Annotated in this window: 42 protein-coding genes and 2 pseudogenes (1 of these 44 running past the window's edge); 33 read left to right on the plus strand and 11 right to left on the minus strand. The window is 38.4% G+C overall.

All coding sequences use genetic code 11. The features are described 5' to 3' along the window. Nucleotides 1–197: 197 nt before the first annotated feature. The gene (locus tag AB1K83_RS12315; protein WP_413058643.1) at nt 198–1511 is read left to right on the plus strand and encodes an ATP-dependent nuclease; all 1314 of its coding nucleotides are present in this window, start codon (nt 198–200) and stop codon (nt 1509–1511) included. Nucleotides 1512–1747: 236 nt separating this feature from the next. Here the strand turns inward: AB1K83_RS12315 and tnpC are convergent, their stop codons facing one another. Continuing rightward, nucleotides 1748–3088, minus strand: coding sequence for an IS66 family transposase (gene tnpC / locus AB1K83_RS12320; protein ID WP_413058498.1), 1341 nt, complete (start codon nt 3086–3088; stop codon nt 1748–1750). A 994-nt stretch (nt 3089–4082) separates the two neighbouring features. Between tnpC and AB1K83_RS12325 the strand changes: the two genes are divergently transcribed. The 9 genes from AB1K83_RS12325 (at nt 4083) to AB1K83_RS12365 (ending at nt 19817) form a co-directional block, all read left to right on the plus strand. Continuing rightward, nucleotides 4083–4775 carry a Fic family protein gene (locus AB1K83_RS12325; RefSeq protein WP_413058644.1) on the plus strand — a complete coding sequence of 231 codons (693 nt, stop codon included), beginning with the start codon at nt 4083–4085 and terminating at the stop codon, nt 4773–4775. Nucleotides 4776–4878: 103 nt separating this feature from the next. Continuing rightward, nucleotides 4879–5025, plus strand: a complete 147-nt coding sequence (locus AB1K83_RS12330; protein ID WP_413058499.1) for a hypothetical protein — start codon at nt 4879–4881, stop codon at nt 5023–5025. Next, the gene (locus AB1K83_RS12335) at nt 5012–5653 is read left to right on the plus strand and encodes a hypothetical protein (RefSeq protein ID WP_413058500.1); all 642 of its coding nucleotides are present in this window, start codon (nt 5012–5014) and stop codon (nt 5651–5653) included. Before AB1K83_RS12330 ends, AB1K83_RS12335 begins: the two co-directional genes overlap by 14 nt. Nucleotides 5654–6499: 846 nt before the next feature. Continuing rightward, nucleotides 6500–8308 (plus strand): N-6 DNA methylase, encoded by a 1809-nt coding sequence (locus tag AB1K83_RS12340; protein ID WP_413058501.1) that lies wholly within the window; start codon nt 6500–6502, stop codon nt 8306–8308. Between the two features lie 515 nt (nt 8309–8823). Next, nucleotides 8824–10782 (plus strand): type I restriction-modification system subunit M, encoded by a 1959-nt coding sequence (locus AB1K83_RS12345; protein WP_413058502.1) that lies wholly within the window; start codon nt 8824–8826, stop codon nt 10780–10782. Continuing rightward, nucleotides 10779–11996, plus strand: a complete 1218-nt coding sequence (locus tag AB1K83_RS12350) for a restriction endonuclease subunit S (RefSeq protein ID WP_413058503.1) — start codon at nt 10779–10781, stop codon at nt 11994–11996. The genes AB1K83_RS12345 and AB1K83_RS12350 overlap by 4 nt, the downstream gene beginning before the upstream one ends. A 35-nt stretch (nt 11997–12031) precedes the next feature. Then, nucleotides 12032–15187 carry a type I restriction endonuclease subunit R gene (locus tag AB1K83_RS12355; protein WP_413058504.1) on the plus strand — a complete coding sequence of 1052 codons (3156 nt, stop codon included), beginning with the start codon at nt 12032–12034 and terminating at the stop codon, nt 15185–15187. Between the two features lie 716 nt (nt 15188–15903). Beyond that, a complete protein-coding gene (locus AB1K83_RS12360) occupies nt 15904–18540 on the plus strand; it encodes an AAA family ATPase (RefSeq protein WP_413058505.1) in 2637 nt (878 codons plus the stop codon). A 5-nt stretch (nt 18541–18545) separates the two neighbouring features. After that, the gene (locus tag AB1K83_RS12365; RefSeq protein WP_413058506.1) at nt 18546–19817 is read left to right on the plus strand and encodes an McrC family protein; all 1272 of its coding nucleotides are present in this window, start codon (nt 18546–18548) and stop codon (nt 19815–19817) included. Nucleotides 19818–19858: 41 nt separating this feature from the next. On the opposite strand, the gene AB1K83_RS12370 is transcribed toward AB1K83_RS12365, so the two are convergent. Next, the gene (locus tag AB1K83_RS12370; protein WP_413058507.1) at nt 19859–21064 is read right to left on the minus strand and encodes a hypothetical protein; all 1206 of its coding nucleotides are present in this window, start codon (nt 21062–21064) and stop codon (nt 19859–19861) included. 249 nt (nt 21065–21313) lie between these two features. Between AB1K83_RS12370 and AB1K83_RS12375 the strand changes: the two genes are divergently transcribed. Both AB1K83_RS12375 and AB1K83_RS12380 read left to right on the plus strand, forming a co-directional pair. Beyond that, nucleotides 21314–21577, plus strand: a complete 264-nt coding sequence (locus AB1K83_RS12375) for a hypothetical protein (RefSeq protein WP_413058508.1) — start codon at nt 21314–21316, stop codon at nt 21575–21577. Nucleotides 21578–21668: 91 nt separating this feature from the next. Then, nucleotides 21669–22121 carry an SRPBCC family protein gene (locus AB1K83_RS12380; RefSeq protein ID WP_413058509.1) on the plus strand — a complete coding sequence of 151 codons (453 nt, stop codon included), beginning with the start codon at nt 21669–21671 and terminating at the stop codon, nt 22119–22121. A gap of 74 nt (nt 22122–22195) precedes the next feature. Here AB1K83_RS12380 and arr read toward each other — a convergent pair whose 3' ends face one another. Both arr and AB1K83_RS12390 read right to left on the minus strand, forming a co-directional pair. Continuing rightward, nucleotides 22196–22612 carry an NAD(+)--rifampin ADP-ribosyltransferase gene (gene arr / locus AB1K83_RS12385; protein ID WP_413058510.1) on the minus strand — a complete coding sequence of 139 codons (417 nt, stop codon included), beginning with the start codon at nt 22610–22612 and terminating at the stop codon, nt 22196–22198. Between the two features lie 226 nt (nt 22613–22838). Then, on the minus strand, nt 22839–23639 hold the full coding sequence (locus tag AB1K83_RS12390) for a hypothetical protein (protein WP_413058511.1): 801 nt from the start codon (nt 23637–23639) through the stop codon (nt 22839–22841). 444 nt (nt 23640–24083) lie between these two features. On the opposite strand from AB1K83_RS12390, the gene AB1K83_RS12395 reads away from it, so the two are divergent. The 19 genes and pseudogenes from AB1K83_RS12395 (at nt 24084) to AB1K83_RS12485 (ending at nt 45828) form a co-directional block, all read left to right on the plus strand. After that, nucleotides 24084–25859, plus strand: a complete 1776-nt coding sequence (locus AB1K83_RS12395; RefSeq protein WP_413058512.1) for a M14 family zinc carboxypeptidase — start codon at nt 24084–24086, stop codon at nt 25857–25859. A gap of 161 nt (nt 25860–26020) precedes the next feature. After that, nucleotides 26021–27220, plus strand: a complete 1200-nt coding sequence (locus AB1K83_RS12400) for an MFS transporter (protein WP_413058513.1) — start codon at nt 26021–26023, stop codon at nt 27218–27220. Between the two features lie 338 nt (nt 27221–27558). Then, nucleotides 27559–28419: a DMT family transporter gene (locus AB1K83_RS12405; protein WP_413058514.1), complete on the plus strand. Its 861-nt coding sequence runs from the start codon at nt 27559–27561 to the stop codon at nt 28417–28419. 141 nt (nt 28420–28560) lie between these two features. Then, nucleotides 28561–29153, plus strand: a pseudogene (locus AB1K83_RS12410) (hypothetical protein). A gap of 689 nt (nt 29154–29842) precedes the next feature. Beyond that, nucleotides 29843–30034 (plus strand): hypothetical protein, encoded by a 192-nt coding sequence (locus tag AB1K83_RS12415; protein ID WP_413058515.1) that lies wholly within the window; start codon nt 29843–29845, stop codon nt 30032–30034. Nucleotides 30035–30289: 255 nt separating this feature from the next. Then, a complete protein-coding gene (locus AB1K83_RS12420) occupies nt 30290–31459 on the plus strand; it encodes a thiolase family protein (RefSeq protein WP_413058516.1) in 1170 nt (389 codons plus the stop codon). Nucleotides 31460–32014: 555 nt separating this feature from the next. Next, nucleotides 32015–33073, plus strand: a complete 1059-nt coding sequence (locus tag AB1K83_RS12425; RefSeq protein ID WP_413058517.1) for an ABC transporter ATP-binding protein — start codon at nt 32015–32017, stop codon at nt 33071–33073. 55 nt (nt 33074–33128) lie between these two features. Next, nucleotides 33129–34211, plus strand: a complete 1083-nt coding sequence (locus tag AB1K83_RS12430; RefSeq protein WP_413058518.1) for an extracellular solute-binding protein — start codon at nt 33129–33131, stop codon at nt 34209–34211. Between the two features lie 58 nt (nt 34212–34269). Continuing rightward, nucleotides 34270–35094: an ABC transporter permease gene (locus AB1K83_RS12435; RefSeq protein WP_413058519.1), complete on the plus strand. Its 825-nt coding sequence runs from the start codon at nt 34270–34272 to the stop codon at nt 35092–35094. After that, nucleotides 35091–35948, plus strand: coding sequence for an ABC transporter permease (locus AB1K83_RS12440; RefSeq protein ID WP_413058520.1), 858 nt, complete (start codon nt 35091–35093; stop codon nt 35946–35948). Before AB1K83_RS12435 ends, AB1K83_RS12440 begins: the two co-directional genes overlap by 4 nt. 219 nt (nt 35949–36167) lie before the next feature. Then, nucleotides 36168–36434: pseudogene (locus AB1K83_RS12445) on the plus strand (acyl-CoA dehydrogenase family protein); the annotation flags it as partial. A 54-nt stretch (nt 36435–36488) separates the two neighbouring features. Beyond that, nucleotides 36489–37256, plus strand: coding sequence for an SDR family oxidoreductase (locus AB1K83_RS12450; RefSeq protein WP_413058645.1), 768 nt, complete (start codon nt 36489–36491; stop codon nt 37254–37256). Between the two features lie 228 nt (nt 37257–37484). Beyond that, on the plus strand, nt 37485–38705 hold the full coding sequence (locus AB1K83_RS12455) for a saccharopine dehydrogenase family protein (RefSeq protein WP_413058521.1): 1221 nt from the start codon (nt 37485–37487) through the stop codon (nt 38703–38705). 199 nt (nt 38706–38904) lie between these two features. Further along, entirely contained in the window at nt 38905–40443 is a 1539-nt protein-coding gene (locus AB1K83_RS12460) for an acyl-CoA carboxylase subunit beta (protein ID WP_413058522.1), read from the plus strand. Nucleotides 40444–40474: 31 nt separating this feature from the next. Beyond that, nucleotides 40475–42145, plus strand: a complete 1671-nt coding sequence (locus AB1K83_RS12465) for a class I adenylate-forming enzyme family protein (protein WP_413058523.1) — start codon at nt 40475–40477, stop codon at nt 42143–42145. A 48-nt stretch (nt 42146–42193) separates the two neighbouring features. Next, nucleotides 42194–43750, plus strand: coding sequence for an acyl-CoA carboxylase subunit beta (locus AB1K83_RS12470; RefSeq protein WP_413058524.1), 1557 nt, complete (start codon nt 42194–42196; stop codon nt 43748–43750). Nucleotides 43751–44085: 335 nt separating this feature from the next. After that, nucleotides 44086–44163, plus strand: a complete 78-nt coding sequence (locus AB1K83_RS12475; RefSeq protein ID WP_413058646.1) for a hypothetical protein — start codon at nt 44086–44088, stop codon at nt 44161–44163. A gap of 89 nt (nt 44164–44252) precedes the next feature. Then, nucleotides 44253–45602, plus strand: a complete 1350-nt coding sequence (locus tag AB1K83_RS12480) for an acetyl/propionyl/methylcrotonyl-CoA carboxylase subunit alpha (RefSeq protein ID WP_413058525.1) — start codon at nt 44253–44255, stop codon at nt 45600–45602. A gap of 13 nt (nt 45603–45615) precedes the next feature. Beyond that, on the plus strand, nt 45616–45828 hold the full coding sequence (locus AB1K83_RS12485) for an acetyl-CoA carboxylase biotin carboxyl carrier protein subunit (RefSeq protein WP_413058526.1): 213 nt from the start codon (nt 45616–45618) through the stop codon (nt 45826–45828). A 236-nt stretch (nt 45829–46064) separates the two neighbouring features. On the opposite strand, the gene AB1K83_RS12490 is transcribed toward AB1K83_RS12485, so the two are convergent. From AB1K83_RS12490 to AB1K83_RS12510, 5 genes are all read right to left on the minus strand, one after another. Then, nucleotides 46065–46700: a 2OG-Fe(II) oxygenase gene (locus AB1K83_RS12490; RefSeq protein ID WP_413058527.1), complete on the minus strand. Its 636-nt coding sequence runs from the start codon at nt 46698–46700 to the stop codon at nt 46065–46067. A 233-nt stretch (nt 46701–46933) separates the two neighbouring features. Continuing rightward, a complete protein-coding gene (locus AB1K83_RS12495; RefSeq protein ID WP_413058528.1) occupies nt 46934–47482 on the minus strand; it encodes an ECF transporter S component in 549 nt (182 codons plus the stop codon). A gap of 187 nt (nt 47483–47669) precedes the next feature. Further along, nucleotides 47670–49061, minus strand: a complete 1392-nt coding sequence (locus AB1K83_RS12500) for a sodium/glutamate symporter (RefSeq protein ID WP_413058529.1) — start codon at nt 49059–49061, stop codon at nt 47670–47672. 20 nt (nt 49062–49081) lie between these two features. Next, nucleotides 49082–50248 (minus strand): alanine dehydrogenase, encoded by a 1167-nt coding sequence (locus tag AB1K83_RS12505; RefSeq protein WP_413058530.1) that lies wholly within the window; start codon nt 50246–50248, stop codon nt 49082–49084. Nucleotides 50249–50728: 480 nt separating this feature from the next. Next, nucleotides 50729–51700: a tRNA dihydrouridine synthase gene (locus tag AB1K83_RS12510; protein ID WP_413058531.1), complete on the minus strand. Its 972-nt coding sequence runs from the start codon at nt 51698–51700 to the stop codon at nt 50729–50731. Between the two features lie 415 nt (nt 51701–52115). Between AB1K83_RS12510 and AB1K83_RS12515 the strand changes: the two genes are divergently transcribed. Next, on the plus strand, nt 52116–52904 hold the full coding sequence (locus tag AB1K83_RS12515; RefSeq protein WP_413058532.1) for a hypothetical protein: 789 nt from the start codon (nt 52116–52118) through the stop codon (nt 52902–52904). 273 nt (nt 52905–53177) lie between these two features. Here the strand turns inward: AB1K83_RS12515 and AB1K83_RS12520 are convergent, their stop codons facing one another. Then, a complete protein-coding gene (locus AB1K83_RS12520; protein WP_413058533.1) occupies nt 53178–55772 on the minus strand; it encodes a CBS domain-containing protein in 2595 nt (864 codons plus the stop codon). Nucleotides 55773–56075: 303 nt separating this feature from the next. Continuing rightward, the gene (locus tag AB1K83_RS12525; protein ID WP_413058534.1) at nt 56076–56696 is read right to left on the minus strand and encodes a YitT family protein; all 621 of its coding nucleotides are present in this window, start codon (nt 56694–56696) and stop codon (nt 56076–56078) included. Between the two features lie 459 nt (nt 56697–57155). Between AB1K83_RS12525 and AB1K83_RS12530 the strand changes: the two genes are divergently transcribed. Beyond that, nucleotides 57156–57671, plus strand: partial view of a CPBP family intramembrane glutamic endopeptidase gene (locus AB1K83_RS12530; RefSeq protein ID WP_413058535.1) — the 5' portion only. 282 nt of this gene lie beyond the right edge of the window; 516 of the gene's 798 nt are visible here — the first part of the coding sequence; the start codon lies at nt 57156–57158; the stop codon falls past the right edge of the window.

Below are 57671 nucleotides of genomic sequence, written 5' to 3' on the forward strand. Positions count from 1 at the left end.
TCGGGAGACGTTATTTTAAGCGGAAAGTGTCCAAATTTAACGAGCAAAAAGTGTCCAAAACTACTTGACGGTTACACAAGTATGTTTTAAATGGTACGGGTGGCTTTGATACTATTCTTTCAAGTAAAATTCCTACACCAATAAAAATCTCTCCACTTGAAGATCCCTTAAGCCTACAAACAAAAGTATTAACGATAATAAATGAAACGATAAAAGCAAATGTAAATGAAAATCAAGGTAACTTAGAAAAACTAATGCTACAGATTGACTTGTTAACACAAACGATTAAGCAAAATATTTCTGATGAAATAGACACAACTACGAGTTTAATTGCTGAACAATTAACAAGAGTATTTCCTGAATATAATAAAGTAGAAATAGATATTCAACCTGGTAAAATTGAAGCTGATAAATTAATTGCCTCAGGAAGCGTGATTAGGTTAGGGAATGTTGGAGCAGATGGGATATTAAATCATAGCAGCCCATTATCGAACCATGGGACAGGTTTGCAAAGAACTTTTTTGTGGTCAGCTTTAAAAATGTTGGCTGAGACTGGAAATTTGAAAAAGGGGCGTAATACAATATCTACTTCTGCACCAAAAATTCTTCTTATTGAAGAACCTGAAGCTTTTTTACATCCAAATGCGATAAGAGAAGCCCGAGAAGCTTTATATTCAATAGCAGATTTAGATGGTTGGCAAGTAATGACTACAACACATTCACCAATGTTTATTGATTTAACAAAAGACCATACTACAATTATTAGAATTGAAAAAGAAGCGGATAACAGAAGAACTATTAAGACGTTTTCTACTGAAGAAGCGGATTTTACACCTGATGAAAGAATGAACTTAAAAATGTTGAATTATTGTAACCCGTATTTTAATGAGTTCTTTTTTGCAAAAGCAAATTTGTTAGTTGAAGGAGAAACTGAATTTAGTGTTATTAAATTGGTACGAAAAGAAATTTCATTAGATTCAGATGTACATATTTTAAATTGTTTAGGTAAAGGAAATATCGTGACAGTAGCTAAAATATTGAATCACTTTAAAGTCCCATATAGTATATTGCATGACTCAGATAATCCTACAGTGTTGAAAAAAGTGAAAGGAGAATATGTTAAAACTAAAAACGGTGCGTGGACAAATAATTTAAATATCTTACAAGAAGTTAATAATGGTAAACAATTAGGTATTGATATTAAACTATTTGTATCTGTACCTGATTTTGAAGGGGAATTTTTAAAAACTGAAGGAAAGACTGCGAAACCTTATGAAGCATGGAAATTCTTTAGTGAACAAATTGGTGTTGAAGGAAATACCGATGTTAGTAGATTTATCGAGTTCTTGAAGTATTCTTGTAAAATGCCATCAGTAGAAAGCAGTGGTTTGGAGTACAGTACGTTAGAAGAATTAGAGACTAAGGTCAGCCAATTTATAGTGGATAATGATTTGTCAGAAGATGTGAAATGGGATTTAAATCACTATAAAGGAATTGTGGTTGTAGGTTAATATATTGTTAATAAGTCATCCAGCATCTTGAATTGAAGGTGTGTAAGCGTAAAAGGATCTGCACCTATTTTTCAAGGTACAGATCCTTTATTCTGAAGAGGGCCTATCTTTTATAGTAATAAAACATTGCTCAGGAAGATCCGCCGACCAAGGAAAAAGCTTCGCCAACTCTTCTTCATTCTCCCTATTAATATTCGGCAACGTCTCATAGAGGTGGATCAGATACTCATGTACATTTAACCCTTCTCTTTCGCAGTTTCAACAATGCTATACAGGATGGCGCTCGTTTGGGCACCTTTCGGTGTTATGGAGAAAAGCCAGTTTTTCCGACCAATTACGAATGGCTTAATGGATCGCTCAGCCTTGTTATTGTCAAGATCCAACCTGCCATCCTTAAATGGCTGGAGAAGCTTGCTCTTCTGGTTTAATGCGTATTGAATTGCGGCACCAAGTTTACTTTTAGGGGCTACTTGCGGCTGGATGGTTTCAAGCCATGCGAAAAAAGCCTCCACCAAAGGTAAACTTTTTTCACGGCGTACCTTGAGACGTTTCTCCTTAGTTTCAAAGGAAATCAATTTTTCTATATGGTACAACTCGCCAATCTTAATGAGGGCTATCTCTGAAAGTGTTGGTTTATCCTTCTTTTGAGACGGTGCTGCCTTCACGGCCTTGTCAAAATAGCGACGGCAATGAGCCCAGCACCCCGAATGGACGACACCCTCAAGTTTCAAATATCCATTGTATCCATCCGAGTGAAGACTGCCTTTGAAACTTTTTAGGAAACGCTTTGGAAACTCGGAGCTCCGTGTAGGAGTGTACTCATAGAGGACGACCTTCGGGCCAACATTCCCCGATCTATAAGTCCATATATAGGAGTTGCTGGTGGGACTGCGTCCCTCCCCCTTTAATACCTGGACGGTTGTTTCATCCGCGTGGAGGACATCAAGTGCCACCAAGACAGACTGCAGCGATTTATAAAGTGGCGTAAGTAATTCATCCGTAGAATGAATGATCCAATTGGACATCGTCTGCCTGGACAGCCGCACCCCCAATTGGCGAAACTGGGCCTCCAGCCGATAAAGCGGAGTTGCATACATGTATTTCTGGCTCACCACATGGGCGATTGCCGAAGGGGAAGCCATGCTTTTCGCGATGACAGGTTCCGGCATTGGAGACTGTACGATCGGAGGGTTCGTCCCCTCCTTCTCGCATGAACGGCATGCAAAAACATCTCGTTCATGCTGTATGATTTCAGCCCTCGCGGGAATGATTTTAATTTCTCTTCGAATCTCCGTCTTCATCACATGCATAGGATTTCCGCAATCCGAACAAGCCCGCCCCTCCTGGGGCAGGCTATGGGTGACGACCGTCACGGGAAGCTCCTTGTTCAAGCTCGCTCGAAGCTTCCGTTTCTTCTTTTTTGATGGAGCTTCCACCACGTCCTCTTTCGTCTCATTAGAAACATTTTCCGTAGCGGAAAAAGCCTCTGCCACATCGAACAAATTTAAGGAAAGCTGGTCCTTATGAAGTTTCTCGCTCGAAGCCCCAAATTGCTGTCGCTTGTTCAGACGGAACATCTCTTCATAGCGTGCGATGATCGCCTTGAGGCAGAGGAGCTCCTCCTGTAGAGCTGCAATGGTGATATCCTGTTCAGTTAGTTTGGTTTGTATGTCGTCTACTTTTCTTATGCAATAATATTTCGATCCAAAATGCGAAATTCCTCGATTTTAGCCCCTTCAATTCGCCCTTTACACCACACGTTGTCTCTAACAATCCATCCATATCTCCTATCAAACCGTCCATCCTATTTATAAAGTTATCAAACAAAGCCTCAATCTGCTTGAATTCTTCATCATTTAATTTCACCCCAGTAGCAGTCACTACTCCAAAATAATTTCGCAGTGTTTTCAGTACTTTTTTGGTACAGTTGAAGTTGAGGTGAAAAAGTGATTTCCATATAGGATAACAAAGAGTATTGCCCACCCTGCAATGACGACTCACCAAATGAACCGATTATACTAGAATCTAAAAAAGGCTTTAACGCTACTCGCTTTACACGTAAAACCGGGACAATGACCGCCCGTATAGAAATGGAGGGCCATAGGAAGGCGACAGAAAACGCAAACAGCACTACCTGGTCCATTTTCGTTCATGATCTTGTAAATAGATACATGACAACAAAGTTTACCGCATGTAAAAAAAGCGTAAGGATGAAATCACAATCGAACATAAAAAAGATCGGCTTCGTGGGCCGATCTTCACAGCGTTCGTGATATACATATTTTTCGGTACATCGCTATGATCTTTTGGTTTTCCTTTTTCCATTCCTTACTTCGCATGGGAAGCTTGAATTGTATTTCCATTTCGGTCATTAGCCCGGCTAACAGTATATCCTTTTGCGGCTGGTCGATTCTTTCATATTCTATGGTGCAAATGCAGTCGTATCAACAGTTTATAAAGTTAGGGATATTGAACGGGAGTTAAACTCTTGGTTAATATCCCTTATTTTATATAGAAGTTGACATAGGGGAGATTCTTATTTTAGATAAAAATAAATGAAAAAAGGCGCGACTGGATGCCCTTATACCGCTTCCAACGTATACAGTGAATAGTTTGCGTGAAAAGTTGTTGTTAGAATGGATATACCATTCCAATGCAATTGAAGACAATACATTAACGGTCAATGAAACAAAAGTTGTGCTAGAAGGCATTACAGTTGGTGGAAAGACGCTACGAGAGCATTTAGAAGTCATTAATCATCGGGATGCAATTCATTATGTAGAGGAAATTGTCCATAAAGAAGAGGCCTTTTCTGAATGGCAAATAAAGAATATTCACCGTCTCGTCTTAAAAGGGATTGATGATTCCTATGCAGGCGTTTACCGTGATCAACAAGTGTTTATTTCAGGGGCAAAACATAATCCACCAGCTCCACTGCAAATTCGGGAGAAGATGGAGCAACTGATACATTGGTATCAAACCGAGGGACTTCACTTGCATCCGGTTGTTCGAGGGGCAATGCAGCATGCAGTTTTTGTAAGTATTCACCCTTTTATTGATGGAAACGGGCGTACATCTAGGCTATTGCTATATTTGGAGCTCATAAAAGAAGGATATCCACCTGTGATTATCAAAGTAGAAAATCGCCTTTCTTATTATGAAGCATTAGATAAAGCGCATACAACTGAAATGTATGATGATTTCATTCAGCTAGTCGCGGAGGCTGTGGATGAATCGTTGGATCTGTATTTTAGTGTTTGGTGATTATTGACATGATGTGAATACAGTCAAGGAACTTTTGCGTGTGCCCGGCATATAGGAAAAAGGGTATAGTAGAAGAAATAAGCCATTGTAGGAGGCCTGTCCATTGTCTAATAAGAAGAAAAAGGATAATGAAGATATGCAAGTAACTCAAACACAAACTGAAGCAGATAGAAAAAACAAAATCCGGGCAATCTACGAAAAAGCTGTAAAAACACATGGGGAGGCATTGGAGAAACTTGGCAAGAACTAATGAAACAAGAACTCATCGAAGGGATAACATATCTAAAATGAGGGGGCAGTTTGGCGTGAACGTAGAAGAATTATACAGATTGGTTGATGCTGTTCCTGATAGCAAATGGGCTGATGTTGTAAGGTATCTTAAGATTAAAGCAATGCCTATCGAAGCCCCAGCCGATAACGAAATTGAAGCGATTAGACAAAGGTATGCAAATGGGGAATTTTACAAATACGCAACAATCGCTGAGTTTAGAGCAGGATTCGAAAAAGTGAACGAAATGATTATGAATATAAAAGAATTCAATGAAGTATTTGAAGTAACGGTTTCGGAAAAAAGGTGGGTGGCTTTAAAAACATACTTGAGAGACTTGAATCAACCAGACAATATGCCGACTGCAGATGAAATAGAGATTTTCAGGTTACCCGAAATAGAGAGGGGCAGTCCAGACTATGTGACGTACTCACATGAAGAGTTAATGGAATGTTATATTGATGATTGTGAAGAGGTTAGTGTCGCAAAAGTGATCAGAGAAGACTTGCTTCAATCGATAGACAGTATGTCGGATGAACAATTAAAGCTTGTAAGTGAGTATGTTATGAAGCTTGGTGAGGATGAAGGGCCGGACATAGATGAAAAATAACCAAAAAATAAAGTAGCTATTCATAAAGTTGAGGGGGAGCTGCTTTATTTTTTTACGTATTACTAGCTTGGCTAGAAGTGAAGACCACATTGAATCGGATTGTGCTAATAAATCATCACCTATAACATTGATTATAGGCGGTTTTTTCTTTCTAAAGAGGTCAATGAAACAATATTGAGCCAGTTCTCCCCTAATTGATATAGTATTAATATTTCGATCGGAGACATTAATATTTTTCCCGAAATGGAGGTGGTAATAATAATGCCAATGAGATAAGTATCAAAGAAAGTATATGTTTTATATAAACGCAGATCGTGGTGCGAAAGCAAAAGGAATTCAAACACAAGAAGGATTTGTTGTATTACAAGATTCGAGAATTGCTACCAGCACTGTAGATTCATTCTCAGAGCGTTTAACAGCAAAAGGGACGACTTAATTTATTCTGGCAAAGTTCAAATTATAAATGATGAATATGTAGTAATGGAAGATTTACTATTCTCTAGACCTTCATTAGCAGCTACAATTTAATGCATAGAAGTGCAAATGGGTTGACGGAGTGGAAGGATAGACACGGAAAGAGTTTGAAAGATATAGTGTAATCAATAATGTGAAATATTGTTTTAATTTTATAGCGCAATCTTGAAATGAAAATTCGACTAAATACTAAATACAGACAAAATGTATTTATGAAAAATACTTAAAGTACCTATTTACAATACTAAGTTTAGGTGATATAGTTAATTTAACGAAAGAGGTTATAACCTTTAACCAATTCGTATTTTTTTGAAAAACTCAAATATAGTATTTTAAATACTAACTAAAAATATGAAGGATAGGTGATTGAGAGTGGGGAAAGATATTTCTAATGTATTTGAATTAAATCGTGCAACAATGGAAGGTTTTGAAGTATTAAATTTAAGTGTTTCGATTTTGGCGGTAGGAGACGCTAATGAACTGAGAACAATCGCTTCTTCAACAAATGTAGTAAAAAAACTTATAGAAGTTATTCAAAATATGCCGTATAGTGAGTTAGCCAAAAAAACTTTAATTTATAATTTACGAAATGTAAGTGAATCTGTTCGTTTAAGTAGTTTTATTAACATGATTTTAGACTATGCTAAATTAATGGAAGTTTATGAGGCGAAAAAAATTCTCGAAGTTATTATTCAGTTAAGTTTAGATAAATTCAGCACGCCTACAGCTTTACCACAACAAAATACGATTGTTGAAAATTATTTCAAAATTAGTGAAGGTGAAACGATTTTCAGCGGGCGTATTGGTAAAGGCTCTGAAGTATTAAGCCTAGTTACAGAAGGAATGAACAATCCAATTTATGGACAAGATTTTGCAGTTGAAGATCTAATAATTGCGGAAGTACGTTTCTATTTAGAAGGTCTTGCTCATACGAATTTGAAATACGCTAACGTTTTAACAACGCCAGCATTTGAAAACTTGAAGTTTGATTATGTATATGATGTACCACGCTTTGGGTATAAACCAAAACCTAATGAATATGAAGCGTTAAAAACGGATAGTCGTTTTAATTATTTTGGTTTACCTTCAAAAATGAATGCAGACTTAGCTTTTCCTATTGGGGAAATTCAATTATTAAATGATACGGGTAAAGGTGCGTTTTATTTAACAGCAGGTGCACTATCTAGAAGTGGAGCGGATGAGAAAATCCGTGAACGATTAATTATTAGTGACTTAGTGGAAGCGGTAATTGAGTTCCCTACAGGCTTATACGTACCTTCAACAAATATTAGCTCGGTGCTTATACTCATTAATAAATCAAAACCGGTTGAAGCGAAAAATACAATTTTATTTATTAATGCTTCTACGTTAACGGAAGTACAACGTAAAAAAACGGTGTTAACAGATGAAGGTGTCCAGCAAATTGTACAAATCCTTGAAGAGCGTACAGAAGTAGCAGGCATCTCAAAAATTGTCCCTAATAGTGAAATTTCTGATTCAGATTTAGTACCAAGTCGTTACATCTTCGAAAATGAAATGGAACTTGATCAATATGGAAAAGTCGAAGTGAATTTACAAGCATTGAATGAACTAAATGCCATTCCTTTAAAAGATGCTGTTACAATTTTCCGTGGCTATAATGCTTTGCCTAAAGATGAAAAGCAAGGTGGCAATGTAGCGATGTTAAAAATTGCAGATATTGAGGATGGAAACATTAACTTGTCGAACTTAACAAGATATGAACTTGGTGGGCGTGTGAAGATTGACAATTATCGTTTGCAACGAGGTGATATTGTTTTATCTATTCGTGGTCAGCTTAAATTAGCGCTATTTGATTCGGAAAAAAACGATGTTTTATTATCACAAAACTTTGTTGGTATCCGCTGTAATCATCAATATGATCCACAATTTGTAAAGCTATATTTAGAGTCGCCAACAATGCAATTCATTATGCATAACCAATTAACAGGCTCTACTGTATTAAATTTGGCAACGAAGGATATTGAGGAATTAAAGATTCCTGTATTAGCGATTGAGGAACAACGCAAAATTGTTCAGCAATATAACGAGCAGCAAGAGACATTGCAAAAAGAGCTCGAGCAAGTTCGTAAGCAAATTATTCAGTCTAAATTAGAAGCTTTTGATTTAATGGGGATTGGGAAGACGTTTTCGTTAAGTTAGTAGATTTGGCTGGAGCGAGAAATTTTGTGTTACTTCAATTAACACCGCACAAACTTGGTTAAAGCCGATGTAATAACGTGTAGCGAAACGGTGATTATAGCATTTGAACTGCGTCACAAAGAGGCGTTCTAGAAATTCTTTGTACGCGAATAAGCTCATTGAGAGAGTTGGCAAAGTTTAAGCAACTTGGTCATATTTTTATGAGAATGAAAATTCCATCAAATATGTGGCCAGCAGTAAATTAATTGTCATTTCCAATTGCGAATCTCAGAACTGATCCGTAGTGAAGACCTTTTCTAGGAGTGGTTAAAGTAACTTAATTTAACAAGAAAATGTCTTCCTATTAAATAAATATGTAATATTCTCAAATCATTAGTCTAATAAAGAAAAAGAGGAATTTACAGATATACTATCATCATTCAATCTTAAAAAACGAAAAAAGAGATGTTCATTACGAAAACGAGAAATACCAAGTATAATGACTATGTATTAATGAAATATACGGAGGCTTACTCATGATTAATATAAGGAAATTAGAATCTGAATTATGGGAATCGGCGGATTTGTTGCGCCAAGGTTCCAAACTAAGCTCACAAGAATATAGCATGCCGGTCTTAGGCTTAATCTTTTTGCGTTATGCCTATAGCCGATTTAAATATGTAGAAGCAGAAATACTCAAAGACCGTCCTGTACGTAATGGTCGAGTGCTACCAGTTGAAGCAAGTGACTTTAAACAAAAGAGTGCGATTTTTTTACCGGAAAAGGCTCGGTATGACTATCTGCTTAATTTGCCTGATGATTCCAATTGCGGTGAAGCAGTAAATAAAGCGATGGAGTTAATTGAGTCAGAGAGCACTCAATTAAAAGGCATCCTGCCTAAAACTTATACGATGTTCAGAGATGATTTATTGAAAGAATTGTTGCGTATCTTTAATAATAGCGCATTGAATGAAATTGATGATGATGTCCTTGGACGTATTTACGAATACTTCTTAAATAAATTCGCAGCATCCATTGCATCCGATGATGGAGTTTTCTTTACTCCGAAATCCCTTGTTAAGATGATTGTGAATATTATTGAGCCGACACATGGGACTGTGTTTGACCCAGCATGTGGAAGCGGAGGTATGTTTGTTTCTTCAAGTGATTTTATTAGCGCTGAAGGAATTAATGCTAATTCTGCCTTGACTTTTTATGGACAGGAAAAGGTAGAGTTTAATGCAAAGCTTTGTATTATGAACATGGCAGTGCATGGTCTAAATGCAAAGATCATATCCGGCGATGAAGCGAATAGCTTCTATTATGACGCGCATAATCTAGTAGGCAGTTGCGATTATGTTATGGCAAATCCGCCTTTTAATGTAGACAAAGTAAAAGCAGAATCCACACAAAATGCTGGACGTTTGAGTTTTGGACTTCCTGGTGTTAATGCTAAAAAGGAAGTCTCCAATGCGAACTATCTTTGGATTTCCTATTTTTATGATTATTTAAATGATACAGGACGTGCTGGGTTTGTTATGGCGGCTTCCGCGACGGATAGTGGCAATAAGGATAGAGAGATTAGAAAGCAGCTAATTAAAACGGGTCATGTTGATTGTATGATGTCAGTGGCAAACAATTTCTTCTATAAAGTTTCCTTACCTTGTTCACTTTGGTTTTATGATAAAGGGAAGAAAGAAGAAATAAAGGATAACGTACTTTTCATTGATGCACGTAATTATTACACAGTCGTGGACCGGACACTTAACGAGTGGAGCGAATGGCAGATGAAAAACCTCAATGCCATTGTCTGGCTTTACAGAGGTGAAATCGAAAAGTACGAAAAATTATTGAATGATTATAGATTTCAAATTAATATCGAATACAAAGAGCTTGATGCTGAATTCGAAAGTGTTTCGGTACTATTGAATGGCTATGGGAAGAAGCTTGCGCCTTTACGTGAAGAGGTTGGGAATACAGTTGAAAACGCAGAGAATATCCATCAACTGTTACCGTTGAATGACATACTAAAGCGTTACATTACAGAGCTTAACGCTGCATTAAAAGCATTTGTTGAGTATGGTGACGGATTAGAGAAGGCAGAGGCTAAGGGGTTTGCCAAATCGATTGATGAAAAAGCAACAACATGGGATCGCTTCAAAAAATCAGTTTTTGCTCGAGTTGAGGATGTGGTATCACAAATCAAGACCTGCCGCACAGTGATAAAAGAGGCAAAGTGGCTCACTGGAAAATTTGGAGACGGTGCATATACTAATGTCTTAGGGCTTTGTAAAGTAGCAACAATAGCTGAAATAGAAGAAAAAAACTGGAGCCTCACGCCAGGTGCATACGTCGGCGTCGCACCCGTAGAAGAAAATGACGAAAACTTCGAAGAAAGAATGACCGAAATTCATAAAAAACTTCTAGCTTTGCAGGCAGATTCGAATCAATTGATGGATACCATCTCAGCAAATTTTGAGGAGTTGGGGATATGAGTAGAATAGTAAAGTTAGGAGATTTATGTGACTTTATTAATGGTGGTGCATGGACTGAAAAAGAATATGTCGCTACTGGGATTCCCGTACTTAAAGTATCAAATTTTAAACCATCGGGATTCTTATTAGAGGATGTTAGTAATTTACCTTATAGAAGTTTGGAAAAATATAAAAAGCATCTTCTTCAAAAAGGAGATATGATAATTGCTACAGTGGGCTCTCACCCTAATCTTGTAAATTCAGCTGCCGGTAGGAGTTGCGTAATAACTGATGAGGTTACAGGATATTTACTTAATCAGAATGCTGTTTGCGTAAGAACTCTTGATTCAGATGTTTTAGACCAAAGATACTTAGTTTATCTTGGCAAATCTTTTTATTTTCAACATTATATTCAATCACGTGGTAGAGGTGCAGCAAATCAAATGCGTATAGCAATAGGTGCAATAAAAGAATACGAGTTTGATCTTCCAGATATAGAAACTCAACAACGCATAGCAGACATCCTCACTACCTATGATGATTTGATTGAAAACAACCAAAAACAAATTAAGTTGCTTGAAGAAGCGGCTATGCGATTGTATAAAGAGTGGTTTGTAAACTTGCGCTTCCCCGGATATGAAACTACTAAAATAGTTGATGATGTGCCTGAGGGGTGGGAAAGTGCAGTGTTTAAAGATTTATGTGAGCTTGTTAAGGATAGTTGTAAATCAAAAGATATTATCGGAGGAATACCATATATAGGATTAGAACATATCCCGAGACGTAGCATTTGTCTTAATGAATGGGGAGATTCTTCTGATGTAGGAAGCAGTAAATATCGTTATAAAGTAAAGGATATTTTATTTGGAAAAATACGTCCATATTTTCATAAAGTCGGATTTGCTGTAAACGAGGGAATTTGTTCGACAGATGCAATGGTTTTTCGAGCTTATGATAATATGTTTGGCTTACTATTAACAACTGCATTTAGTGATGAGTTTGTAGCGTATAGTTATGCTACATGTCGAGAAGGAGCAAAAATGCCTCGAGCTGATTGGAACGAAATGGGTAATTATTCAGTATTAATTCCAAATGAGGACGTTTTATCAGCATACAATAACATTATAAATCCACTAGTTGATTCAATTACAGTGCTAGTCAAACAAGTTCATAACTTAGTAGATGCACGTGATAAACTACATTCAAAATTGATGAACGGTAAAATTGAAGTGTAATGCTATTGTTCAATATACAATAGGGGGTGTGAGGGATGAGTTGGGAGTATTCTGAGAATATATTGGTGCAGAATAGTGCTGGAAATTTGCTTCATGATGTGTTGGGGTGGGATGTTCAGTTTGCCTATAATAAAGAAGTGCTTGGTGAGAATGGGACTCTTGGACGTGAAAGTTATAAGGAGATTGTTCTTACTCGTTATTTACGGAAGGCGCTTTTTGATATTAACGACTGGTTGACAGAGGAGTATTGTGATATTGCAGTTAAGACACTTCTTGCCTATACATCCTCTAGTACTCTAATGCAGATAAATCGAGAGAAATATAGGATGCTCCGAGATGGTATTCCTATCAAAGTAAGAAAGCCTAACGGTGAGCAGGAGGACAAGTTGGTTCGGGTGTTTAATTTCTCTGATCCTGCAAACAACCATTTTCTTGCTGTGAAAGAGATGAAGATACATGGTGATTTATATCGTCGTCGAACGGATATTGTGGGCTTTGTTAATGGAATTCCCTTGCTATTTATCGAGTTAAAAAAACAGAATGTCGATGTTCAGGATGCTTATACATGTAACTACACTGATTATCTGGATACCATTCCCCGGTTATTTCATTTCAATGCATTTGTTATGTTGTCAAATGGATTAGAATCCAGGATAGGCACATTGGGTAGTAAATATGAATTTTATAACGAATGGAAACGTCTGCATGAAGAGGATCCCGGTTCTGTGGAATTGGCAACTATGCTTAAAGGAATTTGTGATAAGAAAAATTTCATGGACCTATTTGAGAACTTCATTCTTTTTGATATTTCAGGTGGAATAACTGCAAAAATCATGGCAAGAAACCATCAGTTCCTTGGAGTGAATGAAGCGGTGGAATCCTACGAGAACCGAAAGCTTAACAATGGTAAGTTGGGCGTTTTCTGGCATACGCAGGGTAGCGGGAAAAGCTATTCCATGGTATTTCTTGCTCAAAAAATCCGACGAAAATTTGCGGGTTCGCCAACCTTTGTTATTCTAACAGATAGAGATGAATTGAATAAGCAAATCAGTGATACGTTTGAAGCTTGTGGCTTACTCGGTACTACGAAAGCACAGCAGTTTATCGCTCAAAACGGTGATGATTTAATTCAGAAGTTAAAAGGAAATCCTAGCTTTATATTTACCTTAATCCACAAGTTCAATAAACCTAATGAGTCACCAATTATTCCTAATCATGACATCATTGTGTTATCTGATGAAGCCCATCGTTCGCAAAATGGGATATTTGCTGATAATATGCTTGCATTACTCCCAACTGCTTCAAGAATTGGATTTACCGGAACGCCATTATTTGCGTATGATAACATCACTGAAAGAACATTCGGAGGCTATGTATCCATTTATGATTTCAAGCGAGCTGTTGAGGATGGAGCGACTGTACCACTTTATTATGAGAATCGAGCGGACTTATTGGAAATTGAAAATCCAGAAATAAATGAAAGACTTCTTGAGGCAATAGAACAGGCTGATCTAGATGTCAATCAGCAGGCCAAGCTAGAGCAGGAAATGTCAAAAGAAATTCATATTCTTACAAGCGAAAAGCGTTTAGATGCCATTGCAAAGGACTTTGTCGAGCATTACTCTGAGTTATGGACATCTGGTAAGGCAATGTTTGTTTGTATTAATAAAGTAACAGCAGTGCGCATGTACAATTTAGCCCAGAAGTATTGGGCAATAAAAATCAAAGAAATCGAAGCTTCGCTATCTAGTGCCACTCAACAGGAATATATGGAAATTAGCCGGAAGCTCGATTGGATGAAACAAACCGAAATGGCTGTTATTATTAGCCCGGAACAAAATGAGATTGCTACCTTTGAAAAATGGGGTCTTGATATCAAACCACATCGTACCCAAATGGAGAGGCGAGAAATGGATAAAGAGTTTAAAGATCCCGATAATCCATTTCGTATCGTGTTTGTCTGTGCCATGTGGCTAACTGGTTTTGATGTGAAGAGTCTTTCTACTATTTATTTGGATAAACCATTAAAAGCACATACTTTGATGCAAACCATCGCAAGGGCAAACCGTGTTTATCAAGGGAAAAGTAACGGTTTGATTGTTGATTACGTTGGAGTTGTCAAAGCGCTTAGAAAGGCACTAGCTGAGTATACAAAGACCAAAGGAGGAGCTGGAGGTTCTAACCCAGCTCCAGACAAATCAGAGTTAATTGCCCGCATCATTGCTTTGCTTAACGAAATAAATGCTTATATGAAACAACGTGATTTTGATTTATCATCCATTATTCAAGCAGTTGATTTTGTTAAACTTTCTCTAGTACAAGAGGGTGCGAATGCTATGTGCGTTTCAGAAGAAGTGAAAAAGCGGTTTGAAGTGATGGCAAGGGAACTTTTTAAACTTTTCAAATACGTTGAAAAGCAAGATGTGAAAGAATCGGAAAGAGCTCTTAAAAATGCAATTAGTGCCGTTTATGATCAAATGCAAGAGAAACGAAAAAAATCTGACAATACGGATTTGATGATTCAACTGCACAATATTGTAGGTGAGTATATAAAAGTCGTTAAGGCACCAGAAATATCAAAAGATGGTGGCACAGGATACATTGTGGAAAGCCGTCGTTTTGATATTAGTCATATCAATTTTGAACGTCTACAGCAGGAATTTGCTCGTGTAAAGAACAAGAATCTTCTTTTGAAAGATTTAAAAGAGCTCATTGATGATAGGTTGGATACTATGTTGAAGTATAATCCTACTCGTATTAATTATTATGAACGCTACCAAAAAATCATTCAGGAGTATAATGCTGAGCACGATAAAGCCGCCATTGAAAAAACATTTATCGACCTTACGAATTTTGTAAACGATTTGGATGATGAAGAAAAAAGATATGTGCGGGAAGGCTTTGATAACGATGAAGAATTGGCTATGTATGATTTACTTTTAAAGGAATCTCTAACTCCATCAGAGATTAAAAATATCAAAAAGCTTGCTAAGATATTGCTAGAACAGATTAAGGATAAAATCAGCGTGTTGGACCAATGGACAGAGAAAGAAGAGACACAGGCTGCAGTTGATAATCTGATACGCGATACTTTATGGAGTGAACTGCCAGAAAGCTATGATGATCGACTGTTCAAGGAATACCGCCGCAAAATTTATGAATTTGTATATACCACTTATCCTGCTGCATAAAAACAATAAAATAATTTAAATTGAATTACCGTGGAATGAGCAATCCTTAATTTAGATGAAGTAAAAGTTTTTAAGGAATATCAGTGTCTATTGGAAAAAGAATCTCCAATTTATTTCGCTCATGACATGAAATCCATAAAATCGTATTTCTTAATAATTAAACGCAGACCAATTGTAAATTCGATAAAAATATTGCCCCCACAACGTATTTTTATCAAACGTAGTCAAAAACGTAGTCAAAAATTATATAAAGTCTTTCTAAGCTAGTTACATCAGTATTTTGAGACGGTTGGTTCGACTTCCGCCGTCTCCATAGTCAAATACCAAGAAGTTTCCTTGAACGTCATAAATCTTGTCATATCAAGGCTTATGGCGTTTTTTGGTGTCATATGATTTCATTGGATTTCAACGAAATATAGAAAAAACATAGTCAAAAAGAAAATTTAGTGTGCTAGATAGTTATTGAACTATTGTGCTTATACACCTTGCTCCCTTATATTCGAAGCAGGTGCCAGCATGAAAGAAGTTCAAGAGATTGCCATCACCTCACCAATCTTACGTAAAAACTGCATGGATATTTACACACATGTTCTATAAGGCAAAAGAAGGAGCTATTTAAAAGTTCGTCAAAGCTATCAGTCCTTTATATCTGAATTAGAATGTAATATTAATTCATCTCTATTATACTTGTAATAAATGGGATACTTAAGTGTGGGATGGAAATAGTAAAATTAAAAGTAGGTGGAGAGTTGAATTTAAATGTAAATCAAGCAGTGTGGGTTGCTGCGGCAATGATGACGTATGAAAGGATTAAGCAGAATCGTGCTACAACAATTGATGAAATCGCCTTGGTGCAGGCGGATATTCAGAAACGCGCTCAAACATTGACTAGTAATAACGTTGAAAATGCAAGAATCTCTCAGCATTTTAACGCAGATCATCCTAAAAAAATACATAACTATTTGAGGCGGATCAACGGTAATCAACGAAGAATTAGCTATATCGGCGAATTTAAAGGCGTTAAGGAATATCCGCAATTTCAAAATAATCAGATCCAAAGCTATGTGACTTTAGCAAATGGAAGAGAAATAGTAATAGATGAGATGATTAATTTTATTGGAAATGAATATCGTTTATTTATAAAAAATAAATCGTTTACAGATAGCGATTCTGAAATTGATTTTAGTAAAATTATCACACATTTACATACCTATGCGAACCAACGATATAAAAATCCGATTTCAATCCAGGGAGAGGAAGAGGCTATATATTTAGCAATTCGTGAAAGTGGTGGTGCGGCAGCGGAGGAGTTACATAAATTAGCCGCTCGTTTATCGTTTAAGTACGGGATGGAAAATCAAAGGAAATCAAAGTGGCTTACGGGCGGAAATGATGTTGTTCGACGGTACTTATGGAATCAGTTGAAAGATGCGGAGTACAATCATGTTTTAACGAGTATTTCAATCATTGCTGAAAAAGTAGACGATTGTGTGCAATTTAGAATTGTTGTTGATTTAGATGAAAAGAAGGCTAAGCAAGCAGACTTTGATCAACATCATAAAATTTTAACGAAGCCGCTTATTCAAGATAGTGCGTATTGCTACTATATAAAACCGGATAATGGATGGGTTGATGAGGTTTCTAATGAATTGCCAGAGGAAGTTCAAAAAAAGGTACGTGATGGAGAATATAAAAAGGTGCAACTTGCCTATGTACTTACAGATGAACAAATTCAGCAACAAGCACTAACTAATGCCCAGATCTATAAAAAATTAGAGGTGGCATTCGGAAATCTATTGGATCACTACAATCTAGTCGTAGGGAAAGTAAAACATACGAAAACAGATGTGGGGGAAACATCGATGTATGAAAAAAATATAGTACTCTATGGACCACCCGGCACAGGGAAGACGTATCATACAGTTATTTACGCAGTAGCAATTATTGAAAATGTCTCAATTGAAGAGTTAGTGTCAGAATCTTATGAAGAAGTTTTGGCACGTTATATGGCCTATAAAAAAGCAGGTCAAATTGCATTTACAACATTCCACCAATCATTTGGTTATGAAGAATTTATGGAAGGTATAAAACCGGTATTAGATGATGAAGAATCTGATCAGGTGAGGTATAAAATAGAGCCGGGCATATTTAAGCAATTATGCGAGCAGGCGCAGCAATTAGAAATCTCTTCAATGATCCCTAATAAAAGTTTCCAAACAGATGCTCGAATTTGGAAAGTGTCATTAGGCAGAAGAGAGGATGTCCAAACAAAAAGGGATTGCTTTGAAAATAATTATATCCGTATCGGTTGGGATGATTTAGGTGCGAATATAACCGATGAAACGGAATTCCCCAATTCGAGTGTTAAAAAGATTGTATCTGATTTTTATGATGAAATGAGCATCGGAGATATTGTCCTTTCATTAGGTGATCAAAAGCATATCGATGCAATTGGTTTTATTACAGGAGAACCTGAGTGGTTGGAGCAAGTAGACTATTATAAGCGAAGCAGAAAAGTAGAGTGGATTGCGAAAGACATATGGGAAGATGTTTATAAATTTAATCAACAAACGAATTTAACTTTAGCAACTGTATATGAGCTAAAGAAAATAAATAGAGAAGAAATTAATAAATTGATTTTACGATATGCGAAGACTGAACACGATGATTTAGCGATTGAAGAAAATAAGAAGAACTATGTATTTATTATTGATGAAATCAACCGTGGAAATATCTCTAAAATTCTTGGGGAGCTTATCACGTTAATTGAGCCAACAAAGCGGTTAGGAGCTCCTGAGCAAATGAAGGTACAGCTACCCTATTCAAAGGTAGAGTTCGGTGTGCCGCAAAATGTTTATATCATAGGGACGATGAACACAGCCGATCGCTCGATTGCTTTGATGGATACCGCTTTAAGAAGACGTTTCCGCTTTATTGAAATGATGCCGAACCTTCAAGTGCTAGAAGGTATTCATGTAGAAGGTATCGATATTCAAAAGATGGTAGATACGATCAATAGACGAATTGAAGTGCTTTATGACCGAGAACATACAATTGGCCATGCGTATTTCCTTGGCTTGAAAAAGGAGCCCACATTGGCTAATTTAGCCGGTATTTTTGAAAATGCGATTATACCGCTTTTACAGGAATACTTTTATGAAGACTACAGTAAGATTCAGCTGATTTTAGGGGATAATGCGAAGGCTAATGACTTTAAATTTATTTTGGATACACCGGTTCAAATGGATAAAATATTTAAGGCGAGCCCTGATGTGGATCTGCCTGAAAGTAAATATTGTATTCAGAGGGCAGCTTTTCAAGACCAGCAGAGCTATATTGGGATTTACGAGTGATCTAAATGAAAAGAAAAGTAGTGGAGCTAAAGGAATATGATGTCATTTCCAATAAGAAAGCCCCGGGAACCGTGTATTTGGATAACGCATCATTTATCCAGCTAGAGAATCTTGTTTTAACGTTCAATGAAGAAGACGGTGGAGACGCGATAGATTTTTTGTCACTCTCATCCAAAAAGAATGTAGGGAAAATTATTAGGGCTAAAAATTACGTTGGCGTATTGCCATTAAACAACCGCGTGCAGCTTCAAATTTTGCCTAAAATTCATGGGGGTACCCAAGAGGATTCGAAAAAAACCTTTTTGAAAATGCTAAAAACCTTGCGTGATTTTCCGAGCAAGACATTCAATGAAGCGAATTTAAATACAGAGAAAATGCCGATCTTTGAAATTTTTATTACGTTATTCATAAAGGAAGTCCAGCACCTTGTGAAGCGTGGCCTCAAGTCTGCTTATTATGAGGTAGAGGATAATGTAAAGGTGTTTAAAGGGAAAATGAATTTTGCCCAACAAATGAAGCATAATATGGTGCACAAGGAACGCTTTTACATGCAGTATGATGAATTTGGGCTAAATAGACCAGAAAATCGTTTAATTAAGAAGACATTAGAAAAGTTAGCAAAGGAATCTGAGAGTGCGGAAAACAAAAAGGGTTTGTATAGGCTGTTAATACATTTTGAATCAATCGAATCATCATCGAATATAAAGAAAGACTTTACGCAAGTGAAGATTGATCGGAATTCAAAATATTATGAGGCGCCTTTGAATTGGTCTAGAATTTTTTTAAGCAATCAAAGCTTTACGACATTTTCAGGAGAGTCCTTTGTCCAAACATTACTTTTCCCGATGGATCGTGTATTTGAATATTATGTAGCGCGGAATTTGAAGAGGCTTCTCAAGTTAGATGAATGGACGATTTCTTTACAGGACCGCAAGTATTATTTGTTTGAGGATAAATTTGCATTAAGACCGGATATTGTTTTGCGAAATAATACAAAACAGCATACAGTAATCATTGATACGAAGTGGAAGCTATTGGCGAATTCCGTGTCTAGCAATTACGGTATTTCACAAGCGGACATGTACCAAATGTATGCCTATGCAAAAAAGTATGGAACAAATGATATCCGCCTTTTATATCCGATGAATAATGAATTGAATGAGCAGCAAACTATTTGTTTTACAAGTGATGATGGTGTGAAGGTCACAGTCTTTCTTGTAGATTGTCATCGTATTGAAGACAGTCTAAAGAGATTTATAGAGGCTTTACATGAATAAAAAAACAAGCGAGCTAATTTCGAAGCTCGCTTGTTTCTTTTTTAGCAGTCATGACAACAAAATAGTTGAACGTCATTATGATTAAAATGTTCAAGAAGTCGTTCGTTACAGCATTTTGGACAAACCGCTACAACGGTATTTTTGACATAATCATGTAGATTAAAGCTTAAATCGTACTCGTTTAAGTAGTGACAAATATGTACATAAATATCGTCTAATACTTGGTCAGTATGAAGGGAAACATTCTCGCTTGTGTAATAAAGCGTATTCGAATATGTAAAATTAATGGCTAAAGGCGTATCCTCCATTATTGTAAAGGGGGCTTCGACACTGTTCAATTTTTCTAGTATAGATGACAGAAGATCTTGTAATTGTTCTTTCTGAAAGCCTTCATCTCCAAATACTTTCCAATTAATATGAATAGCCTTTTGCTGATCAAGATGTGTCGCATCTGTATAGTAAGCCTCCGCGTTTTCAGAAAGAGAGTAGAATTTCTCGGCGAGCTGCTGGATCAACGGGACATACTCATTTTGTAGCTCACTATCTGTATATTGCTCAAGTGAAATAAGGAGTGGCTCTAGCTCTTGAATAAATGAAATTTGCTCGCTTACATTTGAAATCTCATTGTAGGCTTCTATTGATTCTCGATAGTTCTCGACATAATTGATATAGTCAGACGCCATTTCTTCAGCGTGAACATCCATCGGTAAGCATTTTTGCGAGCAAAACGGGCCACGATTATGATGAGCAAAAAACGGCTCTTCGTAAAATGTTTTTTGACATGTTTGACACTGTATGTTCTCTTCTTTTTGCTTTTGCGGAGTAGTAGAGGACAAATACAATGTCTTTAACGCAGGAATTTCCTCTTTAAGGAGATTTAATTTAAAGGAAGGTTTCCGCGTTTGACTATTACGGCGGATGTCCATATCAAATTGTGAAAGGTAGTCTATTAATTTATTTGTGATTTTTTCGTACAATTCAGGATCGTCACAGCGTTTAAACCACTTATTTAAAGCTTGTGTCGTTTCACCGCCATTTAACCGCCCCGCGCGCTCATGCCTTTGTATCGTAATGTCAGCATAGCCGATATATCGACTCGGTCCAAAAAGGCCAAGCTCGTGAACATAATACCATTGCTGAACACCATTTGTGTTGAGTGACATTTGTCCGCTTTGTAATTCAGAATGATATTGCTGCAGGTTTTGTTTGACTTGATCGATATGTGTAACTAGCTGCAAATGTACCATGTGTATCACTCCTCTTGTCATACATCGTATTTGCTGGAAATTGGGTTGTCAATGAAGGGATTGGACTACAAGGTAAGATTTAAAAGAAGGAAGCGGACATAAAGCACGGGCACCTCTCAATTATCCAATTCATTTCCCCTTTGATTTCATCACCAAATACATATAGAATATAAAAATAAACTTCTGTACATCCGTGATATGCAGAAGAAGAACTGGTGTAAAGAATAAATGTTTTAGTGGAGGCTACTTATGAACTATAGAATCAGTAACAAGCAAGTATTTGAACAAGCCCAGGTGCGTTCGGTTTCAGATGTACCGTTGACGGAGGAAGAACTTCAAAACGGCATGTTGCTGGCGACATCCAAAGCGGATCCTACTCTGGCATTGTATTTGGTTGAAGTAGAAGGGCAGAAGAAATTTGAAGTTCGGTGGGATGATTCGCGCGAGCTTTTCACCGGCTGGTATTCCGCTTGGGAAAATTTCGATTGGTGCCTGAATATCGCAGGCAATTGACCTTTCATGTTTCATGCACGGATGTGGTGTAAGATGGTAAAATACTAATTGATATGCCCATTATTAATTAGAGAAGAAAGTAGTGAAGTGTATGGCACTCGCATCGCATTCAGTGATCATCCCAACATCTGTAGAAAATGTATGGAATTATGTCAGCCAAATCGAAAACTGGGCGACCCTCGTTCCTGCCTACAAGGAACATGAGCAAATCAATGAACATCTGTCAGTTTGGACGTTCGAAGGAAATTTCAAAGGGCTGAAAAAGACAGTCAAGATGGAGTTGGACATCACAGAATTCCAAGAGCCTTCGACGATTCGGTTCGAGTTGAAAGGGCTCACGGATAATTTTACGGGAAGCGGAGAATTCACTGCCGAAGAAACGGCGGAAGAGACAACGATGACCGGAACGATCGAAGTAAACGCTGGCGGCTTGACAGGAGCTGTATTGACGCCTGTCATTAAAATGGTGCTGCCAAAAGTGACGACGCGTTTAACCGAGAAAATTGCACGCCAAGTGAAGCAGGCGGAAGTACCGGTTTTATAGGTGCCTGTGTGACATTCAACTTCGAAACAATTCTGAATTGTTTCGAAGTTGTTTTGCGCACAGGCACCCTTCTGTCAATCGTATATCACATTTTTCCCTTGTTCACTTAACTTTTGTAAAGATGTAAGCATATGATTTATTTCTTCATCAGAATGTCTTTCCCAGGAGCCTAATTCCGCTACTATTTTCAAAGGAGATTTAGACCTATAGGACCGTGTTGGGTTTCCAGGAAATCTCTTGTCTGTTAAGTTCGGATCATTTTCAAAATCACCTGTTGGTTCTACGATATAAATCCTTTCTTTTGATTTAGATTTTGCTAATTCTGCACCCCATTTAGCAGCATCCAATGTTGCAGTAAAATATATATAATTAGATTTTTTATCCTGATAATTGGATAAGTGGAAAGGCTCAAGCATGTCTCCAATATTCAGTTTTACTTTTGTTCCGTGAAAGAATGGGCCAGGATCTAAGACATTTTTGTTGTCATTCATATAAATACACCCCTTATACTTATTGACTTGCGTATTACAGTATAGGACGTGGTATGGAGGAAAAACAGTCTATAAATAATGATCTGATGGTGGTATAATTTAAGTAGAGAGTAAGATATAGTATTCAATCTGATGGTGAAAGTTTTACATAAATTAGAAGGGGAGCATACGCTGCTCTTCTTTTTTCTGTTAACAGCACATTTCCTCAACGCAACGCAAAAATACCTCACTCCGGGCAATAAAACCCTTCCACCGGCACATCAAACAGCATGAAGACGTCCTTGAAATACGTCTCGTCGACCAACTTGTCCAGGACGCCTTTGAAATAGCCAGGCAAATTCCGGACTGCTTTCTTTTTCGTTGCCATGACAGTAATCATGAGCGCGCGGTAGGCAAGGTCTTCGAAGACAGGCTTGTCGTCTTTATAAATTTCGTACTTCAGCATTCTGATAGAGATGGCCCTATGAATTCCGTAAAATTCACGGGCGGATTTTGTGTCACCGATTGTTCCGGCAAGCAGATCTTTCATTCGACTGAATAGACTTGTGGATAACTTTGACGGTTCACCCTGAGACGTGTAGTTAAGATCTTTAGATTTTAATAGAGATTTAGAAAGTAGAGCTTCGTTTTCGGAAATCTGCTCGTTTTCCCCGTTGTCATGCGGTTTGTCGTCATGGTCACGGTCGTTCATTTTCCCCTGGTCATCGAACGGTAAAATAATGTAGATGTTGGCGCCGAGCCCGCTCATGACAGGGCGGATGTAGTGGACCTTTTCGATGATGTGCAAGTTGACGAGTTTCCGGATGGCGCGTCGGACGGTAATGTTTGATTTCCCGGTGGCGTTTTCGATCGTTCCGTGTTTCAAATGGGCAGCGCCGTATTTGACAGAGTAGCGGCGGATGACGTCGAGCACTTGGCGGTCTGACTTTGTCAGGTTGTCCCAGTGAAGTGAAAGGTGTTGCTCGGCGGCTGCGTCCATTTCTGCGATCGTAGTGAATTTTGAGTACTCCTTTAGGTAATGTTTCATTGTATATTCCCCCTTTGCCCTCTATATAGATGGGAGGGGTCAAAAAGGATACATTGTCTGTGAAATAATTTTGAACGTCTATTAGTTGAGGTGCATGTTCTTGTTTTTGTGGGGGGAATTAGGAAAGAACCGCAGTTCAAGCCATTTTCATGATTACTAAGAGCCTTCCCGATAGATAAAGAGAGACGGAGCTATATGCTAGCGGGGCTGAGGTGTTTATTATGGCGCACTAATCCAAGTGCTTTTATTTTAAAAAAGTGTCAGGTTCTAAAAAACTAGGTTCTACACTTTATCATCGGAAGTTTCTAATGACGTATTCATTTATCATGATAAAATAGATGTACAATTGTAAATAAACAGAGTAAAGATGAACTTACGCAGTTTATAGAAAGGACTTAATACTGATGGCTAATTCATTTTTGCAGTAGGTAGGGGGACATTTTGTTGAAAAAAATCGTTGCAAGTTTCATTGTTTTTTCTTTATTTCTATTTAATTTCAGTAGTATCACAATGGCACAATCAAAGTATTATATCAGTACGCCAAAACAAGAATATACATATGAGAAAATGACGAGGGATATCCAGCAGTTAGCAAAGGATTACCCGGAGTTAGTGGAATATAAATCCCTTGGCAAGACTGCGTATGGCAGAGATATTTGGGCTGTGAAAGTTGGAAAAGGGGATTCTACACTGTTAGTTACAGGCTCCCACCACGCTAGAGAATGGATCTCCACTATTTTAACAATGCATATGGCTTACAAATACGCTGCTGCTTATCAAAGCAAGCAATCCATAAAAGGCTACCATGTAAAGGACGTCCTAGATCACACGACGATTTGGTTTATTCCTATGGTGAATCCGGACGGCGTTACATTGCAACAAAAAGGGTTAAGCGCCTTCCCGAAAGAAGTCCATAATCAATTGATTAAAATGAATAATGGCAGCAAGGATTTTAAGCGGTGGAAAGCAAATGCCCAAGGGATTGACCCGAATCGGAATTACGATACGGATTGGAATAAAATACAAAACAGTCCCGCAAATCCGTTTTGGAAAAATCATAAAGGTTCCAAGCCTGGCCAAATCGCAGAAGTACAAGCCGTTATGAAGTTGGTTGGGGAGGTAAATCCACAGATGCTCTTGGACTACCACTCTTCAGGTGAGGTTTTATATTGGGATTATAAGAGGGATTATAAAAATAGACAGCGTGATAGAGTCATAAGTACTAAAATAGCTAGCATGACAGGGTATCAATTAATGTTTAGCCAAAACAGAGCCATCGGTGCATCGGCAGATTGGTTTATAGAAAAGTTTGGCAAGCCGGCTTTGACACCGGAGCTTGGGAAGTATGCAGGGGAGACGAACGTTCCCATCAGCGCATTTGACCGGATTTGGAAACAGCATGAAGCGGTACCTCTATATGCCGCAACGGAGAGTTATCAACTTTGGTTGGATAAGCAGAAGCTTGTTCATTTAAGTGATGTAAGAGTTGATTTATTGAAGAACACGACATTATATTCCAAGCCACTCCAATCAGCTAACCTGACATTGGCACCACAAAGAGTTTCTGTAGTTGGAGAAAAGGCTGACTGGTACTTGATCAAAACTGATAAGGGCAATATGTGGATTAAGAAAGAGAATACGAAGGAATATACCGTCCAAGGCTTTGTGGATTACAAAGAGGGAGAATACTGGTCCGAGCCCATTTTATGGTCTGTCGAAAAAGGGTTGATATCCGGCAGCGTTATCAATGATCGAAGATATTTGAAACCTATGGACAATTTAACGGAAGCACAATTCCTGGCGATTTTATTCCGTTATGCCAAACCCGATGAGCTATCGACTACTGTCCCACAATCAAAACACTGGGCTTCGGTTCCTTATCAATTAGCAGCTGAATATCAACTGCCGGTGGAAGGAAGTCTGGGAAATATGGAAAAGGCAAATAAGCCAATCACACGGAGTAAAATGGCACAAATTTTAGCTTCTTTCCATTTTGGCGATCCGTATATCAGTCTGGAAGAAGCTGTGCAATTCATGTATGAGGCGAATATCTCGAATGGATATGATGCTTCCAATAAGACTTTTGAAAACTTTGGTGTGAATGATATTTTAAAACGTGCTCATATTTCAACATTCTTCATGAAGTATGATAGTTTTTTGCAAAATGAAGCTCTTCATGACACATCTAATAACAATACCGAAGATTCAAGTGGGGAATAAGACGCAGCTGCATTAGGATTTGAATTAGACCAGGCACCCGGATAAACGTCCTTTGCGCCAAAAAGCGCAGCGTTTGGCAACACCGGGTGCCTTAATTTCTCCAAAGTTATTAAGCTACAAGATACAATTAATGGTTTATTGGTGAAGGGAGTGATCGTGAAATGAATAAAAATATTATTTCCGTAATCGGCTGTGTTGCAGTAATTTTTTTACCTGGCGCCTTAGTATTCGGCTACCCTGGACTAATGGGAGTGTATTGGCAGGAGAAATTAAATGTCACACAAGGTCAAGTTAGCAATAGCATGTTTTTTATTTTGTTTGCGCTTGGCCTGGGTGCGTTTTATATAGGGAAATTACATAAAAAAATTAGTACAAGGCTTATTGCTACAATTGGAACAATTGTATGTGGTGTATCTTTACTTGTAGCCGCCTTTGCAACTAGTATTTTCATGGTATATCTCTGGGCGTTTTTAATGGGGATTGGAAGCAGCTTGATTTATACACCGGTTTTAACGGCAGTCCAAAAAAATTATCCCACTAAACCTGGTTTGGTTACGGGTCTTGTAAATTTCAGCTTTGGTATTTCTGCTGCGATCATGTCACCCGTTTTTAGTGCGATGTTAATCAAATACGACTATTTCTCAATGAATCTGATTGTATTTACGTTAACTCTTACGGTTGGGATCATTGTTGCTTTATTCATCAGGGATGAAAATACTGCAGAATTTGCAAAGCAAAATATAGGTTCTATTAACAAAGGACATTCTCTTAGTTTACAACAAGCTCTCAAATCAAAAGAATTTTGGATGTTTTGGTCTACATGGGCTTTTCAAGGAGCAGTTGGCATTAGCATGATTTCACTTGCGGTGGTTTTCGGAATGAATAAAGGCTTTGATGCGACTCTTGCCATTTTAGTCTTAACTGCTTTCAATCTAACCAATGGTTTTAGTCGTATAATTTCGGGTATCTTATCTGATTACATACCTAGAAATCTACTAATGAGTTTAACCTTTGCATTATCAGGGTTAGCCTATATTGCCTTGCCACAAGTAAATTCAATTATAGTAATTTGTATCTTAGTTTCCATTATTGGATTTGCCTTTGGAACTTTATTTGCTTGCTCTGCACCTTTAGCAACCGAATGCTTTGGCTTGCAAAACTTTGGCTTAATCTTTGGTTATTTATTTACGGGATATGGTTTTGCGGCTGGAATTTTAGGACCTTCTATAAGTGGATTTTTAATAGATCAAACTAGTCATAACTTTATTATTGTATTTGGCTATTTAAGTATACTGAGTCTTCTTTCTGCCATTATGATTTATTTTGTAAACCCAAGAAAAATGAAGCCCTCTACTAACTAAAAAGGGCCATCCCGAAGAAAAGGTTCTAAATCAATTCTAAATTGTTTTAGAACCTGGTACCTAACACTAAACATCAATAACACTTTTATATTCAAGCAAAAGAACGTCCATCCGAGCGTTCTTTTTATTATGCAAAAAAGAGAAATGATTTTTGGTACCTGTGTCAAACATTCACGTTTTATTGAACAACCATGAATATCTGGCACATGGGTACCTAACACTATTCTTTAGGTGCTAAAAAGTCAGTACACTTGAACTCTCTTCTAAAGTTATAGATACTTGATGAGTCGTGCGCGGCTGGGTAGTTGTAAATGAGAAGGTTTTAGGGGTGTACTTTTGTGAACAACATAGTAAAAGGGATTTTATTAATGCTTATTTCATCTATCGGATTTGCGATTATGACGTTGTTTGTAAAGTTGTCGGGAGATCTTCCTTCTGTCCAAAAAACGTTTTTTCGAAATTTGATATCAGCAGTGATCGCATTTGTCCTAGTCATTTATAATAAGGAAAGTTTATTTGGTAAACGGGAAAACCAACTTGTTTTGCTAAGCCGTTCGATATTTGGGACGCTGGGCATCATCTTTCTTTTTTATGCAATCGACCATCTTGTGTTGTCCGATGCGGACATGTTAAACAAAATGAGTCCGTTTTTAGTCATTATTTTTTCAGCCATATTTTTAAAGGAAAAAGTGTTACCATTCCAAATGGTAACGATTGTCATGGCGTTTATCGGGATGCTTTTTATCGTCAAGCCTTCTTTTTCTGTTGACTTCGTTCCCTATCTGGTTGGCGTTTTGTCGGCTATATTCGCAGCGGCTGCCTATACGTTCTTACGAGTGTTAGGGAATCGGGAAAAATTTTATACGGTTGTCTTTTATTTTTCCTTCTTTTCAACTGTCGTGTTATTACCGTTTCTACTTTGGCTGTATGAACCAATGACAGGTAAACAGTTAACGTATTTATTGCTCGCAGGTTTATTTGCGACTGTCGGTCAATTTGGGATTACGCTAGCGTACAAATATGCACCCGCTCGTGATATATCGATTTTTACATATTCTACGGTCATCTTTACGACGGTTTTAAGCTTTACCATTTTTGGAGAAGGACCGGATCGGTATAGTTTAATCGGTTACGTCATTATTTTAGGTGCGATGATATACATGTTCTTGAGAGGTAGAAAGTCAGCGCCCCTAGTATGAAGGCATAATAAGGGTACCCGTGCATCACGAGGTTCAGGAACGATTCCGAATTGTATCTGAGTTGTGTGATGCACAGGTACCTATTTTATCGAAGAAATCATCTTCGAGAACATTATACAAACGAGTGGCAGCTCTGCTTATTTGGCAAGGCATATCGGGTTGAAAAGTGGAATGAATGAGTCTGCGGGTGCTTTGACTTTGAATCGCTTGTGTGGTTTAGGTTTGCAATCTATTGTATCGGGGCACAGGCTCTTGCGGCAGGGGATGCGAATGTGATTATTGCCGGAGAAGCAGAAAATATGAGTCTTGCTCCTCATGTACTGAGAGGAACGCGTTTTGGCTCACCCAACAAAGCGCCTTTAGTAGATGACATACTTTGGGATACATTAATGAATCAATATGTCGGATGTGGAATGGGTATGACAGCCGAGAATCTGGCGGTCCAATATGATATTTCACGGGAAGAACAAGATGCCTTTTCAGTTCAATCACAGGAAAAAGCGATACGAGCACGAGACAGCGGCCGGTTTGCAGAGGAAATTGTGCCCATGAAAGTAAAAGGAAAAAGAGGAGAGGAAGTCCTTTTTGATACCGATGAGCATATCCGTGAAGGTACAACTGTAGCAGACTTGGGGAAACTGAAACCCGCTTTTAAGAAGGACGGCACGGTACCGCCGGGCAATGCAAGTGGTATTAACGAGCTGCTGTTGTACTTGCCTCAGAAAAATATGTGAAAGAGCATAATTTACAGCCTTTAGCTAAAATTGTTTCATTGGGTGTAATCGCTTTGTATTGGCGGCGGACAAGGCATTGCGATCATTTTAGAAAACGCCAGGTTCTAATTGGCGATGTATTCTACTGAAAAAAAAGAAACTGAAGAAGCAAACATAGGAGTGTTAGAAAGATGAAGAAATATTGCATTTATTTTGATTGATTTTTCCTACATGAATATTTGAAAGTACACCAACCTCGCTATGGAATCGTAAAAATGGGGTGAACTCTTCGAAGAATGCCTTGCTGTCGAATGAGTAGTTATGGTTGAAAATCATATTGACTAGAAAGCAATTCAATATTGAATCATGCGATTCAATATTGAATTGTTTTTTTGAGTTTCTTGAGTAATTTATTCATTCAAAAACTTAACGGCAAAACTTTGAAGGAGGAGAAAGCGCTTTCACGTCAGGGGATAATAGAAAAACAACTTATTTTTTTATTTTTTGCTTGTTGGCACGTAAGTTGCATGTAATATAAGTACATAACTGACTAAACTACGAAACTTTTAAAGGAGTGTTGAAAATACCGCAAACTATGATAGATGAACTGCAGCAAATGAAGATGATGATCAAGAACTTTGTAAAGAAAGAAGTGAAAACTATGTCCAACAAATTGGAGAAGAAGAAGCTAAGAATATAGTGGTATAGGATTGAATGCGGAAGGAATGGCTGTTGTGTTAGAGCAATTGGGAAGAACTCATAACGGCTTTGTTTCATTAATTAATGCTCATACAGGGATAGGAAGAATGGAGCACTACAACGACACAGGTAAGGAAGAAGACAAACCAGCAAGACTTATTCAGGAAAAGGTTAAAAATGGATATTCGGGTCGTGAAATTTGAAAAGGAACTTCTTGACAATCAATCGTAATATTAGCAAGGTTTTGTTCAACATTGACAGTAATAATTTGGGAATTATTGATCTCCTTCCTTTCCATTTATTATGGGCTCTATTTCATCTAAACTAAATTTCAGAAGATAAAAATGAAATAAAAATATCAAATTATAGTGTTATATATAATGTATCCAATTTAGTGGAATTAAAAGAGTTAAGGTCATTTTGGAGAAAATAATTTTATTGAGGGAGAGGTATTATCCATGAAGAGGGATGCAGTGATTGTTTCGGCTGTTCGAACAGCGATAGGAAGACAAGGTGGAGCTTTGGCTACAGTAGCACCCCATGTTTTTGGTGCAGAAGTAATTAAAGAAGCGGTCAAAAGAGCAAACATTGAAGCCAATATTATAGATGACGTCATTTTGGGGAATGTAATGAGCGGAGGTGGAAATATTGCGAGATTAACCGCCTTGCAAACGGGTTTATCGCTGCATTTACCCGGACTAACAGTTGATCGCCAATGTGGATCGGGTATAAATGCTATAAATATAGCAGCCCAGGCCATCCGATCCGGGGAGGGAGATGTTTATGTTGCAGGGGGGATAGAGAGTATGAGTAGGGCCCCATACTTAATGGAACGACTGGAAAGAGCGTACAGTTCTGTTCCTCCAAAGTTCCGAAAGTCCCCATTGTCACCAGTGGAAATTGGCGATCCGCCCATGGGAATCACGGCAGAAAACTTAGCGGAAAAATATAATATTTCTCGCGAAGAACAAGATGAATATGCTCTCAGAAGCCAGCAAAGAATGGCAATTGCGACGGAAGAAGGTAGGTTCGATGAACAAATTGTTCCGATATTTATACCACAACGTAATGCCGAGCCATTGATGTTTAATAAAGACGAACATCCGCGGCCTGACACAACATTAGAAGGGCTAGCTAAATTGCCTCCAGTATTTAAGAATGACGGTACAGTCACAGCAGGAAGTAGTTCCGGTGTAAATGATGCAGCTTCTGCCCTCGTGATTATGTCAAGGGAGAAGGCGGAGGAACTGGGGATAACCCCTTTAGCAACTATACGTCACTCAGCTGTCGTCGGTGTTGATCCAAATGTAATGGGCATTGGACCCGTACTCGCAACGCAGAAAGTATTAGAGAAATCAGCACTGATATTAGAAGATATGGATATTATTGAACTTAATGAAGCATTTGCAAGCCAGGTACTTGCTTGTGATAGAGAATTAAATTTTAATCAAGAAAAATTAAACGTATCTGGCGGAGCAATTGCACATGGTCATCCTCTAGGAGCGACGGGAGCGATATTAGTAACAAAAGCACTTTATGAACTAAAACGCACTGAACAGAAATATGCATTAATTACGGCATGTATAGGAGGTGGACAAGGAATAGCCACTATCATTGAAAGAGAATAATAGAAAATGAAGTTATTAGTAAAGGATTTACCCTCTATTGACGCTCCTTATGAAAGTGAGATCAATTGTGTTGATGACTCAGTAATCCTTGTTGCTTGATTGCGTAATAAGTTCTTTGACCTTTTTTAAAAGTCGTGAAACAAGGGCGGGGGATTTGCTAAATATTGTATCGAGGAGCTCTTCCACTACTTTCTCCAAAGCTGGAAAGAGCATACAGGCAATAAACTTGGCGACATATTTGCCGATTTCATTGTACGAAAGTTGAGTAATTGATTAAAGATCGGTAAAGATATCTTAAATTTTATCAGTTTATTCAAAATCTTGTTGCAATGAGTAGAAATATATTGTAACATGACATTACTTGAATACTAACTGACCAGTATGCTCATTGTTTTTTGTTTTATTTGTAATCAACATACCGTACAATTAGTATGTTTTTTTCGAGAAGTAATGACAAAGCTAGCATAAAAAGCCTTTCAATGAAATTGATCGCTATATTACAGAGCTCGGTAAGATGAGAGCGAAAAGTTATATCACTAGATAAGGAGATAGATTATGAGTGAAATAATTTTGGATGGATTATCAAAGGAATATGGTGATGTTATTGCGGTAAGTGAGGTTGATTTAGAAGTGAAAAATGGCGAATTTATTGCCATTTTAGGCCCAAGTGGATCAGGTAAAACAACCATATTGACGATGATAGCAGGTTTTGAAACTCCTACACGTGGACGGATCAAGATTGGAAATATTGATGTAACTAATCAACCTTCGCATAAGCGAAATGTAGGGCTGGTTTTTCAAAATTATGCACTTTTTCCCCATTTAACTGTTTTTCAAAATGTTGCTTTCCCACTGACTGTTCGTAAAGTACCAAAGGATGAGATTGAAATAAGAGTAAAAAAAGCTCTAGAACTCGTTCGGTTGGAAAATTACGCAAAACGGAAACCGAACGAATTATCAGGGGGTCAGCAACAGCGCGTGGCCTTGGCACGATCCTATGTTTTTGAACCCTCTATTTTACTATTAGACGAACCACTAGCTGCCCTTGATCGGAAGCTTCGGCAAGATGTTCAAGTAGAAATTAGAAAGTTACAACGTTCTTTGGGGATTACAACGATTACAGTAACGCACGATCAAGAAGAAGCGATGACAATGTCAGACCGAATGCTAATTTTAAGAGACGGTAAAATTGAACAGATGGGTTCACCAAAAGAACTTTATAGCAAGCCGAAGACACGTTTTGTGGCTGAATTTCTTGGAACGGCTAACCTTTTAGAAGGAAAAATAAACATGTTAAATGAAAGAGCTTTATTAATTTTGGCTAACGGAGCTCAAATTCCAATAGATGAGATTTATAAAGCACAGGTGTCTGAAAATGCTTGGTTAATGCTACGGCCAGAACAGATCAAAATAACTTCCGGAAATTCAACAGAAGGTTATCGAGGGACTGTTGTATCAGCGATTTATGTAGGGGATGAGTATCGTTATCATATTGAAAGTGAATTTGGGCAGGAGATTATTGTGAAGGAGGTTGGAAGTAATAGGAAGTGGGATTACGGTGAACAAATTAAATTTTCATGGAATGAGTCCGAACATTGGTTAGTAATTGATTAATTAATCAACCAAAAGTTGTTTCAAACTAAATTTCAAGTAACTAGGAGGAAAACCCATGAGAAATGTTAAAAGATTTCCTGTCTTGATTAGCTTTTTAGTTATTTTATTTTTAGCGGCCTGTAGCGAGGATAGTAATAACGAAGAAATGGGGAAAGTGGATAATTCAGAGGGACTAGATAGCTCCGTAACATTAAAAATACTAGATGCAGGTGGAACTTCTGGTGATACTGTTCAGTATGCCTATGTCGACCCGTTTACAGAAAAGACTGGAATTAAGGTTATAAGAGAAAATCCCTCAACCTTTGGAAAATTACAATCAATGGTTAAAGCGGGCGATACTTCCTACAATCTAGTTGAATTGAGTTCTTCGAATCTAGAGTTAGCGAATTCGATGGGTTTACTTGAAGAACTGGATTGGGATCTTATTAATCCAGATCCAATACTCGAAGAAGCAAAAAAACCTTATGGCCTTGGGTATCAAATATTTAGTACTGTAATGGCCTGGAATCCAGAAGCAACTGATGGTAAAGATCTGGAATCATGGACTGATTTTTGGGATGTAGAGAAATTCCCAGGTAGACGAAGTATGCCTGACTATCCGAATTGGGTACTTCCTGCAGCTCTATTAGCAGATGGTGTACCTCCAGAAGAATTATTTCCGCTTGATTTGGACCGAGCTTTTGCAAGTTTAGATAAAATCAAGGATCACGTAGATATCTGGTGGGAATCGGGTGCACAGCCATGGCAAGCATTAATTGACGGAGAAGTTGATTATGTAATCATGTGGCCTTCACATGCTATTAATAATATGGACATGGGAATGAAATTTACTTACAATCAAGCTCTCTTAGATATGACTAATTTTGCTGTTCCTAAAGGTGCAACGAAGAATTCCAAAGAAACAATGGCTTTATTGCATGAGTTTACAAAAGTAGAGAATGCAGGAAAGGCTTTAGAAAAAGTTCCTAGCCCCGGAACAACTTTAAATCTGGAGCCGCTAATTCCCGAAAAATATAAAGGTTATATTGCAACAACAGATGGGAATTTACAAAAACATGTTCCTAATGACGGAAAATGGTGGGCTGAAAATAGTGAAGAAGTAACAAAACGCTGGCAACAGTTTAAGTTGAGTCGTTAATTAAAGAAGAATGGAGGGTCAAACCTCCATTCTAACAAATAATAGAAGGGGGTTCAAAATGTTAAAAAGATTACAATTACCGAAAGGTATAGGGTTTGTTCTCCCTTTATTACTTATTATAATCGTCTTTTTTAATATACCACTCCTATATATGCTAGGTTTGAGTTTGTTCTCGAAATCACTAACTTTGGAATACTATGCAGAGATTATTCAAAATCCAGTCTACATTCAAGTATTGGCGAATACATTTAAAATTGGGTTGATTACTGCGTTTTTCGCAATCATACTTGGCTATCCTCTTTCGTATTGGATGACGACATTGTCTCAAAGTAAGCAGATTTTTGCTATTGCATTAATTGTTTTACCTTTTTTTATTAGTATTCTAGTTCGCACGTATGCATGGATTGTTATGTTAGGTAAAAATGGTATTGTAAATAGCTCATTACTTAAACTTGGTTTAATCGGAAGTCCTATTCAGTTTTTGTATGATGAATTTGGCGTATATATTGGAACCCTAAATATATTACTGCCATTCATTGTACTACCTTTATTTGCTTCAATGCTTCAATTTGATAACCGATTATTATTAGCTGCCCGATCATTGGGTGCAAAACCATTTACTGCGTTTTTAAAAGTTTATTTTCCTCTGACATTACCTGCTGTGTTGTCCGGTGGTAGCCTTGTATTCATATTAACGTTAGGATTTTTTGTAACACCTGCTATTCTTGGCGGCGGTAAAGTGCCAATGGTTGCGACAATGCTAAACACCCTTATTAATTATTATCCCGATTGGGAAGTCGCAGCTGGTATTTCAACTATTTTACTTATTGTGACACTTATATTTTATTTTCTTTTTCAGAAAGGAGGAAGAAATGAGACATGAATAAATCTAATGTTGTTATTCGCTCTCTTTCCTCTGTAAATGAAAATACTAAGAATAGAAACGGCGAAATTTGGAAGCGTTTACTAACAGGATTTGTTTTACTGATCTTTGCATTTTTACTCGTCCCCATTCTTGTGGTCATTCCAATGTCATTTTCTAGTGCAAATACATTGCAATTTCCGCCGCCCGGGTTCTCATTGAAGTGGTATCAAGCATTTTTTCAAGATTCTGGATGGTTAGTGGCTTTGCGAACGTCATTTTATGTAGCGATTGCCTCTAGTTCCTGTTCGCTCATTATCGGTATATTTGCAGCGTATGGTTTAGCAAGAAATCGCTTTAAAGGACGAAAGATAATATTAGCTAATATACTTGCGCCTATGATTATTCCGCAAATTATCACAGCTGTAGGCTTATACCTTTTTTTTAATAAAATTGGGTTGGTTGGGACAATCCCAGGATTGATTATTGGTCATACAGTCCTTAGTGTTCCATTTGTCATTCTTATAATAATGTTGGCAATTGGTTCACTGGATATTCGAATTGAGCATGCAGCAAGAAGCCTTGGTGCGAATTGGATTACAACATTTTTTAAGATTATCTTTCCAAATATTGTTCCGAGTGTAATATCTGCATGGTTTTTTGCTTTTATTGTCAGCTTCGATGAATTAATCGTTACGATATTTCTTGGTGGCGAATACGTAACTGTTCCCAAGAAAATGTTTAATGAATTAATTTTGCAAATTAATCCAATCATTACTGTCGTGTCAACATTGTTAATTTTTGTGACAGTGGGCTTTGTTATTTTAGCCATTTTCACACTGAGAAAATATAAAAGAACGTTCGGATTTAAATAGTTTTTCAAGATCTCTCTTTATCTATGTCAAGCCTTAGACACAATATAGGTAAGTATTTTATCATGTTTTCAAGAGTATTGTTACAAGAAATAGATACTGTACAAACAGTATACGCATAAGCGGAGGGATATAATGGACTTATCATTTTCGGGGAAGGTTAAAATCACCATTATATGCGGTTAAATGGTTCAGTCGAATCAAGGAGTTATGCAGGAATGATTAGCAGAATCCCGGATAGGTATTGAACAAGCAAGATTATTGACGCTAAAAGCGGCATATATGATGGACACTGTAGGTAATAAAGTGGCCAGATCTGAAATTACTATGATTAAAGTGGTGGCATCCAGCATGGCTCAACGAGTAATCGACCGGGCGATTCAATTGTTCGGCGGTGCAGGAGTTAGTGAAGAGTTTCCTCTTGCCAACATGTATGCGAGAGCAAGGGCATTAAGTATAGCAGACGGAGCGGACGAAGTGCAGAGGTGACAAATTGCAAAATTAGAAATAAAAAAATATGTAAAAATAGAAGAGGTGTAAAGCATAATGATATTGGAGTTATTTAACTTATCGGAAAAAGTAGCCATCGTAACTGGCGGGGGAAGAGGATTAGGAGCTCGTATCGCTGAAGCTTATGCAGAGGCTGGTGCCAATGTAGTTGTTTGTTCGAGGGATTTTCCGGCTTGTCAAGAAATGAGTGAAAAACTTAAAACATATGGTGTCGAGTCATTAGCATTTGAATGCGATGTCACAAATAAAGAACAAGTTGAAAATGTCGTGAACAATACTTTTGGAAGATTTGGTAGAATAGATATTCTTGTAAATAATAGCGGTGCGACATGGGCTGCCCCAATTGAAGACATGTCTTATGACGCATGGAAAAAAGTGATGGATGTGAATATAACAGGTACATTTCTTATGAGCCAAGCGGTCGGCAAGGTCATGATTGAGCAAAATAGTGGAAAGATCATTAATATTACATCCATTGCCGGATTTGGTGGAACACCACCATATATGCAGGCAACTGGATATAATACAAGTAAGGGAGCTGTAATGACATTTACGAAAGATCTAGCGGTGAAGTGGGGACAATATAATATAAATGTCAATGCGATAGCACCAGGATTTTTTCCGACTAAAATGTCAAAAGGATTAATCGAAAAGGGTAAGGAAACAATACTCAGCAGAATTCCGATGAACAGACTAGGCAAGGATTCGGATATACAAGGAGTAGCGGTATTTTTGGCATCAAGTGCTTCAGATTATATAACCGGTGATATTGTGACAGTTGACGGTGGAACCCATGCTTAATGATTTATTTATTAGTTTAAGAGCATTTTTTCAAAAACAAACATACCGAATGGACAGTATGAATTAAATCGTAGGCAAACAAGTGTAAATGTATTCTGTCTTGTACTCGTCTTTATTTCAAACACTATAAAAATGAACAAAGAATTAGGTGTATTTAATAAGATTTAAACCCTTTTATAGTAAATTGAAAATCCGCAAAAAATACATTATATGGGAAGGAAGTTAGACATGAAAATTGTTGTTTTGGGCGGAGCAGCTAATATGGCACAACCAGCATTAAATTACTTAGTAAAACTAGAAAGTGTGAAAGAAATTGTTTTAACAGACCTTAATGAAAAACGTCTAATAGAAATTGCTGAGCGACTTGGAGAAAAGGCGACGACGAAAAAGTTAAATGTAACCGATAAGGACAAACTGGAATCAATCATTACAAATGCTAATTTGGTTATGAATTTTATTGGTCCATATTATCGATTTAAAACGAACGCAATGGAAGCAGCAATAAACAGTGGGGTGAATTATATTGATTTATGTGATGACTATGATGTCACCATAGAAGCTTTAAAATTGGATCAGTTAGCTAAAGAAAAAGGAGTAACTGCAATAACCGGAATGGGTGCCTCACCTGGAGTGACGAACATATTTGCTCGACTTGGTGCTGAGGCACTTGATTCCGCAGATGAAATAAATACGTATTGGGTTGTCGGTGACGCTGAACCGAGTGGATTTGGTGCCTTAGTCCATATGTTCCACATTATCAAAGGAAAAGTACCGACATTTCTGGATGGAGAACTACAATGGATCCGTGCATTCCAGCCTGAAACAGCGAAGAAATTAGATTTTGGTGATCCGGTAGGAGAGGTTACACTTTATCATGTTGGACATCCCGAACCGATTACACTTCCTAAATATATTCCAAATATAAAAAAGGTAACAAATCAAGGCGCATTATTACCTGAGTTTCAAAATCCTATGTTTAAAACTTTAGTTGACTTAGGCATGACAAGTGAAGAGACATTTCCGTTTAAAGGTGAGCAAGTCGCTCCACTGGATTTTCTGCTTAGTTTATTTGAGTACAAACAAGAAGAAGCGAAAAAACGTCCTCGTAGGCGTGAAAAGAGAAGGTCGGTAGGTGCCACCAGAATAGAAGTGATTGGAGAAAAGGATGGTAAAAAAGCCATCTACACGTTTACAAAATCAGGATACACCACGATGGATCATGGAACTTCGATGCCAGCAGGCCTTGTAGCTGGAATGATTTTAAATGAAGAAATTACTATGAAAGGGGTTATTGCCCCAGAGTGTTTAGACCCTAAAAAAATTATCGCGGCTTTACAAGAAATCGGACATTTTGAAGGTGAAAAAGATTTTATAGTGACCCGTACTATCCATGATAAAGTGGATACAGGTTCAATTACAGACGATAGAATGTTCCCAGAGTTAAGATAATAATCAGTTGATACAAAAAAATGGACTTATTGGGAAGTCAGTTTAAAATAACATAATAAATTTACTGAATTTTTAATTATATGGAACTTTAAGGTGACGCGGTTTATTTTGCATGTGGTTATTAATGGATAATGCGGTTAAAACAGCAAAAAAATATACATGAAGTAAATAAAAAATTAGAGTATTGAGGGTGAATGTAATGAAAAAAGAAATTGACGAGTTACTAAGAAGGAAAGAAAATGCAAAATTAGGAGGAGGAGAAGAGAAGATAAAACGTCTTCATGATGGAGGGTTCTATACTGCAAGGGAACGTATTGACAAACTTGTGGATAAAGACACATTTTTAGAATTTGGAATGCTTGCTCATTCTGATCAAGTCGGTAGTGAAGATAAAAGTGCGGGCGACGGCATCATCACAGGGTTGGCGAAAGTAGATGGTCGTCCAGTGGTAGTAATGGCAATCGATAAAACGGTGTTTGCAGGGACAGCTGGTATGATACATGCACGCAAAGCGCAAGAGATCCATAGATATGCCTTAAAAAGAGGTCTACCACTTTTTAGATTATCCGAAGGCGGAGGCTTACGCATGCCCGATGGTATGGGGTCTGATGGAATAAGTCAGAGCCTATTCCCTGAAGAAATGTTACTGCACAGACGTCAAGTGCCGATGATGACAGCAATATTAGGTGATAGTTTCGGTGATCCAGCTTGGGTTGCAGTAAGTTCCGATTTTATATCACAGAAAAAAGGGACTGCCATGGCAGTTGCCGGTCCGCGTATTTTGGAAATGGCTACAGGCGAAAAAGTAAGTAATGAAGAATTAGGTGGCTGGGAGTTACATGCTCATATAACTGGGCAATCTGATCACTTTTCTGAGACAGAAGATGAGAGTATTGAAGAGTTAAAAAGATTCTTTTCTTACATGCCACTGAACGAGACGGAAGAACCGCCATTTAAACCATCAAATGATGACCCATATAGAAGACTGGATGAGATAGTTGATCTTGTACCATCTAGACGAGCGCAAGTTTATGATATGAAAAAGGTAATAAAGTCCATTGTTGATGATGGAGAATACTTTGAAATAAGGGCTTTGTATGGCCCCGCACTCCTTACTGTGTTAGCTAGGATCAATGGGCGTGTTGTCGGTATCATTGCCAACCAACCAATGAAATACGGTGGTTCTAAAGGTCCGCATGAAGCTGATAAGGCTACGGAATTTATTTGTCTATGCGATTCGTATCATATCCCAATGATTTTCTTACATGACACACCAGGGTTCCGTGTTTCACGTGATGCCGAGAAGTATAAAATGCCTACGAAAATTTTGCAGTGGAACCAAGCGCTTGCCCAATCTACTGTACCGAAAATTTCAGTAGTGATTAGGAAAAGTATAGGAGCAGCCTATGCAAATATGTGCGGACCAACGATGGGTGCTGATTTCGTTGTTGCTTGGCCTGGAGCGGAAATTAACTTTACAGGACCTGAAGTTGGAGTGAACGTCGTCTATGGACGTAAATTAAAAGAATCTGATAATCCTGAAGAAGAACGAGCAAGATTGTTGGAAACCTGGGAATTTGACAGTTCACCCTATAAAGCAGCAGCAAAATATCTGTTGGAAGATATTATTGATCCAAGAGACACCAGGAGGTTTCTATCTCAAACATTAGAATTCGCTTGTGTTAAAAACGGATCAAAAAGTAAACGGCAATTAGCCAACTGGCCAACACAATTTTAATTTTCGAATCATAACTTTGGAGGGAATTCGATTGGTAGATGTAAAGAAAAAATATTGGCCGAAATATTTGCCTGAAAAATTGGAATACAGACTTGGAGAAAAACCTTTACACGAATATTTAGCACATAATGCCAAAACACATCCAAATCGAACTGCTTATAATTACTATGGGCAAAAAATCACCTGGACTCTATTGAATGATCACTCGGATCGTCTTGCACAATTTTTAAAAGACAAGGATATTCAAAAAGGTGATCGAGTTGCTCTGTATATGCAAAATTGTCCCCAATACATCATTGGTTATTTTGCTATTCAAAAAAATGGTGCTATCGTTGTACCATTAAATTCAATGTACAAAGAGGCAGAGTTGGATTACTTCATAAATGAGGTCAATATAAAAGCAGTAATTTCAGCTGATGACTTATATCCTCGTTTACAGGCAATAAAAGATAACATACCTTCTGTCGATTTTATCATTACTACAAGCTATCAAGATTATTTACTTGCAGAACCTGAATTACCTGTACCTGATGAACTTAAAAGAGAAAAACAAATAATAGAGGAAACTTATGATATGAAGACGGAAATAGAGCGAACTCTTCCATTAACAGAGTATGAAACTATCGATTTATGGAATGATGTTTATCTAATGTCGTTTACTTCTGGAACGACCGGGAGACCGAAAGCCGCTATGTTAACATACGGGAACGCATTGTTTAAAGCGGCTGCTGCTTCTAGCTCATATGGATTTTCCGTCGAGGATAAAAGAATCATTATCCCTCCACTTTGCCATATTGGCGGTAAGGTGTTGGGAGTCAATATTCCAGTGTACAGCTGCTGTGAAAATATATTGATGACAAGGTTTGATGTTGAAGCGACAATTCAGGCAATCGAGAAGTATAAGGTGAACTTTCTTTACACAATGCCATTAATGAACAAGGCTATATGCGAGCATCCTGACATTGATAACAGAGATTTATCTTCTCTCGAACTAAATTCGGCAACTAGTTTTGGCATTCCAGTCAGTGAAGAGCTTGCTGAACAATGGCGGAAGTTGACAAATGGATGTCTATTATTTGAAGCTGCATATGGATTAAGCGAAACGCATGACGCCGATACATTTATGCCAAAGGACAACATTAAATTTGGTAGCTGTGGTATTCCGACTTTTGAAACGGATATAAAAATTATTGACATCAGAACTAAAGAAGAATTGCCGCCAGGACATGAAGGTGAAATTATAATAAAAAACCCTGGAGTTTTTAAAGGATATTATGGCCGACCTGAAGATACAAAGGAAATGTTAAAAGATGGTTGGTTATATACTGGAGACATTGGCTCATTCGATGAAGACGGATACTTGTATTTACATGGACGTATCAAAGAAATGATAAAAAGTTCAGGATATAGTGTTTTCTCTGAAGATGTAGAAGCATTGCTAAACCAACATCCAGCAATTTCTCAAGTAGCCGTCATTGGTGTTCCCGATGAAAAAAGAGGGCAGAGTGTAAAAGCATTTGTTGTATTAAAAGATGAGTATATAGGTGAGATTAGGGAAGAGGATCTCATTGATTGGGCTAGAAACAATATGTCAGCTTATAAATATCCGCGGTTCGTAGAATTTAGAGGAGATCTACCAACAGCGATTTCCGGAAAAATTTTGCGAAGGCATTTGCAAAAGGAAGAAGAGGACAAATACTAGTAAAAAGTTAATTGTATAAAGATTATTGTTCTTCTGAGGAGGAAAAAAATGTCTTGGAAACCTGAAATTGATGAACTACGGAAAAGAGAAAAGCTAGCACATGCAATGGGTGGACAAGAAAACGTTGAGAGGCATAAGTCCAGAGGTAAAATGACTGTAAGAGAACGAATCGAAAATCTTCTTGATAAAAATAGTTTTCATGAAACTGGAGCAGTTGCTGGAAAAGCTGAGTATGATAATGATGGCAAAATAAAAGATTTTCAACCGACAAATGTGCTAATTGGACGTGGGAAAATCGATGATCGCAAAGTCATCATTTGCGCGGATGATTTTACTGTGCGTGGTGGTGCCGGTAATCGAGAAAGTATGGAGAAACAAGTATATAGTGAACTGATGGCACACGAACTTAAACTTCCGTTGGTACGCCTTGTAGATGGAACAGGAGGCGGTGGAAGCGTTACTTCAATGGATGATAAAGGATATGCTTATGTACCTGTCAATCCTGCTTGGAATCATGTTGTTAGTAATATGGGGAGAGTCCCTGTTGTAGCAGCTTGCTTGGGATCAGTAGCGGGATTAGGTTCAGCGCGTGTAGCAGCTTCACATTTCTCAGTTATGGTTGAAGATATTTCGCAAATGTTCATTGCTGGACCATTAATCGTAAAGTACGGTATGGGGCAAGATCTGACGAAAGAAGAGTTAGGAGGTTCTCAAGTACATCGGTCAAGTGGAGCAATCGATAATGTGGTAAAGACAGAACAAGAAGCTTTTAAGGCAATCAAAAACTTTTTGTCTTACCTCCCTGGCAATGTATGGAAGTTACCGCCAATAGTGGAAACGAATGATTCTTCAGATAGGAAAGAAGAAGAACTCATATCTATTATTCCGAAGAATCGTAGACAACCTTATAAAATCAGAAGAATTTTACAAATGGTTTTTGATAAAGAGTCCATATTTGAAATGGGTCAACATTGTGGTGGAGATACAGTTACAGGATTCGCAAGGTTAAAGGGCCATCCGGTAGGTTTTTTAGCAAATGATCCGTTAGTTGGAGGAGGCGGGTTATCTGTAAAGGGTTGTCAAAAAATAGAACGGTTTGTAGACTTGTGTCAAACATTTCACTTGCCCATTATTAATTTTGTTGATCAGCCTGGATTAACAATCGGCCTTGCTGCCGAAGAACAAGGATTAATAAGACATGGAGTTCGAGCTATTTCAACAATTTACCAAGCCACAGTCCCTATGGTTGAAATCATTTTAAGGAGAGTATATGGGGTCGGAGGAGCAGGAATGATAAATGGTCATGGTCTACATCTTCGCTATGCTTGGCCTTCAGGTGATTGGGGTTCTCTACCTATTGAAGGAGGTTTACAAGTTGCATATAGGCGGAAATTAGAAGAAAGTGAGAATCCGCAAATGTTGCTAGAAGAGTTAGCGAGTAAGTTTGAAAGCTTTCGATCTCCACTGAGAACTGCAACTGCATTTGGAATAGAGGAAATTATTGATCCAAGAGATACTCGACCACTTTTATGTGAATGGGTGGAAGATGTATATGAATTGTTGCCCGAATTATTGGGACCTTCAATGCATTCAATGCGACCTTAACTCACGCGTATGAAGTTATTTTTACACCGGACATTCTGATGGTTTAGTTGTATTTTATAACAGAGAAAACAGTGTGCTTTTTAACATATTCCACATTTAATAGTTTAATTTTCTCCATAGATTCTATATAAGATTTTAAAGGATTCTTTATCCCATTAAACCAATAAGCAACGCAACATTTGGAGTAATCCGTGGTAGTATATGGTCAGTTGACTCCGTCACCTGGCGCACCTTTTTACAATGCTAATAATCGGATTAATGAGGTTTTAGCACATCATGAAGAAAGGTTAGAGATGACTCTGGAGAATGTTGGAACCGGAACAAACGCCTATTAAATGAGTAAAAAATTGTTTACTTTTGAGATGGATGTACATGAAAAACGGTTTGCCTTAGGTGAATCGATAGCGCATTAGAATATTTACAATATAAGGGTTGTGTAAATAAGGAATTTCATAATGGTGTTTGGTGGTATTATATTCCTTAAATAATGGAGTGGTAATAGATGATTAAAAAAGTATTAATAGCGAATCGCGGAGAGATTGTTTCGCGTATTATTCGAACTTGTAATAAATTAGGGATTCAATCTGTAGCAATATATTCAGAAGCTGATGAACATGCTCCTTATGTAAAGATGGCTGATGAACGCTATTTGATTGGACCGTCTCGCGTGAATGAGAGTTATTTGAACGTAAATAAAATATTATCGATTGCAAAAAAAGCAAATGTAGATGCTATTCATCCAGGTTATGGGTTTTTAAGTGAAAGCGATTTATTTGCTAAAGCATGCGAGGATGCAGGGTTTATATTTATTGGACCAAGCCCATCTGTTATAAAACAAATGGGAGATAAAATTGCTGCTAGAAAATTGATGAGAAAAATAGGTGTTCCTGTTATTCCGGGAACAGAAGAACCACTCTCAAATGTAGAAGATGCTTTAGAAGTAGCAAAAACAATTGGCTACCCTGTAATGCTTAAAGCGGCATCTGGAGGAGGAGGGATTGGCCTTCAAATTGCAAATGATGAACATGAATTAATGGAAGCTTTTGATAGTAACTCTAAGCGTGCTGAACAATTTTTTGGGAATGGTTCAATGTTTATTGAAAAGCTTCTACAAAATGTGCGGCACATAGAAATACAAATTTTAGCTGATCATTTTGGTAATGTAGTTCATTTGTTTGAGCGCGAATGTTCAATTCAAAGAAGGAATCAAAAAGTAGTTGAAGAAGCACCGTCATCTTTCGTTTTTGAAACTTTAAGGAAAGAAATGGGAGAGACTTCTGTAAAAGCTGCTAAGTCCATTAGTTATACAAACGCGGGGACAATCGAATATTTAGTGGACGAGCATGGCGATTTTTATTTCTTAGAAATGAATACGAGAATTCAAGTTGAACATCCTGTTACAGAGGAAATAACAGGGATAGATATTGTAGAACAACAAATTTCAATTGCAGAAGGAAATGAACTGTCTGTAGAGCAAAATTCGCTAAACATAAATGGTCATTCAATTGAAGTAAGAGTTTATGCTGAAGACCCTATTCGTTTTCTTCCATCACCCGGAAAAATTACGAATTATCAAGCTCCAATCGGGTCTTCGATTCGTATTGAATCAACTGTGGTAAACGGCAGTGTTGTGTCGCCATTTTACGATCCGATGATAAGCAAACTAATCGTTAATGGTAAAACACGAGAAGAAGCTATTACTAGAATCAAAGAAGCTTTGAAAGAATACAGAATTGAAGGTATAAAAACAAACATACCATTATTACAAAAAGTTGTTAAACATGAAGAATTTAAAACGGGTAATACAACGACAGATTTTATTAATAGAAATTTAACAACGGTTATAAAGTAATGGAGGAATATAAATGGATAACGTAAAGGCGACAATGGCAGGGAATGTATGGAAGTTGTTAGTGAAAGCAGGTGATGAAGTAACTGAAAATCAGGACGTGGCAATCTTAGAATCTATGAAAATGGAAATACCGATATCATCAGAAACGGCAGGCTTAATTCAGGAAATAAAAGTAGCAGAAGGTGATTTTGTTAATGAAGGTGATGTAATTGCCATTATTATTTAGATGCGGATAGTTAAGAACAAAGCCCCCAGTCAAATAACGCATAGTTTTCAAAAGAAAAAAAGCACCGATTATAAAGCAATTCTGAATTGTTTCATCATACGGCGCTTAAAACCAAATTTTAATAAATGAAAGAGGACTATCCCTATATTTTAGACATTTAGGGAGGTCCTCCTTTTCGGCTGCTAAGTAACCTTTTGCTATAAATGCTCAGAGTTACGATATGGAAAAGCACTTTCTCACCTTACTTTTTGTTTTCTCATCCATTGCGTGGCGACCCATTTTTCACCAGCTATCACTGGTGCTCCACCGTGTAAAGTTAATTCGTTTACATTTTGATCGGTATAGAAATACTCGAAGTAGACTGCCATACCTTTTTTGGGGAAGACTGAAAAATTCAGTTTAGGGAAAAACGTTACTCCGCCTTGTTCTACATCATTTAAGTACATAACGAGCGTACTAATTCGATTGTTTGTTACTTTACTTGCAGATGAAAAGAAATCATAATGCGCTTTATATTGTTGACCAGGGGTATACTGAAGGATTTGAAGGCCTTCTCCGTGTTCAATGGGTATATTCATAATGGATGAGGTTCTCTTTTCAACTCTAGCAACAATTTCGTTTTCGCTTTCTTCAATAAACATACTACTACTTGTCCTCAGTTCATTTACTTCGCGTGTCTCTCCAATTTTAGAACGTTTCATTTTGTCCTTAGACAATCTGATCAGTTCATCGCACTCTTCGTTACTTAAAACATTCCCTAAAACAACTACCAAAGGCTCCTCTAATCTAACGAAGATGTCAATCTCTCTGTCTGTAATTATTTTACTTCCTTCGTGATTAAATAGTGTTTGCTCTCTATTCGCCGTTATCAACTTCAAGCACCTCTTAAACTGTTTAATTTTCAAAACAAAAGCGTTTGTGGGTAATGGGTAACGTGCTTTAACGGTCTTTTTGTTGGTTTCCACTCCCTTTTGGAATTAAACTCTATTTATTTTACCATTTTATCTCAGGAATCGTAAAATTTTAATGAAAGGATTTTTGTAGACAAAAAACACGCCATCTCTGCTGAACAATACAGCAAGATGGCGTGTTGATGTTTTACCTATTAAAATTTCCTCTGAAAATAAGGTGTCTTTTTCAATACGATACATACCGGAATGGCAATCAGTAAACCGGCAAAGTTTTGAATAGTGTCTCCAGGAATGGATGCCAGCGGTTGGATCCAGTTTCCGAACATAATTCCTTGTCCAATATAGTAGACCGCCATCATCACCGGCATCGAGGCAATTGCAGCTAAGATGTTCAATTTGACGCTATCGCCTTGATGACCTTTCGACCAAGCGATTTTACCGACGATGAGGCCTTGTAATAGGCGGGCGATAATTGTTGTTGGCGCCCAAATGGCCCAGCCTCCTAAGATATCGAATAAGCCCATCCCAATGGCTCCAGCAAGTGCCCCTTTTTTAGGACCGAATAAAATCGCAGCCATGAACAGCATGGAGGTCCCTAAGTGAATCAGCCCGCCTTGTCCGAACGGCAACTTGATGTTGATCATGGTTGCGGCAAAAATGAGGGCTGCTAATATGGCAGTCAGGACTAAATCAAACGTTTTCGTACGTATTTTTGTATAGGATTGACCTTGTACATTTTGCATCTGCATCTTCCTCGCTATGATGAATTCTTGATAGTATTTACTTTAGCGAAGAACTGACTGTTGTAAAAGTGTCAATTATACAAATGTTTTAGGGGTCAGTTTTTTCTACAGCATTTAACTTGTTATTTCAAAATAAAACTCCGCTAAGCAACAAAGTACTAGCGGAGTTTTTATTATTCATCTGTAGTTAAGTATTTGTCTTCTCGGTTTGGGCAGTCGCTTCAGGCCGTTCTCCAAAAGGTACCTTCCAATACCACCACTTAAATTTAATAGAGATAATTACACAAACGATTGTAATCGCAATATAAATACCGGCGAATGTCCAATGTTGACCGCCTAAAAGCATTGCCGGTCCAGCTGACCAAGCGAGAAGCTCAATTGGTGTATTAAGAGGGCCGACAATTGCCGTATCTGTCAACGTCTTCGATTTGTTCTCAGGGTCTATAATACGCAATAATGTTAAACCGATCGCAAAAACTCCTGTTGCGTATCCGTACACGAATATGGAACGCTCGAACCAACTTTCATAGTTCATGGCTGGCCCAATCACCCAGAGCAGCACTATGACAAGAACGATCCCAGACCCCATTAAGAGTCCAAGCGGTAGTGCATACTCCAAAATAACCGGTAATTTTATAGAGGCAACTCCGAAAAATACAAGGTAATCTGTTGCGGAGCTTCCTAACCGAGTAACGATATTTTCATCTACATATTTATAAACACCTTTTTTACCTCTTCCCAACACTACATACATGAGTAGGGCTACAATGAACGCAATTGTAAACGTTGGGAAATCCAGTCCCCATGTGTTTGCAATATAATTATTTAATAAATACCCTAAACCGGATGGAATAAGTATTAGAGCAAGGTGAAATGCCAGTGGATCGAGAGCAACTGGGGAAATAGTTTCTTCTCCCATGGAAGTTCGATTCGTCGATTGTACCAAACCAGTTCTCATATCTTCGGGAATCTGAGAGAAGTCCTTCACATAATGAGTATAGCCTTTTTTCGTAGCCATCTTAATAAATATTAATCCACCAAAGATGCCCGCCAATATCCCGATTGTAGCAGATGTCATTCCTAAGTCTGTTGCAGCTGCAAATCCTAAGTTTTCAAATGTAGACCCTACAGCTGCTGCCGTTCCATGACCGCCGTAGAAACCTGCTGCTAATATTAATCCAAACCCATAGTTAATATCCGGAATCCAACTAGATATAAAGAGGATAGAAAATATAATTGGTACGAAAATAAGAACGCACATGACTACTATTTTATAAGAAGCGTAGGCTCCCATTCGATTTAAGTCATTTTTCATATTTCCTGGTGAGAATGAAAATCCATTAATCCCTACGGAAGCAAATACGAATATAATAATGACTCCTGCGTATGAGCCAATCTCACCTGAAAATGGTAATAGATTCAAAAAACCTGGCCCCAATGCTAATCCTAAAAATCCTGCCAGTAAACTTGCTGGGATGAAATTTCGTTGCAGAAACTTCACTTTTGAACGTAAGTACATACTAATAAAAATAAGAATACTAGCTAATGTGAAGTCCACCAATAATGTATAAAGCGTCATAGTTGCATACACCTTTTCTATTAAATTTTTAAGAAGTTATCCGATTTTGCTACTGTAGCAGGGGGGGCTGGATCTAGCATTTCCTGTGCAATCTGTAAGATATCTTCTGGTCTGACCCATGGTCTATTTTGAACCGCGCTTGTTTCCTCATGTGTCAGAAAACCTTTATACGCTGTCAGGCTTCGTCTTAAATACCCATCTTTTATACATGCTTCCCGTACACCTGAATTTAAAATGGATCTCAGATGCCCTAATACGGATGCTGCATATGCTACTGAGGTAGAGTTTGCGATTGCTCCCGGAATATTACTGACACAATAATGAACGACCCCATTTTCAATATACATCGGCTCTTCATGGGTAGTTTCACGGAAGGACTCAATAGCTCCGTCTTCATCGTTACTAATATCTACAAGGACAGACCCTTTTTCCATCAAATGAAGCATTTCCCGATCGATTAAATAATCTTTGCTTCCTTTTGGCCATTTTACACAGTTAATTACCATATCGATTTCTGGAAGTAATTTTGCAATGTTTTGCTTCGTCGATAATTGTGTATTTACTTTTTCATTGTACATTTGACCAATATCTCTTAAAGTTCCGAAATTGACGTCCATAACTGTACACCAAGCCCCTAATGAATGAAGCACTTGCAATGCAGATTTTCCAACTAATCCTCCACCAAGAATTAAGACTTTCATACCTGGGGCACCAGCCAGTCCACTCACAAATTTCCCTTTTCCACCGTTAATCGTTAACATGGCTTGCAAACCCATTAAAGCACCTTGTTTACCTGCCGCTTCACAGTTAACAGACCCATAACGATGAGAGTCTTCTGCGGTAAATGCAATACACTTACTATCTAAAATAGCTTGAACTTGTTGTTCATGCGCTGCAGGATGAATGCAGGTATAGATAATTTGGCCCTCTCTTAATAACTTGTACTCCGGTTCTTCGATTTCTTTTACTTTTGCTAATAGGTCTGCCCTTTCATACATCTCTTCCGTTGTTTCAACAATCTCGGCGCCTTGCTCTTCGTATTCTTCGTTGCTGAATCCCGCCATAAGACCGGCATCTCGTTCCACAAGAACTGTGTGGCCATCTGCCTTAATCGTACTAACTTCTAAAGGCGTTGCAATTACTCTGTACTCTCCAACTTTTCGATCTTTCAACAAGCCAAATATCATGTTTATGCCCCCATTCTTCTATATCTAAAAAAAGATTCTCTATACTAAATTTTATATAATCATTTATAAAAATTTGAATTTTAGAGAATCTATATTTAATACTAAATGAGCAAACTACTGGTTTCAATACAAAAAGGACATTTGTATCAATAGAGAAAATTTGCTATTATCAGTAAAAGTACTAGATGTCTAATTACTTGAAAGGCATAAGGTCCTAGCGCGCTTCGAACTAAACACGCGATTCATCAAAACGAAAAGTAGGCCTGTTTTAATGAAATTCTTTCATATATGGCAAACACTTTAAGAAGAGCTGGACTTATTAGAGGAGGGATTAAAAAATCAAGTTTTGAGGTGGTATATTCTTTGAGGCAAAAAAGAGGCACTTCCTGTTTATATTTCAACAGAAAGCACCTTGTTTTTCATTCAATAGCGGAAGTGAGGATTGTTTGTGGGTTACACAAGCGGATTTTTGGTGAAGTCCTATTCTTTCTCTAAAAGAGGCTCCACTAATCGCCGCACCTCATCCGTCGACTTCGTATTCATCAATTGGTTTCTCAATTCACTTGCTCCTCGAAAACCACGAATATAGATTTTGAAAAAACGGTGAAGTGGTTTGAATGGACGTGGCTCGATTTCATTTGAATATTGATCATGGAGCTCCAATTGTAACAGCAATAAGTTGAGATATTCTTGCACACTGTGTTCCCTTGGTTCTTTTTCAAAAGCAAATGGATTGGTGAAAACGCCGCGGCCGATCATGACGCCGTCGACGCCGTATTGTTCAACTAATTGTAATCCTGTTGCGCGGTCAGGGATATCTCCGTTTATGGTTAGCAACGTGTTTGGAGCAATTTCATCGCGTAACTTTTTGATTTCGGGAATGAGTTCCCAATGTGCGGCCACTTTGCTCATTTCTTTTCTCGTGCGAAGGTGAATGGAAAGATTCGCGATGTCTTGTCTTAACACATGTCCTAGCCAATCGCGCCATTCATCAATTTCCACGTAGCCTAATCTTGTTTTCACACTAACGGGCAATCCACCGGCTTTTGCCGCTTGGATCAGTTCCGCCGCCACTTCAGGTCGTCGAATTAATCCCGCGCCTTTTCCGTTTGCTGCGACGTTGTCCACCGGGCATCCCATGTTCAGATCAATCCCGCGGAACCCGAGTTTTTTCATGTCGATGCTCATTTGCTTAAAGAACTCCGGTTTATCACCCCAAATATGCGCTACAATCGGTTGTTCATCTTCTGTGAACGTCAAGCGACCGCGCACACTATCTCTTCCTTCAGGGTGGCAATAACTTTCCGTGTTCGTAAATTCCGTAAAAAACACATCGGGTTTTGCTGCCGCACTGATGACGTGACGGAACACGACGTCTGTTACATCTTCCATTGGTGCCAATATAAAAAACGGCTTCGGCAAATCAAGCCAGAAATTATGCTCGTTATTCAATTCATATCCTCCTTATGCAACATGTATCTGTTGCAAAGCCCTTTACTCCTCATGAATTTTACCACTTCTTATGGTTTGATGCACAAATACATGTCCAAACAGAGCAATTATAGAAGCATCAAGGAAGAAACGTCAGGGTGAGGGAACGAACGAATAGTAATCTCATATGAGACAATGAGTGATTTCTAAACTTTTTCACGGCAACAATAGGGGTTACCGATGATAGAATTAAGAGTTTTACACTAGGTACCGTAGGGGTTTTAATTCAGGAATACAGTCAATTACCTCACATCACTCTATTACTAAGTCATTTTACGATAGTATTGATAATAGAAAGAAATAATGTTACATATATCACTATTATGGTTTTATAAAAGTATTTTATTCTTACTTAATTTTAGATAGGGTGGGGAAAATGGCAATTATTATAACAATATTAGTTATAGTCTTTTTTGTTCCGATTATTAGTTTTTTATTTTCGGGATTGGTCCTGGTTTTAGGAGGAGGTGTGCTTTTAGTAGAAAAAACTTGGTATATTTGGATGGCATTAATCCTTTTAGTGATTGGAGCTATAACCTATAAAAACGTGAATAATATGATTAGAAAAAGGAAAGCGCGATTGGATAGAGAGAATGGAGCAAAGGTTATTGAACAGATTTCTAAGAATGGAATCGGTATTGGTGAATTAATAGAGAGAATTGATTATAAGAAAATCAGAAGTTGTATTAGTCATAAAACGTTTAACGAGTTTGGTTCATTAAAAATAACTATGGAATTAGATTCTAGTAATTTAAAAAGATTAGTGACTACGAGAAATAAAACAGTAAAACAAATACTTGGGAGCTGGGACCCTGATCTTGAACGTATTACCTATCATATAAGTAATACTAAATATGGTAAAAACGAAAGAGTAAGAGATATTCAATTGTACATGAGAAAAGCTAATAGTAATGAGGTTTTTTCATTAATTGAGCAGTATCTTCCTAAAGATGCCATTAAACTAGAGAAAGCTTTTAAAAGGGATGGCAAAGTATATCATTTGTATAAGAGTAGGGTTTTAGAAAAAGTACATAATAATGATATAAATGATTCTGACTACCTATCGGAGATTATAGGGGACAATAGGAAAGGGATGGTCGTGGTGATCATGAATAGTAATGTTTCTTATTCTAGCGGTTATCAAGTTAGTTTAGAAAGCTTTTAGATTAAAAAGATTGGGTAGAGCTAAAATCACATTTTCAGCTCTACCCATTTTTATCACTATTCATCTGTTGCAAAGCCCTTTTCTACTCATGAATTTTATCATTTCTATTAGTTTGATGCACAGATACAAGTCCCCAACAGAGCAATATGGAAGCATCAAGGAAGAAACGTCAGTAATTCTCGGGAATGAAAAACGGATACTTCCCACACATAAAAAAACAGCCCCCAGCTTCCAAACGGCGAAGCAGGGGGGCTGGACCATGTGGCGAACCAATTAGGTTTGCTTATCGTAAAGGAAATGTTCTGTCAGCCACTCTTGCGCTTGTTCTTTTGACATGATTTCTCCGTTCAGCTGACCTATTTCCGCCTGTAGCAGGATTTCGGAAAAAGAAGGACCGGGTCTAAGTCCGAGCTTCATTAAATCTTCTCCCGTCAAATGCTTTGGAAGATGGTATCGACGGTTTACGTAGTCGATGACAAGTGGCTGGTTTTCCATCGTTTCGGTGGCCAGAATAAAAAAGATTGCTTCGGCTGATACATCCTTTAGAAATGCGTGATAATCACCGATTTTCTCCGCTTCACCCCATTGTCCATATTGCTTCAATCCCTCGATTTCTTTCAATAACTTCATCTCTTGTTTTGTCAGTGCGAACTTTTCAGCGGCATATAGGCTTGAATTACAATAGAACGGCAGTAAAAAGTATTGGAACCAGTCCAAATCCTCCGCCAAATATCCTTGGCTTTCTTCGGATTGTGTACGGTAGATTGAACGGAGTTTCTCCGCGATCATAACTGCAGGTCCTTCCGTACTGTCTTTGATTCCGAATTGCTGCCAGAATTGGAGTTCGAATAATCGGCGGATTACGTCGGACGGGCTGCCTTCTTTGAATAGCCGTTTCATCTCTTCCACGATGCGGGTCGCTGTCAGATTGATGACTTTCTCAATGGAGTTCAATGCCAATTTTTCGGTTTGCTCATCCATTCGGAATTGAAAACGCCCTTCAAAGCGTACTCCACGGAAAATGCGTGTCGGATCTTCAATGAAACTTATATTGTGGAGAACTTTAATCCTTCTCTCGCGGATATCTTCCCGGCCGCCGAATGGGTCAATCAGCTCGCCGAATGTATCCTCGTTCAGACGGATGGCCATCGCATTGATCGTGAAATCCCGCCTCTGCAGATCTTCTTCCAAGGTCGATGTTTCAACATCGGGCAAAGATGCCGGCCGTTCGTAATATTCAAGCCTCGATGAAGTCAAATCAATGGACAGTCCTGACGGATGGGACCACGTTGCCGTACCGAAGCTTTCGTGTTCGATCACTTCACCCCCATGCTCCTCCTGCAGGCTTTTGGCAAAATGGATTCCGTTGCCTTCCACGACGATATCGATATCGTCATTCGGTTTGTCCAGAAGGATGTCTCGCACAATGCCACCAATCAGATAGATCGGGATATCCATCCGGCTCGCGGTTTCGCCGATCTTCTTCAACAAACTTAACACATCTTCCGGTAATTGCGTTTCCATCATTTCCTGCAAATGATATGCTGAGATATCCGATTCCTCGCCCGCATCATCCGAAAACGTATCACTATGCAGCATTTCAATAATATTCGTCCTCGTCACAATGCCGATCATTTTCCCATCCTCGACTACAGGCAACCGTCCGATATTATGCTCTATGACAAGTTCCTGTATTTGTTCAGCTGTCGTGGACGGATTGATTGTAATGACGTTCGTCGTCATATACCCTTTCACCGGCGCATGTCCTAAGCCGTGATGATTCCCTTTATCGAGATCCCTTCTGGTGATCAATCCGACTAAACGGCCATCTGCCACAATCGGATAACCGGAATGTCCGTAACGGTACATGAGTTGGCCCGCTTCCTCGATTGTCGTGTCAGGGGACAAAGTCTTCACAGGATGTGTCATGATTTCCCTTGCGGAGATGGCAGGCTTCAACATTAGGTTTAAATAGTCGGTCAGCTCGTTGAACACATTTTCCAGGTCGCCTTTTTTAACCGTTGCAGAACCTGCATGCTTATGGCCTCCTCCGCCAAACTTCTGGAGAATCGGCAACAAGGTGATCCGGTCGGAATTCGCGCGTCCGACGACATGGACATTGTTTTTCATTTTGACGACTGTGATGGCTGCGTCCGTCCCTTTCGTTTTCAATAATTTCGTCGTAATCGTGGCGAGTCCATTCTGGGGTTTTTTCAACTGCCAGGAACTTAACGCGATTTCCAGTCCGTCCACTTCATGAATGGTTGTCTCTGAAAGAAGCTGATCCAGCAGCTCCTGCTGTTCAGGCTTCAGTGTTTCTTCTGAAAAACGCTGTACCATTTCCAGGCTCATCCCGTTTTCAATTAAATAACCGGCCATTTGTAAATCGCGGGATGTTGTATTTTTGTATGTAAAATTTCCGGTATCTGTATAAATGCCAAGTCCGAATAGAGACGCTTCAAACTTGGATATCGGCAATCCCTGTCTTTTTATTTCTTCAAGGAGCAAAGTGACGGCGGCTCCTACAGGTTCGACAATCCCCTCATCATACGCGACATCGGTTTCCCGCTTCGGGTGATGGTCATAGACGATGAACTTCCGCTTTTCCTCGTCAAAGTCTTTCGGAAGCTTCCCCAATCTGGAAAGGGAAGCGACATCGACCAAGATCATTTCCGTCACTTCGTCCCAGTCGACATCGATGTCCCGGACGAAGTCCAACGTATCCCGGTAAATATTCAAAAAGCGCTGCACCCGAATATCGTGCTTGTCTGAAATGACAAGTTGGGCGTCCGGATAAAGCTTCTTTGCCGCAATCATCGAAGCTAACGCATCGAAATCCGTGTTCACATGTGAAATAATTACTTGCAACTGCATTTCCTCCTGCCAGACCGATGGTATTTGCCGAATCAACCGCTTGGTGCGGGTGACCGCTTGAAAGTTCGGCACCTTCCCTTCATTATAGCAAATTCTGTAAACCAATCCATAGGGCACTGAAGACGTGGGCAGGAATTTTCAATAGGTGAGGAAACGGCGGGACAGTGGGGAAGGGGATACCTAAGAATTGTCCTAAAACCCAAAGAAAAAGCATCGACTCCACTCACGGGGTTGATGCTTTTTCTGCTATTCAATTTAGGCATGCTTCAAGCGCGGGTTGTGTGACACCAAGAAGCATCAAGAGACATCCGCATAGCGCTTGCCTTTCCCCACCGCAAAAGAATTTGGCAAAACTTTCACCAAATCCATCATCCGTCCCATCAGGATAGAAGCTAGGAACGTAAAAAATGCGGTTTGGATATCCAATAAGAGGGCACCGAGAATGAGCACGCATAGGTCGAATGCGATATGGATTGTTCCCATTTTCCAATTTGGAAAGCGGAGTTGGAGCAAACGGGCCAACAACCCGACGCCGCCGCTTGTCAGTCCCTGTCTGAAAATGATGCCTGTCCCGAGACCCACCATGCCACCTCCGAGAATGATGCCTAGCCAGAGGGGAGGATGGAACCAGCCGCTAACCGGATAGAGAAGGTCTAGGAAAAGGGACAGTACCCCGGCAATCGCCATTGTCTGAATGACGAACGAACGACCGATCCGGTTCCAAGCAAGGAACAACAAAGGGATATTCAGAGCGAACACGACCATCCCCGCATTCCAGTTAAGCGTGTAGAGGGTCAGCACTCCGATGCCTGGAAACCCGGCACTGAACAGGTGAACGGGAATATATCCTATATTTACACCTAAAGCGGTAATAAAGCAGCCGATGAATGAAAAGATGATATTTTTTGTACTCCACATTTTCAAAACCTCCATTTTTGGACTTATGTCTCTCAATAGTAGCCTGTAATTCGAAATGGAGGTTCCATATGCAAACTTTCTAGGACAGTCCTATTGTATGTACGGCCGCATTCCACAGAGCATTACTCCGAACGGGTGAGTGCATGTCTTCTGAATTTCCCTAAAATAGACCTCTCACCCTGTTCTTTGACTCCATGTTACCTGAACGAGAGGAGACTGAAAAGACTCTGAATTCAAATAAGAGACTGAAAAACACAAACTCGTTCCGGATTTCTCGGAAGAGTGTAATGTGGGGACGATATGGCTCGAAAACGATGGTTGGAAGTAACTTAGTCGATATTAATAAGTGGTTACCGTGATTCGGCTTAGATTTTTCATTTACCTATAAGGATAGTAGTGTTTCATCAAGCCCTTTCCGATAGAATTAGAGTAGCAGCTGTACTAAAGGAGGGAAGATCGATGAGGAAATGTTTTTTCAGAAACCTAGCGTCTTTGACTTTATTCGCATCCCTTGTTGTATTCCTTCAATTCCCTAATTATCTACTTCTGGGCTTATGGATTGTAGCGGCAGCTTTCTATTATTTTGTTTTCGGTACTTCATCAAAACAGATTCTTTCAACTGTCCTTTTATTCGGGGTCGGATTTTATGCTTATCTATACATCTCTACCCATTGGATCGTCCATATAGAGCCAAAAGAGGTCCATGTATTTCTCAATAGATTAACACTTTTGGTTATCTTGCTACCGTTCTTTTTTTCTGCCATATTTTCTAAAACGCCTCAGATTCCCTATTTGAATAAACCTCAATGGAAAAAGCGGATTTATTTCCCGTTTATTTGGTCGGGGTTTCATTCGATTCCTGTTGGAACCTTTCTCTTAATCGCATTGAGCATTGCTATTGCAGCCTTTTTGCCAATCCTCATTTTGAATGGTTGGTCGTTCATGGCAGAGGTGTGGTTGTTAGCCCTCATCTTC

Source organism: Sporosarcina sp. 179-K 3D1 HS (assembly GCF_047228905.1).
In the GTDB taxonomy this organism is placed as follows: domain Bacteria; phylum Bacillota; class Bacilli; order Bacillales_A; family Planococcaceae; genus Sporosarcina.

Bases quoted from the DNA above. Each gene is read 5' to 3' on its own strand.
- AB1K83_RS12425 (WP_413058517.1), top strand. From the start codon at position 32,015: ATGAGTGAAATAATTTTGGATGGATTATCAAAGGAATATGGTGATGTT.
- AB1K83_RS12505 (WP_413058530.1), bottom strand. From the start codon at position 50,248: ATGATATTTGGCTTGTTGAAAGATCGAAAAGTTGGAGAGTACAGAGTA.
- AB1K83_RS12495 (WP_413058528.1), bottom strand. From the start codon at position 47,482: ATGCAAAATGTACAAGGTCAATCCTATACAAAAATACGTACGAAAACG.
- tnpC (WP_413058498.1), bottom strand. From the start codon at position 3,088: ATGTTCCGTCTGAACAAGCGACAGCAATTTGGGGCTTCGAGCGAGAAA.
- AB1K83_RS12375 (WP_413058508.1), top strand. From the start codon at position 21,314: ATGAACTATAGAATCAGTAACAAGCAAGTATTTGAACAAGCCCAGGTG.
- AB1K83_RS12420 (WP_413058516.1), top strand. From the start codon at position 30,290: ATGAAGAGGGATGCAGTGATTGTTTCGGCTGTTCGAACAGCGATAGGA.
- AB1K83_RS12485 (WP_413058526.1), top strand. From the start codon at position 45,616: ATGGATAACGTAAAGGCGACAATGGCAGGGAATGTATGGAAGTTGTTA.
- AB1K83_RS12440 (WP_413058520.1), top strand. From the start codon at position 35,091: ATGAATAAATCTAATGTTGTTATTCGCTCTCTTTCCTCTGTAAATGAA.
- AB1K83_RS12525 (WP_413058534.1), bottom strand. From the start codon at position 56,696: ATGTGGAGTACAAAAAATATCATCTTTTCATTCATCGGCTGCTTTATT.
- AB1K83_RS12390 (WP_413058511.1), bottom strand. From the start codon at position 23,639: ATGAAACATTACCTAAAGGAGTACTCAAAATTCACTACGATCGCAGAA.
- AB1K83_RS12430 (WP_413058518.1), top strand. From the start codon at position 33,129: ATGAGAAATGTTAAAAGATTTCCTGTCTTGATTAGCTTTTTAGTTATT.
- AB1K83_RS12500 (WP_413058529.1), bottom strand. From the start codon at position 49,061: ATGACGCTTTATACATTATTGGTGGACTTCACATTAGCTAGTATTCTT.
- AB1K83_RS12480 (WP_413058525.1), top strand. From the start codon at position 44,253: ATGATTAAAAAAGTATTAATAGCGAATCGCGGAGAGATTGTTTCGCGT.
- AB1K83_RS12370 (WP_413058507.1), bottom strand. From the start codon at position 21,064: ATGGTACATTTGCAGCTAGTTACACATATCGATCAAGTCAAACAAAAC.
- arr (WP_413058510.1), bottom strand. From the start codon at position 22,612: ATGAATGACAACAAAAATGTCTTAGATCCTGGCCCATTCTTTCACGGA.
- AB1K83_RS12470 (WP_413058524.1), top strand. From the start codon at position 42,194: ATGTCTTGGAAACCTGAAATTGATGAACTACGGAAAAGAGAAAAGCTA.
- AB1K83_RS12515 (WP_413058532.1), top strand. From the start codon at position 52,116: ATGGCAATTATTATAACAATATTAGTTATAGTCTTTTTTGTTCCGATT.
- AB1K83_RS12435 (WP_413058519.1), top strand. From the start codon at position 34,270: ATGTTAAAAAGATTACAATTACCGAAAGGTATAGGGTTTGTTCTCCCT.
- AB1K83_RS12400 (WP_413058513.1), top strand. From the start codon at position 26,021: ATGAATAAAAATATTATTTCCGTAATCGGCTGTGTTGCAGTAATTTTT.
- AB1K83_RS12350 (WP_413058503.1), top strand. From the start codon at position 10,779: ATGAGTAGAATAGTAAAGTTAGGAGATTTATGTGACTTTATTAATGGT.
- AB1K83_RS12345 (WP_413058502.1), top strand. From the start codon at position 8,824: ATGATTAATATAAGGAAATTAGAATCTGAATTATGGGAATCGGCGGAT.
- AB1K83_RS12460 (WP_413058522.1), top strand. From the start codon at position 38,905: ATGAAAAAAGAAATTGACGAGTTACTAAGAAGGAAAGAAAATGCAAAA.
- AB1K83_RS12455 (WP_413058521.1), top strand. From the start codon at position 37,485: ATGAAAATTGTTGTTTTGGGCGGAGCAGCTAATATGGCACAACCAGCA.
- AB1K83_RS12360 (WP_413058505.1), top strand. From the start codon at position 15,904: ATGGAAATAGTAAAATTAAAAGTAGGTGGAGAGTTGAATTTAAATGTA.
- AB1K83_RS12355 (WP_413058504.1), top strand. From the start codon at position 12,032: ATGAGTTGGGAGTATTCTGAGAATATATTGGTGCAGAATAGTGCTGGA.
- AB1K83_RS12475 (WP_413058646.1), top strand. From the start codon at position 44,086: ATGAGTAAAAAATTGTTTACTTTTGAGATGGATGTACATGAAAAACGG.
- AB1K83_RS12365 (WP_413058506.1), top strand. From the start codon at position 18,546: ATGAAAAGAAAAGTAGTGGAGCTAAAGGAATATGATGTCATTTCCAAT.
- AB1K83_RS12380 (WP_413058509.1), top strand. From the start codon at position 21,669: ATGGCACTCGCATCGCATTCAGTGATCATCCCAACATCTGTAGAAAAT.